Source organism: Streptomyces sp. NPDC030183 (assembly GCF_055573455.1).
The window spans coordinates 1-54,186 of sequence record NZ_JBVIBK010000042.1 but is presented as its reverse complement, the minus strand read 5'-3'; the positions used below and the strand labels follow the sequence as shown (position 1 = coordinate 54,186).

At 71.9% G+C, this 54,186-nt stretch carries 50 protein-coding genes and 2 pseudogenes; 26 read left to right on the top strand and 26 right to left on the bottom strand.

What is annotated here, in order from left to right; translation table 11 throughout:
* Positions 1-180: 180 nt before the first annotated feature.
* On the bottom strand, positions 181-2,259 hold the full coding sequence (locus tag ACZ4Z2_RS35020) for a SpoIIE family protein phosphatase (protein ID WP_468081618.1): 2,079 nt from the start codon (positions 2,257-2,259) through the stop codon (positions 181-183).
* Between the two features lie 576 nt (positions 2,260-2,835).
* On the opposite strand from ACZ4Z2_RS35020, the gene ACZ4Z2_RS35015 reads away from it, so the two are divergent.
* Positions 2,836-3,003, top strand: coding sequence for a hypothetical protein (locus ACZ4Z2_RS35015; protein ID WP_468081617.1), 168 nt, complete (start codon positions 2,836-2,838; stop codon positions 3,001-3,003).
* Here ACZ4Z2_RS35015 and ACZ4Z2_RS35010 read toward each other — a convergent pair.
* Positions 2,990-3,268 carry a hypothetical protein gene (locus ACZ4Z2_RS35010; RefSeq protein WP_468081624.1) on the bottom strand — a complete coding sequence of 93 codons (279 nt, stop codon included), beginning with the start codon at positions 3,266-3,268 and terminating at the stop codon, positions 2,990-2,992. The two genes, ACZ4Z2_RS35015 and ACZ4Z2_RS35010, sit on opposite strands and share 14 nt — an antisense overlap.
* A complete protein-coding gene (locus ACZ4Z2_RS35005) occupies positions 3,189-3,629 on the bottom strand; it encodes an AAA family ATPase (RefSeq protein ID WP_468081615.1) in 441 nt (146 codons plus the stop codon). Before ACZ4Z2_RS35005 ends, ACZ4Z2_RS35010 begins: the two co-directional genes overlap by 80 nt.
* A gap of 263 nt (positions 3,630-3,892) precedes the next feature.
* Here ACZ4Z2_RS35005 and dhaK point away from each other — a divergent pair, with 263 nt between their 5' ends.
* The 3 genes from dhaK to dhaM all read left to right on the top strand — a co-directional run bounded on the left by dhaK (position 3,893) and on the right by dhaM (position 5,990).
* Positions 3,893-4,885: a dihydroxyacetone kinase subunit DhaK gene (dhaK, locus tag ACZ4Z2_RS35000; protein ID WP_468081614.1), complete on the top strand. Its 993-nt coding sequence runs from the start codon at positions 3,893-3,895 to the stop codon at positions 4,883-4,885.
* Between the two features lie 93 nt (positions 4,886-4,978).
* Positions 4,979-5,587, top strand: a complete 609-nt coding sequence (gene dhaL, locus ACZ4Z2_RS34995; RefSeq protein WP_468081613.1) for a dihydroxyacetone kinase subunit DhaL — start codon at positions 4,979-4,981, stop codon at positions 5,585-5,587.
* Positions 5,580-5,990 (top strand): dihydroxyacetone kinase phosphoryl donor subunit DhaM, encoded by a 411-nt coding sequence (dhaM, locus tag ACZ4Z2_RS34990; RefSeq protein WP_468081612.1) that lies wholly within the window; start codon positions 5,580-5,582, stop codon positions 5,988-5,990. Before dhaL ends, dhaM begins: the two co-directional genes overlap by 8 nt.
* A gap of 77 nt (positions 5,991-6,067) precedes the next feature.
* Here dhaM and ACZ4Z2_RS34985 read toward each other — a convergent pair whose 3' ends face one another.
* Positions 6,068-6,751, bottom strand: coding sequence for a glycoside hydrolase family 75 protein (locus tag ACZ4Z2_RS34985; RefSeq protein WP_468081610.1), 684 nt, complete (start codon positions 6,749-6,751; stop codon positions 6,068-6,070).
* A gap of 520 nt (positions 6,752-7,271) precedes the next feature.
* On the opposite strand from ACZ4Z2_RS34985, the gene ACZ4Z2_RS34980 reads away from it, so the two are divergent.
* Together ACZ4Z2_RS34980 and ACZ4Z2_RS34975 are read left to right on the top strand one after the other, a co-directional pair.
* Positions 7,272-8,333: a fibronectin type III domain-containing protein gene (locus ACZ4Z2_RS34980; RefSeq protein ID WP_468081608.1), complete on the top strand. Its 1,062-nt coding sequence runs from the start codon at positions 7,272-7,274 to the stop codon at positions 8,331-8,333.
* A 158-nt stretch (positions 8,334-8,491) separates the two neighbouring features.
* Positions 8,492-9,037, top strand: coding sequence for a hypothetical protein (locus ACZ4Z2_RS34975; RefSeq protein WP_468081606.1), 546 nt, complete (start codon positions 8,492-8,494; stop codon positions 9,035-9,037).
* 61 nt (positions 9,038-9,098) lie between these two features.
* Here the strand turns inward: ACZ4Z2_RS34975 and ACZ4Z2_RS34970 are convergent, their stop codons facing one another.
* The 4 genes from ACZ4Z2_RS34970 to ACZ4Z2_RS34955 form a co-directional block, all read right to left on the bottom strand.
* The gene (locus ACZ4Z2_RS34970; protein ID WP_468081605.1) at positions 9,099-9,725 is read right to left on the bottom strand and encodes a PadR family transcriptional regulator; all 627 of its coding nucleotides are present in this window, start codon (positions 9,723-9,725) and stop codon (positions 9,099-9,101) included.
* 83 nt (positions 9,726-9,808) lie between these two features.
* A complete protein-coding gene (locus tag ACZ4Z2_RS34965; RefSeq protein WP_468081604.1) occupies positions 9,809-11,824 on the bottom strand; it encodes an FAD-dependent oxidoreductase in 2,016 nt (671 codons plus the stop codon).
* A 143-nt stretch (positions 11,825-11,967) separates the two neighbouring features.
* Positions 11,968-12,753 (bottom strand): putative protein N(5)-glutamine methyltransferase, encoded by a 786-nt coding sequence (locus ACZ4Z2_RS34960; RefSeq protein ID WP_468081602.1) that lies wholly within the window; start codon positions 12,751-12,753, stop codon positions 11,968-11,970.
* Between the two features lie 231 nt (positions 12,754-12,984).
* Positions 12,985-13,731, bottom strand: a complete 747-nt coding sequence (locus ACZ4Z2_RS34955) for a GNAT family N-acetyltransferase (RefSeq protein WP_468081601.1) — start codon at positions 13,729-13,731, stop codon at positions 12,985-12,987.
* Positions 13,732-13,969: 238 nt separating this feature from the next.
* Between ACZ4Z2_RS34955 and ACZ4Z2_RS34950 the strand changes: the two genes are divergently transcribed.
* The 9 genes and pseudogenes from ACZ4Z2_RS34950 to ACZ4Z2_RS34910 all read left to right on the top strand — a co-directional run.
* The gene (locus ACZ4Z2_RS34950) at positions 13,970-14,575 is read left to right on the top strand and encodes a sulfite oxidase-like oxidoreductase (RefSeq protein WP_468081600.1); all 606 of its coding nucleotides are present in this window, start codon (positions 13,970-13,972) and stop codon (positions 14,573-14,575) included.
* Positions 14,576-14,627: 52 nt separating this feature from the next.
* Positions 14,628-15,389, top strand: coding sequence for a ferredoxin reductase (locus ACZ4Z2_RS34945; RefSeq protein ID WP_468081623.1), 762 nt, complete (start codon positions 14,628-14,630; stop codon positions 15,387-15,389).
* A 224-nt stretch (positions 15,390-15,613) separates the two neighbouring features.
* Entirely contained in the window at positions 15,614-16,198 is a 585-nt protein-coding gene (locus tag ACZ4Z2_RS34940) for an Rv1733c family protein (RefSeq protein WP_468081598.1), read from the top strand.
* A gap of 185 nt (positions 16,199-16,383) precedes the next feature.
* On the top strand, positions 16,384-16,809 hold the full coding sequence (locus tag ACZ4Z2_RS34935) for a DUF485 domain-containing protein (RefSeq protein WP_468081597.1): 426 nt from the start codon (positions 16,384-16,386) through the stop codon (positions 16,807-16,809).
* A complete protein-coding gene (locus tag ACZ4Z2_RS34930; protein WP_468081596.1) occupies positions 16,803-18,401 on the top strand; it encodes a solute symporter family protein in 1,599 nt (532 codons plus the stop codon). The genes ACZ4Z2_RS34935 and ACZ4Z2_RS34930 overlap by 7 nt, the downstream gene beginning before the upstream one ends.
* A gap of 127 nt (positions 18,402-18,528) precedes the next feature.
* Complete coding sequence (locus tag ACZ4Z2_RS34925; protein ID WP_468081594.1) at positions 18,529-19,494, top strand: acetylxylan esterase; 966 nt, start codon at positions 18,529-18,531, stop codon at positions 19,492-19,494.
* Between the two features lie 130 nt (positions 19,495-19,624).
* Positions 19,625-20,134 (top strand): ATP-binding protein, encoded by a 510-nt coding sequence (locus ACZ4Z2_RS34920; protein ID WP_468081593.1) that lies wholly within the window; start codon positions 19,625-19,627, stop codon positions 20,132-20,134.
* Positions 20,135-20,248: 114 nt separating this feature from the next.
* Complete coding sequence (gene gvpJ, locus ACZ4Z2_RS34915; RefSeq protein WP_468081621.1) at positions 20,249-20,644, top strand: gas vesicle protein GvpJ; 396 nt, start codon at positions 20,249-20,251, stop codon at positions 20,642-20,644.
* Positions 20,645-20,745: 101 nt separating this feature from the next.
* A pseudogene (locus ACZ4Z2_RS34910) lies at positions 20,746-20,889 on the top strand (EstA family serine hydrolase); the annotation flags it as partial.
* Between the two features lie 8 nt (positions 20,890-20,897).
* Here the strand turns inward: ACZ4Z2_RS34910 and ACZ4Z2_RS34905 are convergent.
* Positions 20,898-21,674 carry a class I SAM-dependent methyltransferase gene (locus tag ACZ4Z2_RS34905; protein ID WP_468081592.1) on the bottom strand — a complete coding sequence of 259 codons (777 nt, stop codon included), beginning with the start codon at positions 21,672-21,674 and terminating at the stop codon, positions 20,898-20,900.
* 64 nt (positions 21,675-21,738) lie between these two features.
* Between ACZ4Z2_RS34905 and ACZ4Z2_RS34900 the strand changes: the two genes are divergently transcribed.
* Positions 21,739-23,331 carry an alpha-amylase family glycosyl hydrolase gene (locus ACZ4Z2_RS34900; RefSeq protein ID WP_468081590.1) on the top strand — a complete coding sequence of 531 codons (1,593 nt, stop codon included), beginning with the start codon at positions 21,739-21,741 and terminating at the stop codon, positions 23,329-23,331.
* A gap of 48 nt (positions 23,332-23,379) precedes the next feature.
* On the opposite strand, the gene ACZ4Z2_RS34895 is transcribed toward ACZ4Z2_RS34900, so the two are convergent.
* Positions 23,380-25,170 (bottom strand): sulfatase-like hydrolase/transferase, encoded by a 1,791-nt coding sequence (locus ACZ4Z2_RS34895; RefSeq protein ID WP_468081589.1) that lies wholly within the window; start codon positions 25,168-25,170, stop codon positions 23,380-23,382.
* A 364-nt stretch (positions 25,171-25,534) separates the two neighbouring features.
* Here ACZ4Z2_RS34895 and rho point away from each other — a divergent pair, with 364 nt between their 5' ends.
* Both rho and ACZ4Z2_RS34885 read left to right on the top strand, forming a co-directional pair.
* Positions 25,535-26,677: a transcription termination factor Rho gene (rho, locus tag ACZ4Z2_RS34890; protein ID WP_468081588.1), complete on the top strand. Its 1,143-nt coding sequence runs from the start codon at positions 25,535-25,537 to the stop codon at positions 26,675-26,677.
* Between the two features lie 90 nt (positions 26,678-26,767).
* Positions 26,768-27,961, top strand: a complete 1,194-nt coding sequence (locus tag ACZ4Z2_RS34885) for a D-alanyl-D-alanine carboxypeptidase family protein (protein ID WP_468081587.1) — start codon at positions 26,768-26,770, stop codon at positions 27,959-27,961.
* A gap of 275 nt (positions 27,962-28,236) precedes the next feature.
* Here the strand turns inward: ACZ4Z2_RS34885 and ACZ4Z2_RS34880 are convergent.
* The 12 genes and pseudogenes from ACZ4Z2_RS34880 to ACZ4Z2_RS34825 all read right to left on the bottom strand — a co-directional run.
* Positions 28,237-28,839: pseudogene (locus ACZ4Z2_RS34880) on the bottom strand (glycosyltransferase family 87 protein); the annotation flags it as partial.
* Between the two features lie 245 nt (positions 28,840-29,084).
* A complete protein-coding gene (mptB, locus tag ACZ4Z2_RS34875; RefSeq protein ID WP_468081620.1) occupies positions 29,085-30,473 on the bottom strand; it encodes a polyprenol phosphomannose-dependent alpha 1,6 mannosyltransferase MptB in 1,389 nt (462 codons plus the stop codon).
* A gap of 195 nt (positions 30,474-30,668) precedes the next feature.
* Positions 30,669-31,607 carry a glutaminase gene (locus ACZ4Z2_RS34870; protein ID WP_468081586.1) on the bottom strand — a complete coding sequence of 313 codons (939 nt, stop codon included), beginning with the start codon at positions 31,605-31,607 and terminating at the stop codon, positions 30,669-30,671.
* A 60-nt stretch (positions 31,608-31,667) separates the two neighbouring features.
* Positions 31,668-33,080, bottom strand: a complete 1,413-nt coding sequence (gene aspA / locus ACZ4Z2_RS34865; protein WP_468081585.1) for an aspartate ammonia-lyase — start codon at positions 33,078-33,080, stop codon at positions 31,668-31,670.
* Between the two features lie 30 nt (positions 33,081-33,110).
* Complete coding sequence (locus tag ACZ4Z2_RS34860; RefSeq protein WP_468081619.1) at positions 33,111-34,163, bottom strand: asparaginase; 1,053 nt, start codon at positions 34,161-34,163, stop codon at positions 33,111-33,113.
* A gap of 8 nt (positions 34,164-34,171) precedes the next feature.
* A complete protein-coding gene (locus ACZ4Z2_RS34855; RefSeq protein ID WP_468081583.1) occupies positions 34,172-35,614 on the bottom strand; it encodes an amino acid permease in 1,443 nt (480 codons plus the stop codon).
* Positions 35,611-36,288 carry a FadR/GntR family transcriptional regulator gene (locus tag ACZ4Z2_RS34850; RefSeq protein WP_055714253.1) on the bottom strand — a complete coding sequence of 226 codons (678 nt, stop codon included), beginning with the start codon at positions 36,286-36,288 and terminating at the stop codon, positions 35,611-35,613. The genes ACZ4Z2_RS34855 and ACZ4Z2_RS34850 overlap by 4 nt, the downstream gene beginning before the upstream one ends.
* A gap of 164 nt (positions 36,289-36,452) precedes the next feature.
* Positions 36,453-37,286, bottom strand: a complete 834-nt coding sequence (locus tag ACZ4Z2_RS34845) for an undecaprenyl-diphosphate phosphatase (protein WP_468081581.1) — start codon at positions 37,284-37,286, stop codon at positions 36,453-36,455.
* 89 nt (positions 37,287-37,375) lie between these two features.
* Positions 37,376-37,750: a fluoride efflux transporter CrcB gene (gene crcB, locus ACZ4Z2_RS34840; RefSeq protein WP_468081579.1), complete on the bottom strand. Its 375-nt coding sequence runs from the start codon at positions 37,748-37,750 to the stop codon at positions 37,376-37,378.
* A complete protein-coding gene (locus ACZ4Z2_RS34835) occupies positions 37,747-38,142 on the bottom strand; it encodes a DUF190 domain-containing protein (protein ID WP_468081578.1) in 396 nt (131 codons plus the stop codon). Before ACZ4Z2_RS34835 ends, crcB (ACZ4Z2_RS34840) begins: the two co-directional genes overlap by 4 nt.
* Positions 38,139-38,621: a fluoride efflux transporter CrcB gene (crcB, locus tag ACZ4Z2_RS34830; RefSeq protein ID WP_468081576.1), complete on the bottom strand. Its 483-nt coding sequence runs from the start codon at positions 38,619-38,621 to the stop codon at positions 38,139-38,141. The genes ACZ4Z2_RS34835 and crcB (ACZ4Z2_RS34830) overlap by 4 nt, the downstream gene beginning before the upstream one ends.
* Positions 38,622-38,711: 90 nt before the next feature.
* A complete protein-coding gene (locus ACZ4Z2_RS34825; protein WP_468081575.1) occupies positions 38,712-39,698 on the bottom strand; it encodes an SMP-30/gluconolactonase/LRE family protein in 987 nt (328 codons plus the stop codon).
* Positions 39,699-39,811: 113 nt separating this feature from the next.
* Here ACZ4Z2_RS34825 and ACZ4Z2_RS34820 point away from each other — a divergent pair, with 113 nt between their 5' ends.
* Positions 39,812-40,645 (top strand): ATP-grasp domain-containing protein, encoded by an 834-nt coding sequence (locus ACZ4Z2_RS34820; protein WP_468081573.1) that lies wholly within the window; start codon positions 39,812-39,814, stop codon positions 40,643-40,645.
* Between the two features lie 58 nt (positions 40,646-40,703).
* On the opposite strand, the gene ACZ4Z2_RS34815 is transcribed toward ACZ4Z2_RS34820, so the two are convergent.
* Together ACZ4Z2_RS34815 and ACZ4Z2_RS34810 are read right to left on the bottom strand one after the other, a co-directional pair.
* Positions 40,704-42,272 (bottom strand): glycoside hydrolase family 53 protein, encoded by a 1,569-nt coding sequence (locus ACZ4Z2_RS34815; RefSeq protein ID WP_468081572.1) that lies wholly within the window; start codon positions 42,270-42,272, stop codon positions 40,704-40,706.
* A 132-nt stretch (positions 42,273-42,404) separates the two neighbouring features.
* Entirely contained in the window at positions 42,405-44,426 is a 2,022-nt protein-coding gene (locus tag ACZ4Z2_RS34810; RefSeq protein WP_468081571.1) for a beta-galactosidase, read from the bottom strand.
* Between the two features lie 185 nt (positions 44,427-44,611).
* Between ACZ4Z2_RS34810 and ACZ4Z2_RS34805 the strand changes: the two genes are divergently transcribed.
* The 5 genes from ACZ4Z2_RS34805 to ACZ4Z2_RS34785 all read left to right on the top strand — a co-directional run bounded on the left by ACZ4Z2_RS34805 (position 44,612) and on the right by ACZ4Z2_RS34785 (position 49,897).
* Positions 44,612-45,934: an extracellular solute-binding protein gene (locus ACZ4Z2_RS34805; RefSeq protein ID WP_468081569.1), complete on the top strand. Its 1,323-nt coding sequence runs from the start codon at positions 44,612-44,614 to the stop codon at positions 45,932-45,934.
* On the top strand, positions 45,931-46,866 hold the full coding sequence (locus tag ACZ4Z2_RS34800; RefSeq protein ID WP_468081568.1) for a carbohydrate ABC transporter permease: 936 nt from the start codon (positions 45,931-45,933) through the stop codon (positions 46,864-46,866). Before ACZ4Z2_RS34805 ends, ACZ4Z2_RS34800 begins: the two co-directional genes overlap by 4 nt.
* Positions 46,863-47,768: a carbohydrate ABC transporter permease gene (locus ACZ4Z2_RS34795; RefSeq protein ID WP_468081567.1), complete on the top strand. Its 906-nt coding sequence runs from the start codon at positions 46,863-46,865 to the stop codon at positions 47,766-47,768. Before ACZ4Z2_RS34800 ends, ACZ4Z2_RS34795 begins: the two co-directional genes overlap by 4 nt.
* Entirely contained in the window at positions 47,765-48,796 is a 1,032-nt protein-coding gene (locus ACZ4Z2_RS34790; protein WP_468081565.1) for a LacI family DNA-binding transcriptional regulator, read from the top strand. Before ACZ4Z2_RS34795 ends, ACZ4Z2_RS34790 begins: the two co-directional genes overlap by 4 nt.
* Positions 48,797-49,096: 300 nt before the next feature.
* Positions 49,097-49,897 carry a VOC family protein gene (locus ACZ4Z2_RS34785; protein WP_468081563.1) on the top strand — a complete coding sequence of 267 codons (801 nt, stop codon included), beginning with the start codon at positions 49,097-49,099 and terminating at the stop codon, positions 49,895-49,897.
* A 15-nt stretch (positions 49,898-49,912) separates the two neighbouring features.
* Here ACZ4Z2_RS34785 and glgX read toward each other — a convergent pair whose 3' ends face one another.
* Complete coding sequence (gene glgX / locus ACZ4Z2_RS34780; protein ID WP_468081562.1) at positions 49,913-52,012, bottom strand: glycogen debranching protein GlgX; 2,100 nt, start codon at positions 52,010-52,012, stop codon at positions 49,913-49,915.
* 230 nt (positions 52,013-52,242) lie between these two features.
* Positions 52,243-52,860 carry a pep a2 gene (locus ACZ4Z2_RS34775; RefSeq protein ID WP_468081560.1) on the bottom strand — a complete coding sequence of 206 codons (618 nt, stop codon included), beginning with the start codon at positions 52,858-52,860 and terminating at the stop codon, positions 52,243-52,245.
* Between the two features lie 316 nt (positions 52,861-53,176).
* On the opposite strand from ACZ4Z2_RS34775, the gene ACZ4Z2_RS34770 reads away from it, so the two are divergent.
* Entirely contained in the window at positions 53,177-53,479 is a 303-nt protein-coding gene (locus ACZ4Z2_RS34770) for a DUF5133 domain-containing protein (protein ID WP_468081558.1), read from the top strand.
* 60 nt (positions 53,480-53,539) lie between these two features.
* A partial coding sequence (locus ACZ4Z2_RS34765; protein WP_468081557.1) for a maltotransferase domain-containing protein occupies positions 53,540-54,186 on the top strand: 647 nt, incomplete at its 3' end.

Genomic DNA, 54,186 nt, shown 5'->3' with positions numbered 1-54,186 from the left:
GGACTGAGATCACCGAACGCCTCTTACCCCAACGGCGTCAACGGACCAGTCCCCGCGTCATCAAACGCAAGATGTCCAACTGGCCCCTCAAACGAGCCGAACACCGCAACCTGCCGCCACCAGCCATGGCAGTCCTCACGATCTCCAGACCACACACCATCTAAGTCACCGGCATTGGGCCTAGGCCGGTGGACGGCCGTTCCCGCGGCGGGCCAGGAGGAGGGCGACGTCGTCGTCCGGCTCGGGGGTGAGGGCGGTGAGCAGCAGGTCGCAGATCCGCTCCAGCGGGAGACGGGTGTCGTCCAGGACGCGCAGCACATTGTGCAGTCCCGCGTCGACGGACATCGCGTGGCTCTCGACCAGGCCGTCCGTGAACAGGGCGAGCAGAGCCCCCTCGGCGAGTTCGTGCTCGCCGACGGTGAAGGGCACGCCGCCGACCCCGAGCGGCACTCCGCCGGCGATGTCGAGGAGTTCGGCCTTCCCGTGCGGGCCCACCAGGACCGGCGGGAGATGGCCCGCACGGGAGAGTTCGCAGCGGCCGCGGCGGGGATCGCACACGACGTAGAGGCAGGTGGCCAGGGTGTCGGGGTCGCCGAGGGAGGCGGTGAGGCCGTCGAGGTGGTGCAGCAGCTCGGCCGGGGGCAGGTCGAGCCGGGCCAGTGCCCGCGTGGCGGTGCGGAGCTGGCCCATGATCGCCGCCGCGTGCACGCCCTTGCCCATGACGTCCCCGACGACGAGTCCCACCTTGTCGTCCTTCAGCGGCAACACGTCGAACCAGTCCCCGCCCACCTCGCTGATGGCGGGCAGATAGCGCGAGGCCACCTCCATGCCGCCGTGCCGCGGCGGTGCCTGGGACAGCAGGCTGCGCTGGAGGGTGAGCGCGATGTCGCGTTCGCGTCCGTAAAGCCGTGCGTTGTCGATGCAGATGGCGGCTCGTGCGGCCAGTTCGACGGCGAGGGTGACGTCCTGGTCGTCGAACGGCCGGGGGTTGACCGTGCGGCACAGGCTGAGCGTGCCCAGCACCTCGCCGCGGGCCATCAGGGGAACGGCCAGATAGGAGTGGACACCGGCGCCCCGCAGCGTCTCGGCCGCGCTGTCGTCCCGGGCGATCCTCCGCATCGCCGCGTCGTCCACGTGCGCCTGGAGGATCGGTCGCGCCTCGCGTACGCACTGGGTGACCAACCGGGACGGGCTGTACTGGGCGGGCCGGCCGACGGGGTCGGCGGCCGCGATCGCGTCGGTGGGGTGGCTCGCCTTGAGGGCGAGGGGCCAGAAGTCGAGGGAACCGTCCGCCCTCGGCGCGGCCGAGCCGCCGGGGTTGACGACGGTGTCGAGGGCGTCCACGGCGGCGAGGTCGGCGAGGTCGGGAACGACCACGTCCGCCAGCTCGCGCGCCGTGCGACGCAGGTCGAGCGTGGTGCCGATGCGGACGCCGGCGTCGGCGATCATCGCCAGCCGCTCGCGCGCCTGCGCGACCTCGGACGCCGCCCGCTGCCGTTCGGAGACGTCCAGTACGGAGATCGCCAACCCCAGGACCTGCCCGTTGGGGTCCTCGATGCGGTGGTACGACTCCGAGTAGGCGTGCTCCTCGTTGTCGGCCTTCGTGCGGCCCACCGTCTGCTGGTCGAGGAGCGGCTCACCGGTCCGCAGGACGTAGCGCATCCGTGACTCGATGGCGTCGACGTCGAGGGCGGGCAGCACCTCGCCGACGCGGCGGCCCAGCACTGCCTCCTCGGGGACGCCGTTGAGGCGCTCCAGTGAAGGGTTGACCCGCAGCCACCGCAGCTCGGTGTCGAAGACCGCGATCCCCACCGGCGACTGGCTGACCAGGATGTGGGAGAGCGCCAGGTCGCGCTCGACGTTGCGCACGGTCTCGGCGTCGGTTCCCAGGCCGAGGGCGAGAATCCCGCCGTCGGCGTCGCGCAGCTGCATGGTGCGGAACTCGACCCGGCGGGTGGTGCCGTCCTTGTGCCGCACCGGGAAGACGCCCGCCCAGCGCGCCCCGGTGCGGACGCTCTTGAACAGCTCGCGCGCCCGCGCCTGGTTCTCCGGGGCGACGAGGAGCGCGCCCGCGTCCCGGCCCAGCGCCTCCGTGGCGGGGAATCCGAGCAGTGACTCCGCTTCGGGGCTCCACAGCGCGATCCGGCCGTCGCTGTCCAGGACGAGTGCCGCCACGCGGAGCACGTCGAGGAGCCCGCCGGGCGCGGCGGTGATGCTGTCCTGCCAGCCGCTCCCGTCCCGGGACTCTCGCTCGGGCATACCGGACGCTCCTTCCGGCGGCAGCACGGGAACCGGTCCCCTGCTGCCGGGCCCCCTGTCAGTCTTACCTCTGCCCTCGCGCCACCGCACGCCATCGCCGTCCACGCGGAGCGCTCCCCCGGGCGTGGAGCACCCCGTCGTGGTGCGTTCGGCGCCGTCGAGCGCCTTCCGCGGGGCGAGGAGGTCGCCGGCCACGGTGTGCGGCTCGAAGAGCGCGGTGATCCGGTCAGCCGGTCGAGCCGTGCCCCTGGCATCCCCCATGCGTGTGATCGCTGTCGGCGGCGTCGGATCGGTACGGCCGGCCCGGGGCGCCGGACGCGGGGGGTCGGTCTTTCTGTCGTGGACCGCGGGACCGCGCCGTGTGGCGAGCCGGCAGGCGTGCGGTGAGACTGTGCCGCCCGCGACCAGCGAGGACGGCGAGGCGGCCGTGGTGACGGTGATCCCACGGCACGCGCCGCAGGACGAGGAAGTCACCCACCTCGTCCACCGCATCCGCGACGACCTGGCCCCCAAGGCGCTGGGCCCCTCGGGCGGCAAGGCCCTGGGGGGGGCGGGGCGACGGCGGTGGTCATCGACATGGCCGACGTGGTGGGCGAACGGCTGCCCTGGGTGATCCTCGCCGTCGTCGGCGCGGGAATGCTGCTCCTGTACGGCATGTTCCGCGCCCCCATGGTGGCGCGGAAGGCCGCGGCGATGACGCTGCTGTCGATCGGCGTGTCCTTCGGCGTGATCATCGCCATGTGAGCACATCGCGTACACCGTCCTGGCTCAGTTCGTCGAGGCTGATGGTGGGCAGAATGGATGTCGTGATGACGTGGCCGGCCTCGGGGTCGTTGCCGTGGTGCACGGGTGCCATGGCGGCGACACAGAGAATCGGATGCTGATCGACGCGGCATTCCATGTGGTGCAGAAACTGAAGCGACTGTTCGTCAGCGGCGCAGTGCAGGTCGTCCAACAGCACGAGCAGGGGTCGTCGTTGGGAGAGATTGACCAGCATCCAGTACGCCACGCAGCAGGTTCCGCTTCTGCGCGGGCTGCGCTTCACCGTAGGCGCCGCCATCCGCGTAGTCGAAGAGCGGTGCGGCCATGGCAGCGGGTCCTGACACAAGTGCGTCGTGCTCTACGGGAGTTGCGGACGCCAGCAGGTACTCGAAGAGCTGCCTCACCATGCCGTAGGCCTCAGCCGCCGGCAACGAACGAACCGCCCTGAGAAGGGATGTCTTCCCGGTGCCGAACCGACCCCCTACGAGGATCAGACCGCCTCTGCTCCTCGGGCATTCCTGACAGGCGTCGTCAAGGGCTTGGATGTGGTGTTGGCGCTCTGTCAGCGGCGTGGAGTCCGCATGCGCCGATCCCCCATGAGGGCCCATCCCTCTCCGCTAGGGGCACCGGCTGCGTGACCTTCGCTGCCGCAAGGCCGATACTGCCGTCAGCAGGAGCTGCGATCGTCACACGACCAATGACCCGCTGGACCTGATGGACCGTCACCGAAGTGGCGTCAGGTCGGCATCAGTTCCGTCAGGACCCGCCCCGGACCGTCACGCACCGCCGAGATCGAAGACCAACCTCGTGGACTCCGAACTGGTAGAACGCAGGCCCAGAGCCTGACCGCTATCCCCTTCAGGAGGCAGCAATGAAGATGCTCATCAACGTCGCGGAGACCGTCGTCGCGGACGCGTTGCGGGGGATGGCCGCCGCTCATCCCGAGCTGACGGTGGACGTGGAGAACCGGGTGGTCGTACGGCGGGACGCGCCGGTGGCCGGGAAGGTGGCGCTGGTCTCCGGGGGCGGTTCGGGGCATGAGCCGCTGCACGGAGGGTTCGTGGGGCCGGGCATGCTGTCGGCGGCCTGCCCGGGCGAAGTGTTCACCTCACCCGTGCCGGACCAGATGGTGCGGGCCGCGGCAGCCGTGGACAGCGGCGCCGGGGTGCTGTTCATCGTCAAGAACTACACCGGTGACGTGCTCAACTTCGACATGGCGGCCGAGCTCGCCGAGGACGAGGGCATCCAGGTCGCCAAGGTGCTCGTCGACGACGACGTCGCGGTGACCGACAGCCTGTACACCGCCGGGCGGCGCGGCACCGGCGCCACCCTCTTCGTGGAGAAGATCGCCGGCGCCGCCGCCGAGGAGGGGCAGCCGCTGGAGCGGGTCGCGGCACTGGCCCGTCAGGTCAACGGGAACTCGCGCAGCTTCGGGGTGGCGCTCAGCGCCTGCACGACCCCGGCCAAGGGCAGCCCCACCTTCGATCTCCCGCCCGGCGAGCTGGAGTTGGGAATCGGCATCCATGGTGAGCCGGGGCGGGAGCGGCGCGCCATGATGACCTCGGGCGAGATCGCCGACTTCGCCGTCAACGCCCTCCTGGACGACATGAGCCCCCGCAATCCCGTCCTGCTCCTCGTCAACGGCATGGGCGCCACACCGCTGCTGGAGCTGTACGGCTTCAACGCCGAGGTGCAGCGGGCGCTCACCGAGCGCGGCGTCGCCGTCGCCCGCACCCTCGTCGGCAACTACGTCACCTCCCTCGACATGGCCGGCGCGTCGGTCACGCTGTGCCAGATCGACGAGGAGACGCTCCGCCTGTACGACGCGCCGGTGAGGACGCCGGGGCTGCGCTGGGGGATCTGATCCCGTGGCCCCCCCGGACGGTGCGTACGGTACGTGCCGGGGTACGGCCCATATGGCTCAGTCCGCTGACTCTCGTACAGGCAAGGAGATTCCGTGCTCGACGCCGACTTCTTCCGTCGTTGGATGACGGCCACAGCGGCCTCGGTGGAACGCGAGGCCGAGCGGCTCACGGCGCTCGACTCGCCGATCGGGGACGCCGACCACGGCAGCAATCTGCACCGCGGTTTCGCCGCCGTGGTGTCCGTACTGGAGAAGGAGGCCCCGGACACGCCCGGTGGTGTGCTCGTGCTGGCGGGGCGTCAGCTGATCTCGACGGTGGGCGGCGCGTCGGGCCCGCTGTACGGCACGCTGCTGCGCCGCACCGGCAAGGCGCTCGGCGACGCGGCCGAGGTGAGCGACGCGGACCTCACGACCGCGCTGCGGGCGGGTGTGGACGCGGTGATGACGCTCGGCGGGGCGGCACCGGGCGACAAGACGATGATCGACGCGCTGGTCCCGGCCGTCGAGGCGCTCGACCGTTCCTTCGCGGCGGCACGGGCCGCCGCCGAGGAGGGCGCCCTGGCGACCACGCCGTTGCAGGCCCGTAAGGGGCGTGCCAGCTATCTCGGTGAGCGCAGCATCGGGCACCAGGATCCCGGTGCCACGTCCGCCGCGCTGCTCGTCGCGGCGCTCGCCGACACCGCGGAGGCGTCCGATGGCTGACGGGAAGCAGGTCGGCATCGTGCTGGTCTCGCACAGCGCCGCCGTCGCGTCCTCGGTCGCCGAGCTGGCGCGCGGGCTCGCGGGCGGGGGAGCCGATGTGCCGATCGCTCCGGCGGGCGGCACGGAGGACGGGGGGCTCGGCACCAGCGCCGTGCTGATCTCGGCGGCGGCCGCGGCCGTGGACCGGGGCGCGGGCGTCGCCGTCCTCACGGACCTCGGCAGTGCCGTCCTCACTGTGAAGGCACTGCTCGCCGAGGGTGACGAACTCCCCGAGGGCACGCGTCTGGTCGACGCGCCGTTCGTCGAGGGTGCCGTCGCCGCGGTCGTCACCGCCTCCACCGGCGCCGACCTGGCCGCGGTCGCCGCCGCCGCGTCCGAGGCGTACGCGTACCGCAAGGAGTGACGACGGCCGGGCCTGCCCGCGCGCGCCCCAGGAGGCGGTCGGGCAGGCCCCGGGCCGACGGCGCCCGGCCGGCGCCGTCACGGCCGCACGAACTCGCGGGCCAAAGCCTCTCCCTGTTCCACGGCCGCCTCGTGGTCCTCGATCGGGGTGACGCGGGTGTTCTCGAAGACGATGTAGGTGACTCCGGAGGTGGTGCCGCCGGTGCGGGGGTCGGGGCGGAGGCCCAGGCCCTTGGCCGTGGCGTACGAGGCCTCGCCGATGATGTTGCCCGGGCCGGTGTCGCCGACGACGGCGTACTGGACGCGGTCGCCGTGGACGACGGCGGCGACCGAGCCGCCCCTGATGCCGTGGGCGCGGTAGTCCCAGATGCGGCTGGGTGCGGGCAGGACGATGAACGGCAGGTCGGCGGCGCTGAGGTGGCGGCCGTCGGACTGCTGGTAGGAGGTCGTCGGCTGGAACCACGGGTCCGTCGTCCGGTTGCAGCGCGCGGTCGGGCGGCCGTCGCAGTCGATGTCCATGTCGGCCTTCCAGAACACCGCCCCGTCGATGCCGCAGACCGGGATGACGGCGGGGGCGCCGGCGTCACTGCGGTAGAGCCCCTGCGACACCCGGACGCAGCCACGGACCTTCGCCAGCAGCTCCGCGGCCGTCACGACACCCTCACGCTGTATGGACTGCTGCTGGTGCGCCAGAGCGGGCAGGGTGACGGGGGCCAACAGGGCGGCGCCGGCGGCGGCCAGCGTCAACGACCGGACACGCACGATAAGGGACCCTCTCCTGGGGGACACTGACGGTCACTCACCACCCCAAGGTGAAGGGGGCGGAGGAGGAGGGCCACTGGTAGGGGGCCGGACGGTGCACACCGTCCTCCGCACGAGGGGGCGGCCGAGGGCCCGGGCCGGTCTCGGCCCCGGCCGCTCGGCCGCACTGGCCGGCGCGGGGTGGGCGACGACAGCGGCCCGCACCGTACGACGCGAACTGAACGGCCAGGCGGGCGAGTTCACGCCGCGTCAGGGCACCAGCATACGTAGCGGTGGCCCGCGCCGTGAACCGAGCGGCCCCTCCATCGAGCACCCCGGCCTCTTGATGTGGGCTCGTCAGCATGGCATACATACAAGGGGATAGGTACAGACCATTCCCGCAGCGGTGGTGGCGCGTGGCGGCGCGGCAGGCGCGCACCCGTACCGCCGGTGCGGCCTGTTTCACCCGGTGGCGCCAACCGTTTCACCCGTACCACCGGTCTCATCCGTGGTTGCAGGAGCCGATGATCGAGGGGGCTGGATGGTGCGACGCCTTCCTGTGCGGGTGTGGGTGGTCTGCGGTTCGTTGCTCCTGACCGTCTCCTGCGGGATGCGGGAGACCCCCGGCCGCCGTCCGCCGCCGGCTCCCCCGGGAGTCACGGCCGCCGCGGGCAGCGCCACCAGCGTGCACGTCATGTGGAACCGGGTGTCCGGCGAGCCGGAGGTCGCCGCGTACGAGGTGTACCGCGGCGAGCGGAAGGTGAAGGACGTGCCCGGCGACGAGCACATGGTGGACATCACCCGGCTGCGACCGTCCACCACCTATGTGTTCACGGTCCGGGCCCGTGGTACCGCCGGTGACCTCGGGCCGCCCAGCGCCGAGGTGCGGGCCACCACCCCCGCCGGTGGCGCCGCCGACCGCCGCGCCCCCACCCGTCCCGCCCGCCTGGACGGCCGGGCGATCGGAAGCAGGGCGGTCCAGCTGTCCTGGGGGCGGTCGACCGACGACCGTGATGTGGTGTCGTACGACATCCTCCAGGGCGACTCGAAGATCCACAGCGTGGGCGGTGAGCAGACGGCGGCCGTGGTCACGGGGCTGCGGCCCGGCACCCGCTACTCCTTCACCGTGCGGGCGCGCGACGCGGCGGACAATCTCTCGCCGGTGAGCCGTGCCGTACGACTCACCACCGAGCGGACCGAGCGGTCCGAGCGGACCGAGCGGTCCGAGCGGGGCAAGGGTGGACCGGGGACGGATCGACCGGGCGGGGACGGCGGGGACGGTGACGGGGGCGGCGATGGGCCGGGCACCGCGCCCACCGGCTTCCGGGCGAGCACGCGCCTCACCGACGGGGCCTACTCCATCGAGCTGTCCTGGGTGCCGCCGCGCGCCGACGGATTGATCACCGAGTACGAGATCCAGCTCGACGGGCGGCCGGCCACCACGCTGGTCTGGGGCGGGACCCCGCCCCGAGGGCGGTCCAGGTACGGCTTCTACGCGGGCCGGGAGGCCGGGGTGACCCACCGTGTGCGCATCCGGGCGAAGCTGCCGGACGGGACCTGGGGCGGGTTCTCGGCGGAGCGGACGGTGACCACGGGAGGGTGAGTACGTCCCCCGCACGGCGGAATCCGTCACCTGCCCGGGGGCGGTCCGCATGCGCGCGGGGCGTGGGGGACGTTGGCTCGCCCTGAGGCAGCACGGGTCCTCCGATCCTCGGCCGCGCAAGGGATGTGCCGCCGACCGTGCCGCCGGAGGGCAGACCCATGCGTACGTCTCAGCTACTCCTCCGCTCCGGCCTGACCATGGCGGCCGCCGCGCTGCCGATCGCCCTGGCCACGCCGTCGGCCGCCGTCCCCACGGGGATCTCGGTGAGCACCACGGGGTCCTCGGTCACCGTCACCACGAGCGATTGCCCCAACAGCACCAACGGCGTGTTCGGTACGGCCTCCCTGCTGGCGAGCGGGCAGGCGAACTTCTCCCAGGGGCGGCAGGCGACCCTCGTCGGCACGAGCACCAGCCAGTCGGCCTCGTGGACCGACGTGACCCCGGGGACCTACACCGTGATCGTGGTGTGCCGGGACGGGACCACGGCCGGCACGCAGTCCGTCATCGTCACCGCCGCCACCCCCACGATCTCCGCGACCGCCTCCGCGACGGCGTCGCCCTCCCGGGGCGTCATGGGCGGCATGGGCGGGGCCAGCGAGGAGTACGGCACCGTCACCCTGGTGGGTGGTGGCGCGCTGGTCGCCGCCGGCACGGTGGGGGCCGTCTGGTACCTGCGCCGCCGGGCCAAGCCGCACCGGCTGTGAACGGCGGGCGGGCGGCCGCCGTGCGACACGGAGGCCGCCCGCTCGTGTGCGGGAGGCCGGGCTACTGCGGATCCGCCGCTCCCCCACCCTCGTCCGGCAGTCGTTCTCCCGGCAGTCGTTCTTCCTGCGGTCGTTCTTCCTGCGGTCGGTCTCCCGGCAGTCGCGCGAACTCCGCCAGCGCGTTCCGCAGCCACTGGGTCCAGAACGTCTCCAGGTCGATGCCGGCCCGCAGGATCAGGTGCTGGAGGCGGTCCTGGGCGGTGTCCCTGCCGGGTCCGAAGTCCCGCTTCTCGATCTCCTCGTACTCCGCCAACTGCCGCTCGTGCAGGGTGAGATGGCGCCGCAGGTCGTCCTCCAGGCCGGCGGTGCCGACGACCGCCGCGGCGCGCAGCCGTACGAACAGGGCGTCGCGCCACGGCTTGGGTTCCTGGGGCGCGGAGGTCCAGCGGGCCAGTTCCTCGCGGCCCGCCGGGAGGACCTCGTAGCTCTTCTTCTGTCCCCGGGCGGGCCGTTCGGCGGGCAGCGCGCGGATATAGCCCTCGCCCTCCAGTTTTCCCAGCTCGCGATAGATCTGCTGGTGCGTCGCCGACCAGAAGTAGCCGATCGACCTGTCGAACCGCCGGGTCAGCTCCAGGCCCGAGGAGGGCTTTTCGAGCAGGGCGGTGAGGATCGCGTGCGGGAGTGACATGGGCTCATCCTAGGAAGGCCCGGTGATCACCGGGCCTCTCCAGGCTCCGCACGGGCCCGCGGCACGCCCCGCCCGCCGTCCTCCTACAGCCGCGCCGCCAGTTCCGTCCCCTGCTTGATCGCCCGCTTGGCGTCCAGTTCCGCCGCCACGTCCGCGCCGCCGATGAGGTGCACGGTCCGTCCGGCGGCGACGAGGGTGTCGTAGAGGTCGCGGCGCGGTTCCTGGCCGGTGCAGAGCACGACCGTGTCGACCTCCAGGACCTGGCGGACGCCGTCGACGGTGATGTGCAGCCCGGCGTCGTCGATCAGGTCGTACCGCACGCCGGGGACCATGACGACACCGCGGTGCTTGAGTTCGGTGCGGTGGATCCAGCCGGTGGTCTTGCCGAGGCCCGCGCCGACCTTGGTGGTCTTGCGCTGGAGGAGGTGGACCGAGCGCGGCGGGGCCGGGCGCTCGGGGGCGGCGAGGCCGCCGGGGGCGCGGTAGTCCATGTCGACGCCCCACTGGCGGAAGTACGCCGCCGGGTCCTCGCTCGCCTTCTCCCCGTCGTCCGTCAGGTACTCGGCGACGTCGAAGCCGATGCCGCCGGCGCCCAGGATCGCGACCCGTTCGCCGACGGGGGCGCCGTCGCGCAGGACGTCGAGGTAGCCGACGACCTTGGGGTGGTCGACGCCCGGCAGGTCGGGGGTGCGGGGGGTGACGCCGGTGGCGACCACGACCTCGTCGTGGTCCGTGAGGTCGTCGGCCGTGACGGGGGTGTTGAGCCGTACGTCGACCCCGTGGGTGTCGAGTTGGTGGCGGAAGTAGCGCAGGGTCTCGTCGAACTCCTGCTTGCCGGGGACCTTGCGGGCCACGTTGAGCTGGCCGCCGATCTCGCTCGCGGCGTCGAAGAGGGTGACGTCGTGGCCGCGTTCGGCGGCGCTCACGGCGCAGGCGAGGCCCGCCGGGCCCGCGCCGACGACCGCGATCCGCTTGCGCAGCCGGGTCGGGGAGAGCACCAGCTCGGTCTCGTGGCAGGCGCGCGGATTCACCAGGCAGGAGGTGATCTTGCCGCTGAAGGTGTGGTCGAGGCACGCCTGGTTGCAGCCGATGCAGGTGTTGATGGCCTCGGGCCGGCCCTCGACGGCCTTGTTGACGAAGTCCGGGTCGGCGAGCATCGGGCGGGCCATGGACACCATGTCGGCGTGGCCGTCGGCCAGCAACTCCTCGGCCAGTTCGGGGGTGTTGATGCGGTTGGTGGTGACGAGGGGGACGGAGACCTCGCCCATGAGCTTCTTGGTGACCCAGGTGTACGCGCCGCGCGGCACCGAGGTCGCGATGGTGGGGATCCGGGCCTCGTGCCAGCCGATGCCGGTGTTGATGATGGTGGCCCCGGCGGCCTCGACGGCCTTGGCCAGCGTCACGACCTCGTCGAAGGTGGAACCGCCGGGCACCAGGTCGAGCATCGACAGCCGGTAGACGAGGATGAAGTCCTCGCCGACCGCCTCGCGCACCCGGCGCACGATCTCCACGGGGAAGCGCATGCGGTTCGCGTACGAGCCGCCCCAGCGGTCGTCGCGGTGGTTGGTCCCGGCGGCGATGAACTCGTTGATCAGGTAGCCCTCGGAGCCCATGATCTCGACGCCGTCGTACCCGGCCTGCCGGGCGAGCCGGGCCGCCCGCGCGTAGTCGTCGATGGTCTGCTCGACCTCGGCGTCGGTGAGGGCGTGCGGGACGTACGGGCTGATCGGGGCCTGGAGGGCGCTCGGGGCGACCAGGTCGGCGTGGTAGGCGTACCGCCCGAAGTGCAGGATCTGCATCGCTATACGGCCGCCCTCGCGGTGGACGGCGTCGGTGATCTCGCGGTGCTGGTCGGCCTCGGCGTCGGTGGTGAGCTTGGCGCCGCCCTCGTAGGGGCGGCCGGCCTCGTTGGGCGCGATGCCGCCGGTGACGATGAGGCCCACTCCCCCGCGCGCCCGGGCCGCGTAGAACTCCGCCATCCGCTCGAAGCCGCGCTCCGCCTCCTCCAGACCCACGTGCATGGAACCCATGAGCACACGGTTGGGGAGCGTGGTGAAGCCCAGGTCCAGCGGGCTCAGCAGGTGGGGGTAACGGCTCATCGGGGCCTCCATGCGTGGCGTCGTCACCAAGGTTGTAGACGACGCCACGCCGGTTGTGCAACTAGTTGCACAATGGCTGAGGGCAAGGCCACATCCACGGCGCCGCGAAGTCGTCGAGGGCGGGCCCTGCGCGTGGGGGCCGGTCAGGTGGCCGCGGGTCGGGTGCCGGTCACGACGTGGGCGTACGCCTCCTCCGAGACGGCCGTGCCGGCGATGAGGCCGGCGCCGCGCAGGACGTCGACGGCGTGGGGTTCCTGGCGTTCGCTGGTCTCCACGAACAGGCAGCCGCCGGGGGCGAGCCAGCGGGGCGCCTCGGCGGCGACCCGGCGCAGCACGTCGAGTCCGTCGGCGCCGCCGTCGAGGGCGACGAGGGGTTCGTGGTCGCGGGCCTCGCTGGGCAGGAGCGGTACGTCGCCGGTGGGGACGTACGGCACGTTCGCCGCGAGGATGTCGACGCGGCCGCGCAGCCCGGCGGGGAGCGCCTCGAACAGGTCGCCCTGGTGGGCGTGACCGCCGTAGGGGGCGATGTTGCGGCGGGCGCAGCGCACGGCCGCCGGGTCGATGTCGGCGGCGTGCAGTTCGGCGCCGTCGAGCGACGCGGCCAGGGCGGCGCCCAGCGCGCCGGAACCGCAGCACAGGTCGACGACGACCGCGGCGTGGGGGACGGCGGCGAGGGCCTGCTCGACGAGGAACTCGGTGCGCCGGCGGGGCACGAACACCCCGGGGTCCACGGTGATGCGCAGGCCCGCGAACTCGGCCCAGCCGAGGACGATTTCGAGGGGTGCGCCCGCGACGCGGCGGTCGACCATGGCGGTGACGTCGTCCGGGGTCCGTGCGGTGGTGAGGATCAACTCCGCCTCTTCTTCGGCGAAGACGCAACCGGCGGCGCGCAGGGCCGCGACGACGGAGTCGGTGGAGAGGGGTGGCATGGCAGCCGAGAGCCTTTCGGTGGGCCGAAGGGCGCTCCCGCGGTGGCCTACCGGCCGTGCACCGCGCGGTGTTGGGAAGAGAGCACCCGACCTGACACTGCGGTAATGGGTCTCACCTCCTCGGTCCCGTGGCGACTGGCCCGGTCACCCTACCCCATGGTCACGACGGGCCGTCCGGAGCGCCGCGCCCCCGTACGCGCCCGCCCCCCCGCCCGCTCCTCCCCCGCCCCGCTACACGCCCACGCGCTCGTCCCCCGTTTCCACGGCGGGTACCCGGGCCGCCATGAAGCGGGTCCTGCGGCGCAGCCGGAAGCCGAGGGACTCGTAGAGGCGGATGGCCTGGGCGTTGGTCGCCGCGGTGTGCAGGAACGGGGCCTCGCCCCGCTCGCGGATGCCGTGGGCGACGGCGTGGATCAGCCGGGTGGCGAGTCCCTCGCCCCGGAAGGCAGGGTCGGTGCAGACCGCGCTGATCTCGGTCCAGCCCGGCGGGTGCAGCCGCTCGCCGGCCATCGCGATCAGGGCGCCGCCGCGGCGGATGCCGAGGTAGGTGCCGAGTTCGACGGTGCGCGGCAGGAAGGGGCCGGGCTGGGTGCGTTCCACGAGGTCGAGCATCTCGGGTACGTCGGCCGGGCCGAGGCGTACGGCCTCGGCGTCCGGGGCGGCGGCGATCCCGTCGTCGACGAACTGGACGCCCTCGAGGTCGAAGGTGACCTCCCAGTCGGCCGGGAAGCTGCCGCTGTAGGCGGGTACGGCGACCTCCGTACCGGGACCGGCCAGGGCGGCCAGGTCGGCCCAGTCGTCGGCGTCGGGGTGGTGGGGCAGGGCCAGCCACGGGGAGACGTCGACGGGGTAGCGCAGCACCCGGCCGGACCGCTCGGCGAAGTGGGCGTGGGGCCCGGTGAGGGAGGCGAGGGCGGGGTTGTCGAGGACGTGCGGCGCGGTGGCCGCGCCCCTGAGGTCGCTCGCGTACTCGGTCATGCGCTCTCCGTTCTCCTCCGCTGTCCCCTGGCCGCCGACGCGGTCCCGCCGTGGCCGACCGGGGCCGGCCAGGGCCGGTCAACAGCGGCAAGGAAGGTCGCCGAGCCGCTATTCCCGGGACGGCGAAGAGTTCATACGGCCGCGATGATCACGGTCCGGCCCCGGGGACCGGGCCGCCGGCCCGGGCACGTACGGTGGGATCGCTCAGCCGTCACCGCCGTCGTCATGTGGGACTCGTATGAACGTCACCCGAGGTTTCACCGGGCGCCCCCGCGTCAGCGATCCGGGGCTGCCGCCCGGCCAGTACGACGCGGGCGACGACTGGCCGGTGCTCTCCGCCGAGGTCACGCCCGCCCTCACGCCCGCGGACTGGACGTTCCGCGTCGACGGGCTGGTGGCCGAGCCGCGCACCTGGGACTGGGACGCGGCGCGCGCGCTGCCCCGGTCGGTGTACGAGGGCGACATCCACTGCGTGACCAGTTGGTCGAAGTTCGGTGTGCGCTTCGGGGGCGTCTCCCTGGACGTGTTCCTGGAAGCGGTACGGCCCGACGCGTCCGCCACCCACGCGGTCGCCTACGCGCACAGCGGCTACACCACGAACCTGCCGCTCGCCGACCTCACCGGCGGGCGCGCCTGGATCGCCTTCGAGTACGGGGGCGAGCCGCTGCCCGCCGAGCACGGCGGGCCGGCCCGGCTGCTGGTGCCGCACCTGTACTTCTGGAAGAGCGCCAAGTGGATCGCGGGCATCCGGCTCCTCGACCACGACGAGCCCGGCTTCTGGGAGCAGAACGGCTATCACGCGCGGGGCAACCCGTGGGAGGAGCAGCGGTACTCCGGTGACTGAGACAGCGACGGCGACGCGGCCGGGCACGTCCACGACCGACACGGAGGCCGGGGTGGGGGCCGCCCCCGGGTTCACGCCGCCCACACGGTTCGCCGTGCCCGGGCGGATCGCGGTGAGCAGCGAGGCGGCGGCGCTCTGGCAGACCGCGACACTGACGGAGATCCGGCGCGAGACGGCACGGGTCGCCACGTTCCGGTTCGCGGTGCCGGGCTGGGCGGGCCATCTGCCGGGGCAGCATCTGATGCTGCGGCTGACCGCCGAGGACGGTTACACGGCCCAGCGCCACTACTCGCTGGCGTCGCCGCCGGACGACACGGGGCACGTCGAGCTGACCCTGGACCACGTGGAGGGCGGCGAGGTCTCCGGGTGGTTCCACACCGAGGCCAGGCCCGGCGACGAGGTGGAGGTGCGCGGCCCGCTCAGTGGGTTCTTCGCCTGGCCCGGTGACCGGCCCGCGCTGCTGATCGGTGCCGGATCGGGGGTCGTCCCGCTGATGTCGATGGTCCGCCACCACCGGGCGCGCGGGCTCGATGTCCCCCTGCGGCTGCTGGTGTCCGCTCGGAGGCCCGAGGAGCTGATCTACGCGCGGGAGTACGGCGTGGAGACGACGCCCGTGTTCACGCGCGAGGCACCGGAGGGTGTGCCGGTGGGCAGGCTGTCGGCGGCCCACGTGGCACCCCTGGTCGCGGAGCGGCCGGCGGGCGGCTGGGAGGCGTATGTGTGCGGCTCGAACGCGTTCGCGGAACACGCGTCACGCCTCCTGGTCGAGGCGGGCCAGCCGGTCGCCCACATCCGCATCGAACGCTTCGGCTGACACGGCCGGTCCGGCCTCCGCCCCAGCCTTCCGGCCGCCCGGAACCGCACCGAGACCGCCGCCCCGGCCTCCCCGCCGCCCGCACCGCGGCCCCGCGCCGTCCCCCTTCCATGATTTCCGGCGCAAACCATGCCATCCCGGCTTCCATCGGGTACACCGGAAGTGCGGACCAGTCCTAACCGGGGTTCTCGTACATGAGGGCCGCACCGGTGAGGGAGGGTGAGATGCGAGGCCAGGTGCTGGGGTGGCGGTGGCGGCGCAATCCGCTGCGCCGACGCTCGGACGTCGTCGAGGCGTGGACGGTGTTGATCGTCGTGATCCTGCTGGTCGTCGGCGCTCCGGCGGCCGGCTTCCTGGTGGGCCGGTGGGCGCACGGCGACGCGCGGGCGCATGCCGCCGCGCAGCGGGCCGAGCGGGACCTGGTCACGGCCGTGGTCGTGGAGAACGCCCCGGCCGCGACCCCCTCCGCGCACGGCGACAAGCCCCCCATGCACTGGGTACGGGCCCGCTGGACGGAGCCCGACGGCGGTTCGCGGACGGGTGAGGCCCGGGTGCCGGCGGGCACGAAGCGCGGCGACCGCGCCGACGTGTGGCTGGACCAGGCCGGCCACAGCGTGCAGGCCCCGCCGACGAACACCGCGATCTGGCAGCACGCCCTGTCCATGGGGACCTGTGCCACCGCCGGTGTCGTCGGCATCGTGCTGGCCGGGCACTTCGCCGTGCGCCGCGTCACCATCCGGCGCCGGCTGGACGAGTGGGAACGGGAGTGGGCGCGTACGGGTCCCGAGTGGGGACACCGCTGGGCCTGAGCCCGGGCCGCGGTGCCTGACCACGGGCCGCGGTGCATGACCCCGGGCCGCGGCACGCGCGAGCGCCACGCGGAATGCCGGCCGGTCCGAAACGTTTACACAATCCACCCGCGCAAGACTGTTGATGCTTCAAACGTCGCCCTGACATACTCCGCTCTCCCCCGAGGCAGTGAAGAGGGTGCACAGTGTCCAACTACACGGCGCGGTACGGCAGTTCCGTCCCGCACCCACCCCCGGCCGAGCCGGAACCGAGGAGCGCGCCGGCGGGAGACCGACCGGTGCACGAGCGTCCTGAATTCCGTTCCATGCGTGCCGCCTGCCGCGGATTCGGAATGTGGGCGACGGTGCTCTCGGTCGGCGCGTTTCTGTCGTACGTCGTCCTGTCGGGTTTCGCCCCCGGAGTCATGAATCTGCGCCTGGCCGGACATCTGACCCTGGGGCTGGCCCTCGGACTGACCCAGCTCGCGATCATGGGCGTGACCGCGTGGCTGTACGTGCGGCACATGCGCCGGAACGTCGACCCGGTCGTACGCCGGCTCCGTGCCCAACTGGAGGACCAGGAGGGCGTGCGGCATCACATTCCGGCCGGGCGGCGGTTCCGCGCGTGGTGACGGTCTCCGCGAACGTCGCCGACGCGTTCGGTGTGCGACTGACCGTCGTCCTGTTCCTGTCGGTCGTCGTGATCTCCCTGTTCACGGCGTTGCTGACCGCGCCCCAGCGTGACGAGATCAGCGAGTTCTACCTCGGCAACCGTGACATGTCGCCGCTCCGCAACGGTCTGGCGATGTGCGGCGACTACCTCTCGGCCGCGACACTGCTCGGCAGCACCGGTCTGGTCGCCCTGACCGGGTACGACGGGTTGCTGTACCTCTGCGGAACGGTCGTCGCCTGGATGATGGTGCTGCTGCTCATCGCCGAACCACTGCGCAACTCGGGCAGGTTCACCCTGGGCGACACCCTGGCCCGGCGCCTGCCGGGGCGGCAGCGGTCGGTGCGGCTGGCGCTGGCCGTGTGCACGCTCACCGTGTGCACTCTCTATCTGGTGGCCCAACTGGTCGGCGGTATCGCTCTGATGACCCAGTTCGTCGGCGAGCCCGGGCCGACCACACGGACGATGACGGTGATCATCATCGGGTCCATCGTGACGATCTACGCGGCGATCGGCGGTATGCCGGGCGCGACCTTCATCCAGGTCGTCAAGGCCGTGCTGCTCGTCGCCGGGGTCACCGTCGTCGCCGTCATGGTGCTGAACCGCTTCGGCTGGAACCTCGACGGCCTGCTGTCGTCCGCGACGGCGGGCAGCGGCCTCGGGAACGCCTACCTCGAACCGGGCCTGCGCTACGGGGCCGGCCCGATCAGCAAGCTGGACTTCCTCAGTCTGCAACTGGCCATCGTGCTGGGCCTCGCGGCGCTCCCCCATGTGATGATGCGGCTGCTCGCGCCCCGCAGGACCCGGGTGCTGCGCGCCTCGGTGGTGTGGGCCGTGGGCCTGGTCGGGTTCGTGTGCCTGATGGCCGCCGTGCTGGGGCTCGGCGCCACCGCCCTCGTGGGCCGGGAGACCATCGCGGACGTCGACCACAAGGGGGACGCGGCCGTGCTGCTCCTCGCCGGCGAACTCGGCGGCGAGGTCCTCACGGCGATCGTCTCCGCGCTGGCGTTCGTGACCCTGCTCGCCGTCGCGGCGGGGCTCACGCTCGCCGCGGCCTCCTCCCTCGCCCACGACCTCTACGGCGAGGTCATCCGCAAGGGGAAGGCGAAGGAGACCGAGGAACTCGGCGTCGCCCGGATCGCCGCCCTGTTCATGGGCGTCCTCGGCGTGCTGTTCGCGCTGCTCGCCTGGGGCACCAACACGGCCACCCTGGCGTTCCTGGCCTTCGCGATCGCCGCGTCCGCCATCCTGCCGACCCTCGTCTACAGCCTGTTCTGGCGCGGGTTCACCGCCCGGGGCGCCCTGCTCAGCCTGTACGGCGGTCTGTGCGCCTCGGTGCTGCCGGTGCTGTTCTCACCGGTCGTCTCCTCGACCCCGAACTCCATCTACCCCGACGCCGACTTCGCGTGGTTCCCGTTGCAGAACCCGGGCATCGTCTCGATCCCGGCGGGCTTCCTGCTCGGCTGGCTCGGTTCACTCCTGGGCCCTCCGCAGGAGGAGGCCGTGTACCGGGACTTCGAGGTCCGGGTGCTGCTCGGCGCCGACCAGCGCTGAGCGGCCCGCGCCGGGCGGCGACACCGCTGCCGTCGCGGACTGCCGTGATCCGAGGGGCTCTTGGCGGTCCTCGACGGCACACGTACGGTGTGATCATCAGCACCGAGAACTCAAAAGGTGGTCCTTCATGGCCCTGTTCGACCTGCCGTTGGACGAGCTCCGTGGTTATCGAAGCGCTTCAACGGAGCCCCAGGACTTCGACGCCTTCTGGGCGAAGACGCTCCAGGAGTCCCGCGACCATGACCTCGACGCCCGTTTCGAGCCGGTCGACACCCACCTGACCGGCGTCGACGTGTACGACGTCACCTTCGCCGGATTCGGCGGCCACCCCGTGAAGGGGTGGCTGGTCCTGCCCGCCGGGGCGAGCGGACCGCTGCCCACCGTCGTGGAGTTCATCGGGTACGGCGGCGGTCGCGGCCTGCCCCACACCCATCTGCTGTGGGCCTCGGCCGGTTACGCGCACTTCGTGATGGACACCCGCGGCCAGGGCAGCGGCTGGAGCGGGGGCGACACCCCGGACCCGGTCGGCGGCGGACCCTCCTTCCCCGGCTTCATGACCAAGGGCATCGACGCCCCCGAGAACTACTACTACCGGCGTGTCTACGCGGACGGCGTCCGCGCCGTGGAGGCCGCCCGCTCCCACCCGCTGACCGACGCCTCGCGCACTGCCGTCCTCGGGACCAGTCAGGGCGGCGGCATCTCCATAGCGGTCGGCGGACTCGTTCCGGACCTGGTCGCGGTGGCGCCCGACGTGCCGTTCCTGTGCGACTTCCCGCGCTCCACGACGATCACCGACCGGGACCCGTACCGCGAGATCGGCAAGTACCTCAAGACGCACCGCGGTCGCACGGCGGACGTCCAGCGGACCCTCTCCTACTTCGACGGCGTGCACTTCGCCGCGCGCGGCCGGGCCCCGGCCCTGTTCTCGGCGGCGCTGGAGGACGCCACGTGTCCCCCCTCCACGGTGTTCGCCGCGTTCAACGCCTGGGCCGGGGACGACAAGCAGATCGAGGTGTACGAGTTCAACGACCACGAGGGCGGGGGCCCCTACCAGGAGGCGGTCAAGCTGCGCTGGCTGGCTTCGCGCCTCTGAGGGACGCAGGGGGCGGCATCGCCCCCTCGCTGATCGTCACGACGGTGCCCCTGAATGCGGGGGCGACGATACGGGTACTCGCTTGGCGGAAGCCGCCGAAGAACGGCGTACACAACGAAAGAGCCCCCGTATGGTCATCCCGCTTAGGAAGCAGGCGGCAGATGAGCAGGGCACGGACGAGCACACCACGCTGCACTCCGGCGCGACCTGGGCCGAGGGCTCGGCCCGCGCGGTCGATGCCCGACTGCTGCTGCGCACCCTCCTCGCCCGTGCCCCGCACACCGGCCGCACCCCCGTGCCGACGTCATTGGCGCGGGACGCGGAACTCGTCGTCAGCGAACTCGTCACCAACGCCCTCCGGCACGCGCCCGGCCCGTGCGGGCTCGTGCTGCGGCTCACCGGTGACGCCCTGTCCGTCACCGTGTGGGACACGTCGCCCGCACAGCCCACGGTCAGGACCGGCGACCGGTACCGCGTGGGCGGCCATGGGCTGCGCCTGGTCCACACGGTCAGCGACCAGGTCACCGTGACACCGCACGCCCGCGGAAAGCAGATCACCGCGCGGCTGCGCCTGCCTCGCCACGACGGTGCCGACGCCGACAGAACCGGTGGGTCACCGCCCCTCTCCGGAGCGGCGTGAGCACCGACGGCACCGCGCGGTCCGCCGTTTGAACCCCGGTGGTGCGGGTTACCCGCTGACGTCCTGCCCGGCAGCCGAACGGCAGTCGACCTCGAGGGCAAGGGGCTGATCGTGATGGGCACGGTGAACCGCCCGGACGCGGCGGGAGGCTCCAGCGGCCTCTACGACGTCCTGGAACTCGTCCTCGACAGAGGACTCGTGATCGACGCGTTCGCGCGGGTCTCCCTGGTCGGCGTCGAGATACTCAAGGTCGACGTGCGGGTCGTCGTCGCCAGTGTCGACACGTATCTGCGCTTCGCCGAGGCGTGCAACCGCCTCGACCTGGAAGCGGGTCGCCGCAAGCCGGCCGGCCTGACCGAGCTTCCCGAAAAGATGATGGAGGCAGGTGCCCGCGGCAAGACCAAGGGAGCGCTGTCCGGCGCGGCGGAGGCGATCTCCGAGGCTTTCCAGCAGTCCCGCGACGAGCGGCGACAGCGGGACACGGCTCGCGGTGACGACGGACGACGATGACCTCCGGATGGCGACGGCCTCCGGTCGACGGTGACCTGCGGCAGTGACCGCATGGGTTCCCCCCTTGTCCGACCAGTCGGTATGTTCGGGATCCGGGTGACTTGTGTGACGCTCGGTTCGCTGCCGTGCGCACCGCGTTCCAGGAGAACGTCGAGGAGGGCGAAGAGCCGGGGGCGGCCGTCACCGTGACGCTGCGCGGGGAGACCGTGGTGGACCTGTGGGGCGGCCGGGCCCCGCCTTCCCGGCGGGGCCGCTATCCGTCGATCTCCTGTTCCGGGGCGTCCGGGCGGGTGGCCACGACCATGCGGCAGCGCGGGCTGCCGTCGGGGCGCCACCCGAACTCCGGCAGGGCGACCAGGTCGACCCCGAAGCCGGCCCGTTCCAGCTCCTGCCGTACGAGGCCGAGGCGGAACGGCCGGTAGTACATGACGAACGGCGGCCGCCAGACGGCGTTGCGGACCCGCATCGCCGCGTCGAAGCCGAGGGCGGCCCAGAACCAGGGAGAGCGCGGCGGGGCGGGCGCCGGCAGCGGGAACGCGAAGCGGCCGCCCGGCCGCAGCACGGAGTGGACCTGCGCGAACAGTCCCGGCAGCTCACGCGGCAGGAAGTGCCCGAAGGCACCGAAGCTCACCGCCAGGTCGAACACGGGCCCGAAGGGCAGGGCGAGGGCATCGCCTCGCACCCAGGACAGACGGGGCGCCCGGCCGGCCGTACCGCCCCCAGAAGCCCCGGCGTCGAGCCGGTTCCTGCCCACGGCCAGCATGCCGGCGCTGATGTCGACGCCGGTGGCGCTCTCCCGGCACAGCTCGCGGAGCACCTCCATCCCCGCGCCCGTGCCGCAGCACAGGTCCAGGCCGTGGTCGAAGGGCCCCAGCGTGGTCAGGGCCCCTTCCACCGCGTCGAGGACGCTGTCGGGCGTACGGAACGGCGTGTGATCGAACTTCGGTGCGAGCAGGTCGTACCCGTGTTCGACGGAGGAGAGTGCCTGGACGGCGAGTTCGCGGAGGCTGGGGCCCTGCGGGGTGAACATCGGCTCAGCTTAGGCCCTGGCTTGGGGCAGCGGACGGCCGGTGCTCTCGCCTAGGGTCACCGGTATGACTTCGTTCCGTCCTGCCCCGACCTGGCTGGCCGACGCCGTCTTCTACCAGATCTACCCGCAGTCCTTCGCCGACTCCGACGGAGACGGCGTCGGGGACTTCGCCGGGATCACCGAAAAGCTCGATCATCTGTCCTGGCTGGGCGTCGACACCGTCTGGCTGAACCCCTGCTTCGTCTCGCCGTTCCGCGACGCCGGATACGACGTCGCCGACTATCTGAACGTCGCTCCCCGCTACGGCTCGAACGACGACCTGGCGGATCTCGTCGACGAGGCCGGCCGCCGGGGCATCCGGGTCCTGCTGGACCTGGTCGCGGGCCACACGTCCATCGATCACCCCTGGTTCCGGGCTTCCGCGAACGACCCGGACGACCACCGCTACATCTGGACGGCCGAGGGTCGGCCCGACGGTTTCGTCGACTCCCCCGGCACGCGGCCCGGCGCGTACCTGCCGAACTTCTTCGACTCGCAGCCCGCCCTCAACTTCGGCTACGCCCGGCAGCACCCGGCCGAGCCGTGGCGGCTGCCGGTCGACGCCGAGGGCCCGCGCGCCAACCGTGCCGCACTGCGCACGATCATGGACCACTGGCTGGGCCTCGGCGTCTCCGGCTTCCGCGTCGACATGGCCGCGTCCCTGGTGAAGGACGACCCCGGCAAGGCCGAGACCGCCCGCGTCTGGACCGAACTGCGGCACTGGCTGGACACGGCCTACCCGGACGCCGTGCTCCTGGCCGAGTGGGGCGAGCCGGAGGTGTCGATCCCGGCGGGCTTCCACGCGGACTTCTTCCTCCACTTCGGCGGCCCCACCGACGGTCTGGCCCTCCGCTCACTGTGGAACAACGGCGAGGGCACCGTCCACGAGACCTGGGACCCCCTCGACTGCTTCTTCGACGCGGGCGGCAAGGGCTCCCCGCGCCCCTTCGTCGAGGCATGGCAGCAGGCGGCCACCGCCGTCAGCGGTACGGGCACGATCTCCCTGCCCACCGCCAACCACGACTTCTCCCGCCTCAACTGCGGCCCCCGCACGGCCGAACAGCTCCCCGCCGCCTTCGCCTTCCAGCTGACCTGGCCGACGCTCCCGGCGATCTACTACGGCGACGAGATCGGCATGCGCTATCTGCCCGGTCTGCCCGACAAGGAGGGCAGTGTGCTCGGTCCCCGCTACAACCGGGCCGGCTCGCGCACTCCCATGCAGTGGGACGACACCCCGAACGCGGGCTTCTCCACCGCCCCGGCCGACCGTCTCTACCTGCCCGTCGACCCCTCCCCCGACCGCCCGTCCGTCGCCGCCCAGCGCGCCGACGACACCTCCCTGCTCCGCCTCGTCCGCCGTCTGATCGCCCTGCGCCGACGCACCCCCGAACTGGGCCCCGACGGCTCGGTGGAGGTACTGCACCTCGGGTACCCGTTCGTGTACGTACGCGGCGGGCGGTACCTCGTCGTGGTCAACCCGCAGCGCAACGAGGTCGGTTGCCCCTACAAGCCGGACACCGGCACGCCCCGCCCGCTGGAGGCGCGGGGCGTCGAGATCGCGGACGGCGGGATCACCGCCCGGGGCTTCGGCTACGGGATCTTCGACCTCGGCGGATGACGCCGGGGGCCGACGCCCCGTCAGCCCCCCACGGACGTGGTCTTTTTGCTACGGCGCCGGGCGCCTCGTCGTGTTCGGCTCGGTGCCGTAGGCCGTCAGGAAGCGGTCGCGGAAGGAGTCCATGCGCCAGACCGGGGCGTCGTCACCGGGCCGCAGACCGTCGGACCAGCCCCAGTCGTCGATGCGGTCGAGGACCTTCGGGTCGTGGGCGAGGATGGTGACCGGTACGTCGTGGCCGGCGCCGTTGCCGCTGACGCTGGCCATGGGCTGGTGGTCGCCGAGGAAGACGAGGACGGTGTTCTCGTCGCCGTACCTCTCGACGTATTCGAGGAGGCTGCGCAAGGAGTACTGGACGGACTTGCCGTACTCCTCCTTCACCTTGACGGGGTCGGTGAAGACGTCGGCCGGGTCCTTGCCGGCCTTCTCGACGGCCCGGTAGACGGAGCCGTCGCCGACCTCGTCCCAGCCGACCATACTCGGCAGGGGCGCCCAGGGCTGGTGGCTGGAGGTCAGGATGATCTCCGACATCAGGGGCTTGCCGTCGCGCCTGGCCGCCTCCAGGCGCTCGAACGCGGTCAGGGCGTACTGGTCGGGCATGGTGGACCAGCTGAACTTCGGGCCGCGGTAGCCGAGGTCACGGGAGTCGTACACCTTGTCGAAGCCGTAGAAGTCGCCCTCGGGCCAGTTGTACTGGACTCCGGGCACCACCCCGACCGTCCGCCAGGCTCCTGACTTGTGGAAGGCGCCGGGCAGGGTGAGGCGCTCGCCCGCGGTGACCGTGCGGTAGCGGTTCTGGTTGTCGATCCACAGGCCGGTCAGGAAGGTGGAGTGGCCGAGCCAGCTGCTGCCGCCGTAGGTCGCCGAGGTGAGCCAGCCGCTCCGCGCGGCGAAACCGGCCTTGCGCAGGGCCCCGTTCCGCTCGTCGAGCGTCGCCGTCACGCCGGGCGCGATGGCCGGGTCCTCCAGGGCGGCGCGGCCGTAGCTCTCGATGAACGTGATCATGACGTCCTTGCCGCGCAGCCCGGTCAGCAGGCGATCGGCGGGCACGTCGGCGAAGGCGTCCTTCTTGGCCTCCTCGGCGAACGCCGCCTCGTCGGCGAGGGTCTCCCGCGCGCGGGCCCAGCGGTCCTGGACGAACCCGATGGTGTTCCTGGAGGCGACCGGCGTGTCCTGAAGGGGCGTCAGACCGAGGGCCGCGCAGGTGATCCACACGGTGCCCGCGACGACCGTGCCGCGCATGGCCCGCTCCCGGTGCCCGACCAGGAGGTTCGCCAGCCGCACCACCGCCAGCGCCATGACGGCGAACAACGCGAGGACCAGGGTCACGAGGCCGAAGACGGCGGCGAGCGCGCCGGTGCGGCCGAGGGTGTCCTCCATGTACGACTCGGCGTCGTCGAGCAGCCCCCAGTCGAGGACGATGTTGAAACCGCGCCCGAGGAACTGGTTGAAGCCGATGTCCAGGGACTTAACGACGATCAGTGCTGCCAGGCCCGCCCCGATCAGGACCGCCAGCACCAGGCGCGGTCGGCGCGGCAGCGCCATGAGCAGGGCGGCGCCGAGGATGGGCTCCACCGGGATCCGCAGGAACTGGGGCGCCGTGAAGTACTCGACGCTGCCCGGCATGAGCAGGGCGAACAGCACGAGGGCGGCGGCCAGCGCCGTGATCCCCCACGACACGCTCCGCGTGGCGACCGGGTACCTCCGCCGGAACTCCCGGGGGGCGTCCCGAAACCGCCGCCACGGCCCGGCATCGGTGCCGGAGGCGGTCTCGTCCTCCGTGTCGGTGTGGCCGGCCGTGTCGGTGTCCGGCAGTCGACCGGAGCGCGTGAAGAGCGACACCCGATGTTCCTTCCGTGCGAAGACCGCTGGTGGGACGGCGGTCCTGACTCGGGTCGGCGGGGCCGCCCCCTCCTGTACGGAGGCCCGTTCAGGTGAGTTCAAAGGCGGTCGGTAAGGAAATCCCCAACGTTTGGTGACGGGGAGTGGTACGCTGCGTTTGGCACGTGTGTATCGCCCGGTCAGGGCGCCGGTGCCGCTCTCTCAGTTCCTGAGATCTCCTCAGTTGAACCGGCCACCCGTCGACAGACGACCGGCGTCAGCTTCCCCGCACCACCTCGCGCAGGGCTCAGCCGTACCCGCGGGTGTGTGCCTTCCCCTCCCCCCTTCCTCATGCGTTTCCCATGACGTCCGCGAAAGGACCCCCATGACCACCACCACACTCGAACACACTTCCACCCATCGGCAGCCGCCGGTCCGGGTCACCGGCGTCCTGGAGACCACACAGGGCGGGCAGGGGTTCCTGCGCACCGAGAGCGCGCTGCCCACCCCGTCCGACCCCCAGGTCCCCGCCGCGCTGATCCGCCGGTACGGACTGCGCAAGGGCGACACGGTCGAGGGCGTCCGCGACGGACGGCGCGCCCTCACCGCGGTCGAGCGGATCAACGGGCGGACGCCCGAGGAGCTGCGCGGCCGACCGCACTTCCACGACCTGACGCCCTTGCACCCCCGTGAGCGGCTGCGGCTGGAGCACCGGGCGAGCGGTCTGACGGGCCGTCTCGTCGACCTCCTCGCCCCCGTCGGCAAGGGACAGCGCGGGCTCGTCGTAGCGCCGCCGAAGACGGGCAAGACGGTGCTGCTCCAGCAGTTGGCCGCCGCGATCGCCGCCAATCACCCCGAGGCCCACCTGATGGTGGTCCTGCTCGACGAACGGCCCGAGGAGGTGACCGACATGCGGCGCTCCGTGCGGGGCGAGGTGTACGCCTCCACGTTCGACCGTTCCCCCAGGCAGCACATCGCGCTCGCCGAACTGGTCGTGGAGCGCGCCAAGCGGCTCGTCGAGCAGGGCGAGGACGTCGTGATCCTCCTGGACTCGCTGACCCGGCTGTGCCGGGCGCACAACAACGCGGCGGTCGCCGGTGGCCGCACCCTCAGCGGCGGTGTCGACGCCGCCGCGCTGCACGGCCCCAAGCGGCTCTTCGGTGCCGCCCGGCTCACCGAGGAGGCCGGATCCCTCACCATCCTGGCCACCGCCCTGGTGGAGACGGGCTCCCGCGCCGACGACTTCTTCTTCGAGGAGCTCAAGGGCACCGGCAACATGGAGCTGCGCCTCGACCGGTCACTCGCCGACCGGCGGGTCTTCCCCGCCGTGGACATCACGCCCTCCGGCACCCGCCGCGAGGAACTCCTCCTGAGCCCGGGCGAGTTGGCGGCCGTACGGGGGCTGCGGCGGGCCCTGCGCCCGCGCGAGGGGCAGGCGGGCCTGGAGACCCTGCTGGAGCGGCTGCGCGCCACCCCGGACAACGCGGCCTTCCTGCGGCAGGTGCAACCCACGCTGCCCGCCGCGTGACGAGACGGCGTGTGCGGCATCCGGGTGCTCGGCCCGTTCCCCCGGCCCTGGCACCCCGGTCTACGGCTCCACCGTTCCTACGTTTGCGGTATGACCATCGGATCTTCATCCCGCGCTACTCGTCTTTCCCGCGCCGCTGTCTGCTGCTCCGTCGTCTGTGTGGTGGGCGGCCTCGCGTTCGCGTCGCATCCCGAGGGCGTCGGCGGCGGCCCGGTCGCCATGGGCCCCCAGGACGCCAAGGCCTCGCAGGAGCCCGCGTCCCTGTACCGGTCGGGGACCCATGTGCGGCCGCGGGCCGGGGCGCCCCGGATCCCCGGTGACGTCTCCGCCGTGGCCTGGGTGGTGGCCGACGCCCGCAGCGGAGAGGTCCTCGCCGCGCACAACGCGCACCGCAAACTGCCCCCCGCGAGCACCCTCAAGACCCTGTTCGCGCTGACCGTGCTGCCGAGGCTCCCCGGGGGGCTCAAGCACACCGTCAAGGGCAAGGAACTCGCGGGCATCGGCGAGGGAAGCAGCCTTGTCGGCATCAAGGAGAACGGCACCTACCGCGTGGCCGACCTGTGGCGCGGAGTCTTCCTCAGCTCGGGCAACGACGCCGTGCGCGTCCTCGCCTCCCTCAACGGCGGCTGGCGGGCCACCACCCGGCAGATGCAGGACAAGGCCCGCGCGCTCGGCGCCCACGACACCCACGTCGTCTCCCCCGACGGCTACGACGCCCGCGGCCAGGTCTCGTCGGCCTTCGACCTGGCGGTGTTCGGGCGGGCCGGGCTGCGCAACGCCGAGTTCGCCGCGTACTGCGCCACCGCCACCGCGAGGTTCCCGGCGAGCGGCGGCTCGGGATACGGCATCCAGAACACCAACCGGCTCCTCACCGGCGCCGGCGTGGACCGCTATCCGGGCCTCATCGGCATCAAGAACGGCTACACCACCAACGCGGGCAACACCCTGGTCGCCGCCGCCGAACGGGGTGGGCGCACCCTCGTCGTCACGGTGATGCGGCCCCAGTCGGGCGTCGGATTCGCGGTGTACGAGGAGGCGCGCTCCCTGCTCGACTGGGGCTTCCGGGCCGCAGGGCGCGTCGACCCGGTGGGCTCCCTCCTGCCGCCGCGGCCGGCGGCCGCGCCTCAGCCCCGCCGCGCGTCCCGGCCGCCCGCCCGGGAGAAGGACCAGGCCGCGGGTGGCGGCTGGTCGGAGGCGGGGGTGATCGCGGGCGCGGCCGGGGCCGGTGCGGCGGTCGTGTCACTGTTCCTGCGGCTCAGGGGGCGGCGGTCTACACGGGACTGACCGATCGGCAGCCGCAGCAGCAGACCGAGCGTGATCCACACGTAGATGTTGGAACCGACGAAGCCGTCCACGCCGGACGCGTCGTCGAACCACAGCCAGACGACACTGCTGCACAGCGCCACGTACAGGGCCGCCGTCAGTGGCAGCAGCCGGCGGTGTCTCAGCAGCACCGCGAACGACGGCAGCAGCCAGACCAGATGGTGGACCCAGGTGATCGGGCTGACCAGGCACGCGGTCAGCCCCGTGAGGGCGAACGCGGCCGTCCAGTCCCCCGCCCGCACCGCCCCGCGGGTCCGCCACGCCCAGACGCCGAGCACCGCGAGCACCAGCAGCGCCCAGAGCGCGCGACTCGGTTCGTGGGGTGCGACGATCCGGGCCAGGACGCCTTGGAGGGACTGGTTGGAGACGTAGTCGAGGCGGCCGACGCGGCTGGTGTCCCACAGCGCCTCGGTCCAGTAGAAGCGGGAGGCGGCCGGGGCGATCCAGCCCCCCGCCGCGGTGGCGGCCGCGGCGACGGCCGTCGCGAGCCCCGCGGCACGCCACCGCCGGGCGATCAGGAGCAGTCCGATGAAGATCGCGGGCGTCAGCTTCACCGCCGCCGCCAGCCCGATCCCGATGCCGGCCCACCGCCCCCGGCCGGTGGACAGCAGCCAGGCGTCGCCCAGCACCAGGGCCAGGAGCAGCAGGTTGACCTGGCCGAAGCTGAACGTGTCCCGGAGCGGCTCGAACAACGCGAGGGCGCACAGGACGAGCAGGGTGCCGAACCAGCCCTGGCGGCGCAGCCGCGGCCCGGCGAGCACGTACAGGACCGCCCCGAGCGCGATCAGGTCGAGCCCCAGGCACAGCACGATCGCGGTGCGCAGACCGACCAGCGCCATGGGGAGCATGACGACGGCGGCGAACGGCGGGTACGTGAAGCCGTACGCCGTGCCCGGCACCCGGTAGTCGTAGATGCGGCCGTCGTGGTGGACCCACGTGTCGATGGTGCCGTGGTAGACGCGCAGGTCGAACCAGTCCCGCAGCAGCGGCACGGTCGCGGTGAAGACGGTGACCGCCAGGACGAGGCCGCAGACCAGCAGGGCGCGGGCGGTGCGCGGCAGTCGGGGCCGCAGGGCGGGCGCGCTCACGCGGTCCGCCCCAGGGCCGGTGCCAGGGACGCCTGGTGCGCCTGCCAGAGCACGACCACCGCGAGGACTCCGCCGCACACCGCCAGGGCGAGCTGTTCGGTGTCCGCGGGGTTCCCGCTCGGCAGGACGACCAGCGCGAGCACCCCGGTGGCGGCCACCAGCCTGTGCTGCGCCCAGGTGGCGCGGGCCGCCGCGGCGACGAGGAACAGCCCCCACAGGGCGTACCAGGGGCGTATCGCCGGGCCGAACAGGGCCACCGCGGCAAGGCTGAGGCCCAGCGCGTGGACCGGTCCCGGTCTGAGGCGGAGCCATATGAAGAGGACGACGGCCAGGGTCACCAGGACTCCGGCGACGCGCCAGGCCGGGAGCGCGAACGGCGCCAGGTCGCTGCCGAGTGCGTGGAGCAGGTTCGCGGTGACACGGCCGAGGAGGGTGGTGGGCGCCCAGTTGTGCGGGGAGACCGGGGTGCGCAGGGCGGCGATCCAGCCGTATCCCGTACCGGCGAGGGCGGTCACGCCGGCGGTGGTGGCCGCGGCGACGGCCACCGTCGTGACGGTCGTCCGGACCCAGCCGGTGCGGCCACGCATCACGATCACCGCGAGCAGGCCGAGCGCGGCGGGTGCCTTGACCAGCGCGGCGAGGGTGACGAGGACGACGCCCAGGGCGTAGCGGCGGCCCCGTGCGGCCACCAGACCGACGCCGAGCAGGCCGAGCATCATGGCGTCGTTGTGCGCGCCCGCCACCAGATGGAGCAGGACGAGGGGGTTGAGGGCGCCGAGCCAGAGGGCGACGGCCGGATCGCCTCCGTGGTGCCGGGCGAGCCGGGGCAGCGCCACCACCATCAGGGCCACGCCCAGCAGCGCGACCATCCGCATACCGATCAGGCCCGCCGGTGTCCGCCCCTCCGTCAGGGCGGACAGCGCGGAGGCCACGGCGAGGAACACCGGGCCGTACGGGGTGGCCGTGTGGCGCCACACCGGGGCCACCTCGTCGGCGAGCGGTCCGCCGAGCCGCGCGGGGCCGTGGGCGTAGACGTCCATGTGGGCGTCGACCATGGCGCCCTGGGCGAGGTAGCTGTACACGTCCCGGCTGAACAGCGGTGGGGCCAGGAGCAGGGGGGCCGCCCAGACCAGCAGGACGACCAGCAGGGTCCGGGGTGTCGGTGGTTCGGGGCCCCGGACGACCTTCCCGAGCAGCGCCCAGGCGGCGATCAGCAGGACGACACCGAAGTACACGCCGACCAGGCCGAGCGCGCCGCGTCCGGAGGCTGGCGACAGCAGGTCGCGCACCGGCAGGGCGCCGGCGGTCTCGCCCCCCAGGGCGAGGAAGGCGGTACCGGCCAGGCCCAGGGCCTGGCAGCGGCGGAGATCGACGGGGAAAGCAATGGCCAACACTCGGTCAGCGTGTCAACGCCGGGTGGCGGGGAGGCGACGCCATGTCTGCGGGACGGGGGCCGCGATGCGACCGGCGGGTGATCTCGCGTGACGCAGGCGGCGTGGCCGGGTGGTGGACGGGGCGCCGGAACCGGGCGGCTCCGGAGACGGCGGGGCCGGGGGGTCGGCAGACGGCGGGCCGGGCGGTCAGAAGACCGACAGGCCCGTCAGGGTGGTGAAGCGGTCGAGGGCGGCGACGCCCGCGACCGAGTTGCCCCGCTCGTCGAGCCCGGGGCTCCACACGCACAGGGTGCAGCGGCCCGGGACGACCGCGATGATGCCGCCGCCCACGCCGCTCTTGCCGGGCAGGCCGACGCGGTAGGCGAAGTCGCCCGCGGCGTCGTACGTACCGCAGGTGAGCATGATCGCGTTGATCTGCTTGGCCTGGCTGCGGGTGAGGAGGCGGGTGCCGTCGGCGCGGACGCCGTGGCGGGCGAGGAAGGTCGTGGCGAGGGCGAGGTCGGCGCAGGACGCGGTGAGCGAGCACTGCCGGAAGTACTGGTCGAGGAGGGCCGGTACGGGGTTGTCGATGTTGCCGTACGAGGCCATGAAGTGGCCGAGGGCGGCGTTGCGGTCGCCGTGCGCCGACTCGGAGGCGGCGACCTCCGGATCGAAGTCCAGCTCCGGGTTGCCGCTCTCCGCGCGGAGGAACGACAGCAACTCGCCCGCCGCGTCGCCGGTCCGGGTCAGGAGCCGGTCGGTGACGACGAGGGCGCCCGCGTTGATGAACGGGTTGCGGGGGATGCCGTTCTCGTACTCCAGCTGCACCAGGGAGTTGAAGGGGTTGCCGGACGGCTCGCGGCCCACGTGCTCCCAGAGGGCGTCGCCCTCACGGGCCAGGTCGAGGGCGAGGGTGAAGACCTTGGTGATGGACTGCGTGGAGAACGGCTCCCGCCAGTCCCCCACGCCGTACACCGTGCCGTCGAGTTCCGCGACGGCCATGCCGAAGCGGCGCGGATCGCGGGCCGCGAGCGCCGGGATGTAGTCGGCGGGGCGGCCGCGGCCCGGGGTCCGCTCGATCTCCTCGGCGATGCGCTCCAGGACCGGCTGGAAGGTGAGGGACGACGTCGTTGTCATGATCACCATTGTGCCTCTCTGTACCGGTCCCGGAGCATAACGCCAGGTCAGGGCCGTTCCCTCAGGGGGTCAGGAGGGGAGGGCCCCGCTGCCCGCGAGGACCTCGGGCCGCAGCAGCTGCTGAAGCCGTTCGGCGGGCAACAGGCCCTTCTCCTGGACGAGTTCGGCGACGCCCCGGCCGGTGGCGAGGGCCTCCTTGGCGATGTCGGTGGCCGCCGTGTACCCGATGTGCGGGTTGAGGGCGGTGACCAGGCCGATGGAGTTCTCCACGGCCGCGCGCAGCTCGTCGACGTTGGCGGTGATGCCGTCGACGCACCGCTCGGCCAGCGTCACACACGCGTTGCTCAGGTGGGTGATGGATTCCGACAGGGAGTGCAGGATGATCGGTTCGAAGGCGTTGAGCTGGAGCTGGCCGGCCTCGGCGGCCATGGTGATGGTGACGTCGTTGCCGATCACCTCGAAGGCGACCTGGTTGACGACCTCGGGGATCACCGGGTTGACCTTGCCCGGCATGATCGACGAACCCGCCTGCACCGGAGGCAGGTTGATCTCGTTCAGGCCGGCGCGCGGCCCGGACGACAGCAGCCGCAGGTCGTTGCAGCTCTTGGAGAGCTTCACCGCGATCCGCTTGAGCACGCCCGACATCTGCACGAACGCCCCGCAGTCCTGCGTCGCCTCGACCAGGTTGGCGGCCGTCACCAGCGGCAGCCCCGTGATGTCCGCGAGATGACGGCGCGCGGACTCCGCGTACCCGGCGGGCGCGTTGAGACCGGTGCCGATGGCCGTGGCACCCAGGTTGATCTCATGGATCAACTCGACAGCCTCGTCAAGACGGGACCGGTCCTCGTCAATCATGACGGCGAAGGCGGAGAACTCCTGCCCGAGCGTCATGGGGACCGCGTCCTGCAACTGTGTACGGCCCATCTTGAGCACGTCACGGAACTCGACCGCCTTGCGGGCGAAGGCGTCCTGGAGGACGGCCATGGCCTTGAGCAGGCCCCGTACCGCGTAGACGGTCGCGATCTTGACGGCGGTCGGGTAGACGTCGTTGGTGGACTGGCCGAGGTTGACGTCCTCGTTGGGGTGCAGGAACGCGTACTCGCCCTTGGCGTGGCCGAGCAGTTCCAGCGCCCGGTTGGCGACGACCTCGTTGGCGTTCATGTTGGTCGAGGTGCCCGCGCCGCCCTGGACGACGTCCACCACGAACTGGTCGTGCAGCTTGCCCTCGCGGATCTCCCGGCACGCGGCGACGATGGCGGCGGCCTTCTCGGGGGCGAGCAGGCCCAGTTCCTCGTTCGCGCGGGCCGCTGCCTCCTTCACCGCGGCCAGCGCCTCGATCAGATGCGGGTACGCCGAGATCGGCATGCCGGTGATCGGGAAGTTCTCCGTGGCGCGCAGGGTGTGGACACCCCAGTACGCGTCGGCGGGAACATCCCGGTCGCCGAGCAGGTCGTGTTCGCTGCGGGTGACTGCGGCGGTCATCGCGGTACGGGTCCTCTTCTTTGAGGTGGATCAGACGTACGAGGAGGGGGTGAGGGGGTCCAGGGCGCGGGCCGGTCGGACGTGGCCGACCACCTCGCCTCCGCCGAGCAGCGGGGCGCCCGCGAACTCGGCCAGGGCGACCGGGTCGACGCCGGCGCGGGCGAGGGCCGCCGCGGTGACGGGGACCCGGGCCCGGTCGGCACCGTCGGCGATCTTCACGGCGACGGTACGGCCATCGGGCAGGGCGGCGACCTGGACGCCCTCGAAGCCGTCCTTGCTGAGCAGTCCGGGTACGGCCCGCATCAGGGCGGCCACGTCGCGCCCGGCACCGGAGGCCATCTCGGCGTGGTCGCGCATCGCGTCGGCGACCTGGCGCTCGGGGGTGCCCTCGGCGGCGGTGACGATCCGGGCGAGGGAGCGGGCCAGGCCGTGCAGGGAGACGGAGAACAGGGGGGCGCCGCAGCCGTCGACGGTCACCCGGGCGATGGCCTGCCCGGTGAGGTCCTCGACGATCTCGGCGACGGCCTGCTGCAGGGGGTGGGCCGGGTCGACGTAGTCGTCGAGGGACCAGCCGTTCAGCTCGCAGGTGTAGAGCATGGCGGCGTGCTTGCCGGAGCAGTTCTGCGCGAGCCGGGAGGGCCGGCGCCCGTCCCTGATCCACGCGTCGCGCACGGCGGGGCCGTACGGCATGTCCGCGACGTTGCGCAGGTCGTCCTCGGTCGCGCCGGCCAGCTCCAGGATGCGCCGGGCTCCGGCGAGGTGGCGTTCCTCGCCGGAGTGGCTGGCCGCGGTGAGCGACAGCAGTTCGCCGTCCAGGGGCAGCCCGGCGCGCAGCATGGCCACGGCCTGGACCGGCTTGAGCGCCGACCGGGGGTAGAACGCCGCCTCGATGTCACCGAGTTGGAGTTCCACCTCCCCGTCGGCACCCAGCACCACGACGGAGCCGTAGTGGATGCCCTCGATGACCCCACCGCGTACGAGGTGGGCGACGGGGGCGTGGAGCGGCTCCCGGATCGCGGGGGCCGCGGCCACCGGAGCCGCGGGGGTACCCGGGGCGCCGGTGGTCGTGGGGTGGTACGTCACTGCCTGGTTCACGCATCCGCTCCGGTCGACTTCCGGGCTACCCGGCCGCGTATGCCGTACCAGCCCGCCACGAGCGCGCCCACGATCAGCGGGACGCACAGCACCGTCGTGCGGCCCGCGCCGCCGTCGGCGTACATGAGGACCAGTACGGACGCGAGGAAGAAGAGCGTCACGAGTTCGGTCCAGGGGGAGCCCGGGAGCTGGTAGCTCGGCCGGGTCAGTTCGCCCTTCTTCGTCTTCTGCCAGAAGAGCAGGTGGCAGATCATGATCATGCCCCAGGTGGCGATGATGCCGATGGCGGCGAAGTTGAGCACGATCTCGAACGCCTCGGCGGGGACCACGAAGTTGAGGCCGACGCCCAGGACGCAGATGCCGCTGGTGAGCAGGATGCCGCCGTAGGGGACCTGGCTGCGGCTCATCACGCCGGTGAACTTCGGGGCGGAGCCGGACATCGCCATCGAGCGCAGGATGCGGCCGGTGGAGTACAGGCCCGAGTTGAGGGAGGACATCGCGGCGGTGAGGACGACCAGGTTCATGATGCCGCCGGCCGCGGGGACCCCGATGTTGGAGAGCACCGTCACGAAGGGGCTCTCGCCGGCCTTGTAGGAGGACCAGGGCAGCAGCATGGAGAGCAGGACGACGGAGCCGACGTAGAACAGGCCGACGCGCCACATGATCGAGTTGATCGCCTTGGGCATGATCTTCTCGGGGTTCTCGGTCTCACCGGCGGCGACGCCGACCAGTTCGACGGAGGCGTAGGCGAAGACGACGCCCTGGATGATCAGCAGCATCGGCAGGATGCCGTTGGGGAAGACACCGCCGTTGTCGGTGATCAGGGCCGGGCCGGGGTTGTGGCCGTCGACGGGCTGCTGGGTGACCAGCAGGAAGATGCCGATGCACATGAAGACGACGAGCGCGCCGACCTTGATGATCGCGAACCAGAACTCCAGTTCGCCGAACATCTTCACGGAGATCAGGTTCACGGTGAGGACGACCGCGAGCGCGATGAGCGCGATCACCCACTGCGGTACGTCCGAGAACATGCCCCAGTAGTGGGTGTAGACGGCGACCGCGGTGATGTCGGCGATGCCGGTGGTGGCCCAGTTCAGGAAGTACATCCAGCCCGCCGTGTACGCGCCCTTCTCGCCGAGGAACTCCCGGGCGTAGGACACGAAGGCGCCGGACGAGGGCCGGTACAGGACCAGCTCGCCGAGGGCGCGGACGACGAGGAACGCGAAGACGCCGCAGACGGCGTACGCGATGAACAGGGAGGGGCCGGCGTCGGCCAGTCGGCCGCCGGCGCCGAGGAAGAGGCCGGTACCGATGGCACCGCCGATGGCGATCATGTTGACGTGCCGGGCCTTGAGGGACTTGCTGTAGCCCTCGTCGCCCGCGTCGACATGGGGTGCGGCCGGTGTGCGCGTCTCTTCTTTGAGGTGCTGCTCGCTCACGCCTCGGGTCCGCCTTCCGTGGAACTGGTCGTGCGTGGGGACCGCACGATGTCGGTGAGGGTGGTCTCGACGCGGTCGAGGTGGTGGGACATGGCCTCCACCGCGTCGTGTTCGGAACCGTCGATCAGTGCCTCGACGATGGCCCGGTGCTCCCGGTTGGACTGCTCGCGACGGCCGCCCAGTTCGTTGAGGAAGGCCGACTGACGCGCCAGTGCGTCCCGGATCTCCTCGATGACCCGGCGGAACACCGGGTTCTGGGCGGCCTCCGCCACGGCCAGGTGGAACAGCGTGTCCATCGCGACCCAGGCGGTGGTGTCGGTCTCCCGCTCCATCCGGTCCAGGAGGTGCGCCAGGTGGTCCAGGTTCTCCGGGGTGCGGCGGACGGCCGCGTACCCGGCGACCGGGATCTCCACGTGCCGACGCACTTCCAGCAGGTCGCTCGCCGCGTAGTCGCCGAAGGTGGGGTCCTCGACGGCGTTCGCGATCACGAAGGTGCCCTTGCCGGTGCGGGACTGGGTCAGTCCCATCACCTGGAGGGCGCGCAGTGCCTCACGGAGCACCGGGCGGCTCACTTCGAGCTGCCGGCACAGCTCCGCCTCGGAGGGGAGCTTGTCACCGATGGCGTACTCGCCGCGCTCGATGGCGCCGCGAAGGTGGGTGAGCACCGCTTCCATGGCGCTGACGCGCCGGGGTGCCGAGCCACCTGTCTGGCTGTCTGACAGGTTCACGGGGGTGATCCTGCGGGTGACGGGACGGGGCTGTCAAGGGGTGACGGGTTCGATCTTGGCGCTGGTCGGAGGGCGGATCACGCTGCGGCGGCCGGTGGGCCGGGCCGCCGTCAGCTGAGGCCACCCGCCGCGAGCAGCCCGAACAGCAGTACACCGACGACGATCCGGTACGCCACGAAGACGTTCAGGGAGTTCCGGGCGACGAACCTCAGCAACCAGGCCACCGAGGCGTATGCGACCGCGAAGGAGACGATCGTGCCCGCGATGAGCGGCGCGGCGCCCACCCCCGCCCCGAGCGCGTCCTTCAGCTCGTAGATCCCGGCGCCGGTCAGGGCCGGGATGCCGAGGAAGAAGGAGAGCCGGGTGGCGGCGACCCGGTCGAGGTCGAGCAGCAGCGCGGTGGACATGGTGGCGCCGGAGCGGGAGAAGCCGGGGAAGAGCAAAGCGAGGATCTGCGAACCGCCGACCAGCATCGCGTCCCGGAAGGAGGTGTCGCCCTCCCCGCGCTTGTGGCGTCCGAGCCGCTCCGCGGCCCACATGACCGCGCTGCCGCCGATCAGCGACCCGGCCACCACCCACAGGGAGGCGAGCGGGCCCTCGATCAGCGGCCGGGCGAGCAGCCCGACGAGCACGATGGGGACGGTCGCGGCGATCACCCACCACGCGAACCGGTAGTCGCGGTGCTGCCGCTCCCCCGCGTCGACCAGTCCCCGGAACCAGGCGCCGGCGATCCGCGCGATGTCCTGGCGGAAGTACACGAGCACCGCGGCGATGGCACCGACCTGGATGACCGCGGAGAACCCGACGACCGCGCGGTCCTCGACCTGGATCCCCATGAGCCCTTCGGTGATCTTCAGATGGCCCGTGGAGGACACCGGCAGGAACTCGGTCACTCCTTCGACCGCTCCGAGGACGACGGCCTGACCGACGGTGATGGCGCTCATGTGGTCCAGTTCTGCTCAGCGGAGGACGGACGACAGGCAGTCGTACTACAGCCGGGTAAGGGCCCCGAACAGCCGAACGACCATCTGACTCATGTCCAGAAGGCCTCCGCGAGCGCCACGCCCACGAAGGCCGCGCCCAGCCCCGCCGCGACGCTTCCGAGCACGTACGCGGCGGCGTGGAAGCGGGCGCCGTCCTGGGCGAGCCGCAGGGTCTCGTAGGAGAAGGTCGAGTATGTGGTGAGCGCCCCGCAGAGTCCGGTGCCGAGGAGAAGTCGCAGGTCGGAGCCTGCGGCGCCGGCGGTCACGGCACCGGTGAGGACCCCGAGGACGAGGGAGCCGGCGACATTGACGGTGAAGGTGCCCCAGGGGAAGACGGTGTCGTGCCGGGACTGCACGGCCCGGTCGGTGAGGTAGCGCAGGGGCGCGCCGACCATGCCGCCGACGACGACGAGCACCCAGTTCACGACGATCTCTTACCTTCCTCATGTGGATCGGTGGGCGCGGTGGGATCGACGGCCTCGCACGCGTCGAGCGTCACCAGTCCGTCGGGGACCAGGTCCGCCAGCTGGGGCAGGAAGCCCCGCACGCGCTCCTCGGTGTCCACGACGACCACGGCGACCGGCAGTTCCTCGCTGAGGGACAGCAGCCGGGCGGTGTGGACGACGGAGGAGGCGCCGAAACCCTCGATGCCCCGGAAGACGCTCGCGCCGGCCAGGCCCGCCGTATGCGCCCGGTGCACGATCTCGCTGTAGAGCGGCCGGTGGTGCCAGGTGTCGTGCTCGCCGATCAGGACGGTGAGGCGCAGGGCCCGCCCGGCGGGGCGCGCCCTTGGGGCGTCCGCCCTGTCGGGGGTCATCGTCGCCTCCGCGCCAGGACCAGACGGGCGGTGGCGGCCGCGAGCCAGACCGCCGCGAGGGCGGCCAGGAGGGTCGCGGCGAGATAGGCGAGGGCGGTGCGGGGGTGTCCCTCGTCGACCAGGCGCCGGATGTCGACGGCGTAGGTCGAGAAGGTGGTGAAGCCGCCGAGCACACCGGTGCCGAAGAAGGGCCGCACCAGGCGGTGGGCCGCCCACACGTCCGTGATCACGACCATGAGGAGCCCGATGACGAAGCAGCCGAGGACATTCACCCCGAACGTGGTCCAGGGGAATCCCGTGTCCGCCGTGGGCCACAGCAGGGACGCGCCGTAGCGGGCCGCCGCACCGATGCCGCCGCCGACGGCGACCACCGCGACGACGGGCCCCTGGCCGCGCCACGGGGACGGCCGCGGGGCGGGGGGCCGACGGACGGCCGGGACCTCGACGGCTTCGGCCCTGCCGGAGTGCGGGACTGTCATGTGCGTACGTCTCCTACTCGCGTCCGCACCGCCGCGCCGCCCGGCGGATCGCGGCTGGTCGACAGCGTAACGCGGGGCCGGGGCGTCGGCTCAGTCGCCCGTCGCCGGCAGCTCGCACACCGCCACGCCGCGTTCCCAGAGGCTGCCCAGGACGAGGCGGCCGTCGGCCACACAGGCGCTGGTGACCATGCGGAACCGGGAGCGGCGGTCCACGGCCGTGTGCACGATCCCGTCCCGTTCGTCGACGGTGACGACGCCGGCGAAGCCGAGGGGGCGGTACGGCGCCCGCACCGCGATCCGGCCCGCGGCCCGGCGCACGGCGGGGCGGGCCCGGTGGAGCAGGTCGAGCGCGGCGATGCGCGGCCCGGCCAGCGCCACCCGGATCAGTCCGTCGGGGCCGCGCCACATGTTGTCGGGCGAGCCCGGCAGGTCCTCGACGAACGGCTCGGTCGTGCCCGCCCCCGGTCCGGTGAGCCGGTGGCGGATGAGCCGGCGGGCACCGGTCTCGGCGAGGACGAGGAACGACTCGTCGGCGGAGGGGGCGAGACCGTTGGCGAACCGCAACCCGTCGAGGACCACCTCCGGCTCCCGCTGCCCCGGTGCGAGGCGCAACAGCCGCCCGGTGCCCGTCTGTTCGACGATGTCGCCGATCCACTGGTCGAGGGGGTAGCGGCGGGTGGAGACCGTGAAGTAGACCGTGCCGTCGGTGAGGGCCACCACGTTGCTGCAGAACCGCAGCCGCTCGCCGTCGGCCTCGTCGGCGAGGACGCGGACGGTGCCGTCGCCGGTGGTGACCCGCAGCAGGCCCCGCTCGGCGTCGCACACCAACAGGTCGCCGTCGGGCAGGAGTTCGAGACCGAGCGGCCTGCCGCCGGTGTCGGCGATCGTCCCGACACGGGCCCGGCCCGGTTCGGCGAAGCCCTCCAGCCGGAGGATGCGACCGTCCTCGACGCCGGTGAGCACCCGGCCCCGGGCGTCGGCGACGACGTCCTCGGGGCCGCGTCCGCCGATCCCGACGAACGCACACGGCACGAGACCGGTGTTCCGTTCGTGCGCGGTGTGAGTGGTGCCCGCCATGGTGCCTCCCGGTGGTCGTCCGGTTGTCCTCGGGTCGGCCCATCCTCGCAGGCGGCCCTTCGTCGTCCGCGACCTCGGGTTAGGTTGGCCCCCACCGATCGAAGAGGTGTGCCGTGCCCGCTCGCCCCCGCCTGCTGTACGTGACGGATCTGGCCTACCCGGCCCGCGGCCGGCGCTACGGCGACGAGGACGTCTTCCTCACCTCCCGGTTGCGCGCGGAGTTCGACCTGGCCCTGTGCCACCCGCTGGACGCGGCGGCCCTGATGGACGGCTTCGACGCCGTGGTGGTGCGCAACAGCGGGCCCGTCCTGCACTACCGCCGGGAGTACGACGCCTTCCGCGAGCGGGCGGCGGCGAGCGGTACCCCGGTCTACAACCCGCTGACCGGCCGGGGCGACATGGGCGGCAAGCAGTATCTGCTCGACCTCACGGCGGCCGGGTTCCCGGTGATCCCCACCGTCGACCGGCCCGCCGGCCTGGGGCGGCTGCCCGAGGCCGACTCGTACGCGGTCAAGCCCAAGGCCGGCGCCGACTCGATCGGCCTGCGCTTCGTGCCCGGTACCGAGCTGGCGGATCTGACCTGGGACGACGTGCTGGTGCAGCCGCGCGTCGACTTCCGGTACGAGGTGTCCTTCTACTACGTCGACGATGCCTTCCAGTACGCCCTGTACGCCCCCGACCCCGAGCGGCGCTGGGTCCTGGAGCCCTATGCCGCCACGGAGGCCGACCTCGCCTTCGCCCGGCGTTTCATCGGCTGGAACACCCTCGGCCACGGCATCCAGCGGGTGGACGCGTGCCGGACCCGGGAGGGCGAACTGCTGCTGGTCGAACTGGAGGACCTCAACCCGTATCTGTCCCTGGACCGCGTCCCCGAGTCCACCAGGGACGCCTTCGTCGAGGCCATGGCCGACTCCCTGCACGGCTTCCTGTACGCCGCCGGCCGCTGAGGAACGGCCGCAGGGGCCGTACGCCGAGACGTACGGCCCCCGTCGCGGTGACCGCTCGCTACCGGTGGTTGAACCACGCCATCGCCGGGAGCGGTCTGTCGTCGTAGCCGAACAGCGCCTGGTTCTCCCAGCCGTTCCCGGAGGACGCGTCGGTCGGGTCCCAGCCGTTGCCGTTGACGGCGGTCCAGGTCGACTCCCAGTAGAAGATCCCGAGACCGCGGCCGTTCGGGACGGCCTCGACGATGCTGGCGACGTCCTTCATCCAGCGCGTCTGACCGGCGGTGGTGGCCGGGTAGCCGGACACCAGCTCGCTCGCCAGGTCGATGATGTTCTCATGGGCGTCCTCGCTGTCGAGGCGGAACGGGTACGCCGTCTCCGCGACGAACACCGGCTTGGAGTAGCGGGAGGCCGCGTCGTCGAGGGTGGTCTGGAAGTCGGCTAGGGTGCCGTGCCAGTAGCCGTAGTACGACAGGCCGATGACGTCGAACCTCACGTTGTGGGCGACGGCGTTGTCGAACCACCATCGGGTGCCGGACAGGTCACCGCCCTTGGCGAGGTGCAGCGCCACCTGGGTGGAGGAGTTGACCGCCTTGACCGCGTCGTAGCCGGAGTTGAGCAGTCCGGCGAGCTGCGACCAGTTGGAGGTGGAGCCCGCGTTCCACAGCATCCCGCCGTTGATCTCGTTGCCGACCTGGACCATGTCGGCGGTGGTGCCCTGGGCCTTGAGGGCGCTCAGGACGTCGTGGGTGTGGTGGTAGACGTCCGTCCTCAACTGGCTGTAACTGTGGCCGGTCCAGGCGGACGGCACGGTCTGGGCGCCGGGATCGGCCCAGGTGTCCGAGTAGTGGAAGTCGACCAGCAGCTTCATGCCCTGCGCCTTGACGCGCTTGGCGGCGGCGAGCACCCGCGTCTTGTTGTTGTAGCCGTCGGCGGGGTTCACCCACACCTTGAGACGCGCCCAGTTCTGGCCCGCGCCCTTGAGGATGGCGAGCGCGTCCCCGGCGGTGCCGGAGCTGGTGCGGTAGACGCCGCCCTTGGCCTCGCTCTTGACGAGCGACGACACGTCGGAGCCCTTGATGGACAGGCCCGTCCGTCCGGAGGTGAAGGTCAGGTCGTCGACGTTGATCCAGTTGCCCGCGTTGGCGTCGGAGTTGACGCTGATCGTGCACTGGTTGTTCGTCACCGCGATCGAGGTGACGATCCGGATCCAGCCGCTCGCGGAGACCGGGATGTCGGTGCGCTGCTCGGCACTGCCGCAGTTCTTCAGCGCGATGTACGCGGAGTTCTGGCCGCCGCCGGAGCGCACCCACGCGGTGAGCTTGTAGTTCCCGTTGGTCAGTCCGGACAGGTACTGGTAGGTCTCCACCTTGTAGGCGGACGACGACCAGTGGGAGAGGCGGTGACCGCCGCTGTGGCCGCCGGACTCGGTGAAGGAGGCGGAGTTCTGCCCGGCCGCCGAGTACGTCGACCAGCCGGCCGGGGTCGCGGTGCCCGTGCCGTCGGACTCGAAGCCCCCGTTGGTGAGGGTGGAGGCCGCGTGGGCGGAGCCGGCGGGCACTGTCGTGAGTGCCAGGCCGGCGAAGAGCGGTATGAGCAGGGCCCTGAGGGCGCGTCTCGCGTGGAACATCGTCGTCCCTTCGACGAAGGCGGGGACCTGGTCGCGCGGTGCGAGGGCGGCGCCGCACCAGAAGGCCGTGGACGCGGCGCCGCCGGGACCGACCGGACGTCCCCAGGAATCCGGCCGGTGTCCGGGGGGCGGTCAGGGGTCGAGTCGGACGACCCTGACGCCACCGGCGGGGACGGCGAGGTGGCCCGCCGCGCGTTCGCCGGTGAGGAGTTCGGTGCCGTCGGCGTCCAGCGGCACCTTCGCGTCGTGCGCGGTGTGGTTGATCGCGAAGAGGAAGTCGCCCGACTCGCCCCCGCGGCGCACCACCTCGACATCGCGCGGCAGTTCGGCGCGGGGCGCGAGGCCCGCGTCGTCGGCGGCCCAGCCGAGCAGGACGTCGAGGCCGTGCGCGTCGAGGCGGGTGGACACGTACCAGGCGGAGCCCTCCCCCAGCCGGTTCCGGGTGACGGCGGGCCGGTCGGCGGTGAGCCCGTCGGCGTACGTCCACACGGTCTCGGCGCCGTCCGGCACCACGATCTCGGTCCACACGTCGCCGGTCAGCTCGGAGCCGTCGGGCCCGGTGATCCGTACGCTCTCCCCGGCGAGCAGTGGGGAGAACTCCTCCACCGTCAGGCCGAGGACGTCGCGCAGGGCGCCCGGGTAGGGGCCCTCGTGGACGGCGTCGTGCTCGTCGACGATGCCGGAGAAGAACGACACGACGAGGGTGCCGCCGTTCTCGACGTACGCCGTGAGGTTGTCCCGCGCGGCTTCGGTCATCAGGTAGAGCGCGGGGACGACGACAAGGGGATAAGCCGACAAGTCGGCTTCGGGGTGGGCGAAGTCGACGGTGAGGTGGCGGTCGTAGAGGGCCGCGTAGAAGGCGTCGGCGCGTTCCCGGGCGTCGTGGTCCTCGGTGGGGCGCCACTGGAGGCTCTGCGCCCACCAGGAGTGCCAGTCCCACAGGACGGCCACGTCGGCGACGGTGCGGGTGCCCCGGATCTGGTTGAGCGAGTCGAGGGACGCGCCGAGTTCGACGACCTCGCGCCACACCCGCGAGTCGGTGCCGGCCTGCGGCAGCATCGCCGAGTGGAACTTCTCGGCGCCGCGCCGGGACTGCCGCCACTGGAAGAACATGGCGCCCTCGGAGCCGCGCGCCACATGGGCCAGGGAGTTGCGGGCCATCTGTCCGGGGGCCTTGGCGGGGTTGCGGGCCTGCCAGTTGACGCCCGAGGTGGAGTGCTCCAGGAGCAGCCAGGGGGCGCCGCCGGCCACGGACCGGGTCAGGTCGGCGGCCATCGCGAGGTTGACGTGGGTGCGGCGGCCGTCGGTGATCAGGTAGTGGTCGTTGGTGACGAGGTCGACCTCGCGGCCCCAGGCCCAGTAGTCGAGGGAGTCGCACTGGCTGAGGGCGGTCATGAAGTTGGTGGTGACCGGGATGCCGGGCGCGAGGCGGTGCAGGATGTCCCGCTCCCTGACGAAGTTCTCGCGGATGGTGTCGTCGGCGAACCGCTTGTAGTCGAGCGCCTGGCCGGGGTTGCCGACGGTGGGTGACACGCGGGGCGGGTTGATCTGGGCGAAGTCGGTGTAGTGCTGGCCCCAGAAGGCCGTGCCCCAGGCTTCGTTGAGCGCCGCGACGTCGCCGTACCGGCGCTCGAGCCAGCGGCGGAAGTGCGCGGCGCACGTGTCGCAGTAGCAGGCGGAGACGGGGACGCCGTACTCGTTGTGCACGTGCCACAGGGCGAGCGCGGGGTGCTCGGCGTAGCGCTCGGCGAGCTTGGTGGTGATGTTCGCGGCGGCGGCGCGGTAGTCGGGGTTGCTGTGGCAGATGGCGCCGCGCGAGCCGAATTCGTAGCGGGTGCCGTCGGCGGCCACGGGCAGCGCCCCGGGGTGCTCCCGGTAGAACCACACGGGCGGTACGACGGTGGGGGTGCCGAGGTCGGCGCGGATGCCGTGGTCGTGGAGCAGATCGAGCAGGCGGTCGAGCCAGGCGAAGTCGTACACCCCTCGGGAGGTCTCCAGCAGGGCCCAGGAGAAGATCCCGACGCTGACCATGGTGACGCCCGCCTCGCGCATCAGCCGGACGTCCTCGTGCCAGACGGTTTCCGGCCACTGCTCCGGGTTGTAGTCCCCACCGAAGGCGAGCCCGGTGAGGCCCTTGGGGGTGGTCTCCGGCATGGATCTCTCCCGTTTTGTCGATCATTTGGGAACGTTCACACACAGCGGCGGCGGTGCGAGCCCAACATAACCGCACAGCAACAACCATTGACAAGTGTCCGGGATGTTTCTCTACTGTGAACGCTCACAGAAGCATGGCACGGTCTTCGCCACCGGTGGGGACCCAGGTCAGGGGAGATACATCCATGCCCAACATCACGAAGCACCGGCGCTTTGTGGCCACTGCCGTCGCCGTGACGCTCGGCGCGACCACCCTCGCCGCCTGCGGCGGGTCCGACGACGACGGCGAGGCCCTGTCGGGGCCGGCGAAGCTGACGTACTGGACCTGGACGCCGGGCATGGACAAGGTCGTGGACCTGTGGAACAAGGGTCCCGGCAAGGAGCAGCAGATCACCGTCACGGTGAAGAAGCAGGCATCCGGCGACACCCTCGTGACCAAGATCCTCACCGCGCACAAGGCGGGCAAGGGCCCCGACCTGGTGCAGGCCGAGTACCAGGCGCTGCCCACGCTGGTCAGCAATGACGCGGTCGCCGACATAGCGAAGGAGTCGGGCGACGCCCAGGGCAAGTTCGCCGACGGCGTCTGGCAGCAGACGACCCTGGGCTCGGACGCGGTCTACGCGATCCCGCAGGACATCGGGCCGATGATGTTCTACTACCGCGAGGACCTGTTCGAGAAGTACGGCCTGACCGTCCCCAAGACCTGGGACGAGTTCGCCGCGACCGCGCGGAAGCTGAAGAAGGAGGAGCCGGACGTCGATCTGACCACCTTCTCCGCCAACGACTCGGGCCTCTTCGCCGGTCTCGCCCAGCAGGCGGGCGCGAAGTGGTGGACCACCGAGGGCCAGAAATGGAAGGTCGGCATCGACGACGCGGCGACCCGCAAGGTCGCCGACTTCTGGGGCGGTCTCGTCAAGGAGGGCGCCATCGACAACCAGCCGATGTACACCCCGGCCTGGAACAAGGCGCTCAACACCGGCAAGCAGATCGCCTGGGTCAGCGCCGTGTGGGCGCCGGGCACCCTGACCACGGCCGCGCCCGACACCCAGGGCAAGTGGAGGATGGCCCCGCTGCCGCAGTGGTCCGCCTCCGAGAACGTCACCGGCAGCTGGGGCGGTTCCTCCACCGCCGTCACCACCGACTCGAAGCACAAGGGCGCCGCCGCGAAGTTCGCCGCCTGGCTGAACACCGACCCGAGGGCGCTGACCGCGCTCGCCAAGGAGGGCGGCATCTACCCGGCCGCCACGACCGCGCAGACCAGCGACGCGTTCGCCCAGCCGCCGGCGTACTTCTCCAACCAGCCGGACTTCTACACCGCGGCCTCCGAGATCGCGAAGACCACCGCGCCCTCCGCGTGGGGCCCGAACGTGAACGTCGCCTACACGAGCTTCAAGGACGCGTTCGGCGCCGCCGCCAAGGACAAGTCGGACTTCGCTGCCGCCCTGAAGAAGATGCGGGACGACACGGTCGCCGACATGAAGAAGCAGGGCTTCGAGGTCTCCGAGTGACCAGCGCACGCCGGAAGTCGTACGGGGTCACGGGAGCCCCGTATGCCTTCCTCCTCCCCGCGACGGTCCTCTTCGCCCTCTTCTTCGCCCTGCCCATCGGGTACGCCGTCTGGCTCAGCCTGCACAAGGTGCAGGTCAAGGGGCTGGGCCTGGGCTCGGGTGCCCGGCAGGAGGTGTGGGCGGGGCTGGAGAACTACACCGACGCCCTCGGCGACTCCGAGTTCCTCGCCGGCGCGCTGCGCGTGCTGGGCTACGGCGCGATCGTCGTGCCCGTGATGCTCGGCCTGGCGCTGGTCCTCGCCCTGATGCTGGACAGCGACAAGGTGCGGCTCGCCCCGTTCACCCGGCTCGCGATCTTCCTGCCGTACGCGGTCCCGGGTGTCGTGGCGGCCCTGCTGTGGGGCTTCCTCTACCTCCCGGACGTCAGCCCGTTCTACTTCGCGCTCGACAGGCTCGGCCTGCCGCAGCCCGACCTGCTGGACGGCGGCGGCCTCTACGTGGCGCTGACGAACATCGCCGTGTGGGGCGGCACCGGCTTCAACATGATCGTCATCTACACCTCGCTCCAGGCGATCCCCGCCGAGGTGTACGAGGCGGCGAAGCTGGACGGCGCGACCCCGCTCCAGATCGCCCTGCGCATCAAGATCCCCATGGTGGCACCCTCGCTGGTGCTGACCTTCTTCTTCTCGATCATCGCCACGCTCCAGGTGTTCAGCGAGCCGACCACCCTCAAGCCCCTCACCAACGCGGTGTCCACCACGTGGAGTCCGCTGATGAAGGTGTACGTGGACGCCTTCGGCAAGGGCGACATCCACGGGGCGGCGGCCGGCGCGGTGGTGATCGCCCTGGCCACGCTGGTCGTGTCGTTCGGCTTCCTCAGGGCCGCGAACTCCCGGAACAAGCGGGACGTCAGTCAAGGAGCCGCACGATGAGTTCTCTTGCCGTCCGCAAGACCGCCCCGGCCGCCGGCACCACGCCCGGCACGGCACAAGGGCCGCCCCTCCGCAGCCGCATCGCGCTGGTCCCGACGCTCACCCTGCTGCTGGGCGCGCTCTACTGCCTGCTGCCCGTCGCCTGGGTCGTGATCGCGGCCACCAAGTCCGGCAGCGAACTGTTCTCCACCTTCACCTTCCTGCCGGGCACCGGCTTCGCTAAGAACCTGTCCGACCTGAACGCCTACCGCGAGGGCGTCTACTGGCAGTGGATGGGCAACTCCGCGCTGTACGCGGGTGTCGGCGCCCTGCTGTCCACCGCCGTCTCCGCGATCAGCGGCTACGCGCTGGCGATCTACCGCTTCAAGGGCCGCGAGGCCGTGTTCAGCGTCCTGATGGCGGGGGTGCTGATGCCGCCGGTGATCCTGGCGATCCCGCAGTACCTGCTGCTGGCGAAGGCGGACCTCGCGGACACGTACTGGTCGGTGCTGCTGCCGCTGGTGCTGTCCCCGTACGGCGTCTACCTGTCCCGGATCTACGCCGCCGCGGCCGTGCCCGCCGACGTGGTGGAGGCCGGGCGGATGGACGGGGCGGGCGAGTGGCGGATCTTCACCCGGATCGCGCTGCCGATGATGGTGCCCGGTCTGGTGACGGTCTTCCTGTTCCAGTTCGTCGCCGTGTGGAACAACTTCCTGCTGCCGTACATCATGCTCAGCGACGACGAGAAGTTCCCGATCACCCTGGGCCTGTTCACGCTCCTGGAACAGGGCGCCAACACCCCGGCGCTCTACACCCTGGTGATCACGGGCGCGTTGCTCGCGGTGCTTCCGCTCATCGCGCTCTTCCTGGTCATCCAGCGGTTCTGGAGCCTCGATCTGCTGTCGGGGGCCGTAAAGTCATGACCATGAGCAACACGGGGGGCAGGCGCAAACCGCCGACCATTCACGATGTGGCGCGGGTGGCGGGGGTCTCCCGGGGCACCGTGTCACGGGTGCTCAACGGCGGTCACTACGTCAGCCCGGCTGCCCAGGAAGCGGTCAACGCGGCGATCCGCAAGACGGGTTACGTCGTGAACCGGCACGCCCGCTCGCTGATCACGGGCCGCTCCGACTCGGTCGGCTTCCTGCTCACCGAACCGCAGGAGAAGCTGTTCGAGGACCCCAACTTCAACGTCCTGCTGCGGGGTTGCACCCAGGCGCTGGCCGCGCACGACATCCCCCTGCTGCTGATGGTGGCGGGTACGGAGGACGAGCGGCGCCGGATCATGCGGTACATCACCGCGGGCCACGTCGACGGGGTGCTGCTGGTGTCCAGCCACTCCGGCGACCCGGTCGCCGAGCAGCTCCGGGACGCGGGCGTGCCCCTCGTCCAGTGCGGCAAGCCCATGGGGCTCGGGTCCAAGGTCAGCTACGTGGCGGCGGACGACCGGGACGGCGCCCGGGACATGGTGCGCCATCTGCTGTCGCTGGGCCGCCGCCGGATCGGCATGGTCACCGGCCCGCTGGACACACCGGGCGGTGTGGACCGGCTCGCCGGCTACAAGGAGGTGCTCACCGAGGCGGGTATCGGGATCGACCAGCGGCTGATCGTCTCCGGCGACTACAGCCGGGCCGGCGGCGAGGCCGGCACCGAACGGCTGCTGGCACAGGCGCCGGACATGGACGCCGTGTTCGTGGCGTCCGACCTGATGGCACAGGGCGCCCTCGTGGCGCTGCGCCGGGAGGGCCGTCGCATCCCCGAGGACGTGGCGGTGGGCGGTTTCGACGACTCGGCCGCCGCGACGGAGTCCGTCCCGGCCCTCACCACGATCCGTCAGCCCTACGACCGGATCAGCAACGAGATGGTGCGGGTGCTGCTGGCGCAGATCGGCGGCGAGGACCCGGCCGCGGTGATCCTCCCGACGGAGCTGGTGCGACGCGACTCCACCTGAGGCGCCGCCCGCACGGTCCGAGCCGCCGCCCGCGCACCCGGTGAGCCGCCGCCCGCGCGGGCGGCGGCTTGTCGGCCATGTGGCGCATCCTGCTTCGCCGGACACGGAGCGCACGCCCGCGTGGCGCTCCGTAAGGGCGGGGCACCGCAGGTCATCACCCGAACGGTCGCCCGAAGGACGCGCCGCCACCGGGGTCGGAACCCCGGCACGGGGGTACTCGGCGGGCGCCGGCCCCGGTTCCGGTTGGACACTGGAGTGCGGCCGGTGTGTGCCGGTGGACGAGACCAGGACGCGACTGCCATGAACAGCGAGACGAAACCCAGGGGCGCGGCGAGTGTCGTGTCCACCCGAACCGTATGCGGAGCACCCTGCTGGGTGAGCCTCACCAGCCGGGACCTGCCGGCCACGGAGGACTTCTACGAAGCCGTGCTGGGCTGGAAATGGCGCACGGCCAAGCTCGGCGACCACTTCCGGATCGCGCTGGCGGACGGTGTGCCGGTCGCGGGGATCGCCGGGGTGGCGTCCCTGTGGCAGATGGCGGTCGCCTGGACGCCCTACTTCGCGGTGTCCGACGCGGACGCCGCCGCCTCACGGGCCCGGGAGCGCGGCGGCACGGTCGCGGTCGGCCCGCTGTCCTTCCCGCCCGGACGCGCCGCCCTGCTGGCCGACCGCCACGGGGCGACGTTCGGGATCTGGGAGGGCGAGCTGTTCTCCGACTGGGAGGCATGGCGGCGGGCCGCCCCCGCCTTCGTCCGCCTGCACACCCGGGACGCCTTCGACGCGGCCATCTTCTACGGCGAGGTCCTGGAGTGGGCGTCCGAGAAGCCGGGCTGCTGCGAGGTCCGCTACGAGGCCAACGAGGTCGTGCTGCGCAGCCAGGGCGACGTCGTCGCCCGGATCACCTCCGGGGCGCTGGAGGCGGCCCCCGACCCCACGATCCGGCCCCACTGGCAGATCCACTTCTCGGTCTCCGACGTGGCCGCCTGTGTCGAGGCGGCACAGCACCACGGCGGCACCGTCCTCACCCAGGGCGCAAACGAGGCGGTGCTGCGCGATCCGGACGGCGCCCAGTTCACGATCACCTCTGATCGCGAGCCCTGAGCGCCGTCCCGGCGTTCACGCCGTCCGTGTGGGCCGTGACAGCACGACCAGACCACGGGCGGCGACGAGGATCTCGGAGCCGGCCTTGTGCTCCGTCTCGTCGGGGGTGCCGTCCGGCTCGGCGGCGGTGTCGACACAGGTGGTCCAGCGCTCGCCGTAGGCGCTGCCGGGGAGGGTGAAGGCGACGGGCTCCCAGTGGCCGTTCAGCAGGAGGAGGAAGGAGTCGTCGACGACGGGCCTGCCGTAAGGGTCCGGCTCGGCGATGGCGTCGCCGTTGAGGAACACGGCGACGGAGTGGGCGTCGGAGCGCGCCCAGTCCTCGTCGGTCATCTCGTGGGCGTCCGGCCGCAGCCACACCAGGTCGGGCAGCGGCTGGTCCGGGCGGGTGGCGGTGTCGCCGCGGAAGAACCTGCGGCGGCGCAGGACCGGGTGGGCGGCGCGCAGGGCGATCAGCCGCCGGGTGAAGTCGAGCAGCGCGCGCTGCTCGTCGTCGAGCCGCCAGTCGATCCAGGACACCTCGTTGTCCTGGCAGTAGGCGTTGTTGTTGCCCCCCTGGGTGCGGCCCAGCTCGTCGCCGTGGCACAGCATGGGGATGCCCTGGGAGAGCAGCAGGGTGGCCAGCAGGTTGCGCTGCTGGCGGGCGCGGAGCGTGAGGACGCGCGGGTCGTCGGTGTCGCCCTCGGCGCCGCAGTTCCAGGAGCGGTTGACGCTCTCGCCGTCCCGGTTGCCCTCGCCGTTGGCCTCGTTGTGCTTGTCGTTGTACGAGACGAGGTCGCGGAGGGTGAAACCGTCGTGCGCGGTGACGAAGTTGACGCTGGCGCGCGGCCGGCGCCTGCTGTGCTCGTAGAGGTCGGAGGAGCCGGTCAGCCGGGAGGCGAACTCGCCCAGCATGTCGGGTCGGCCGCGCCAGAAGTCCCGTACGGCGTCCCGGTACTTGCCGTTCCACTCCGACCACAGCGGCGGGAAGTTGCCCACCTGGTAGCCGCCCTCGCCGACGTCCCAGGGCTCGGCGATCAGTTTGACGCGGCTGATCACCGGGTCCTGCTGGATGAGGTCGAAGAACGCCGACAGCCGGTCCACCTCGTGGAACTGGCGGGCCAGCGTGGCCGCGAGGTCGAAGCGGAAGCCGTCCACGTGCATCTCGGTGACCCAGTACCGCAGCGAGTCCATGATCAGCTGGAGGACGTACGGGTGCCGCATCAGCAGGCTGTTGCCGGTGCCGGTGGTGTCGTAGTAGTGCTCCCAGTCGCCGTCCACCAGACGGTAGTAGGAGGCGTTGTCGATGCCCCGGAAGGAGAGGGTGGGGCCCTTCTCGTTGCCCTCGGCGGTGTGGTTGTAGACCACGTCGAGGATCACTTCGAGGCCGGCGGCGTGCAGCGCCTTCACCATCGACTTGAACTCGGTGACCTGCTGGCCGCGGGTGCCGTGGGCGGCGTAGCCGTTGTGGGGCGCGAAGAAGCCGATGGTGTTGTAGCCCCAGTAGTTGGCGAGGCCCCGGTCCTGCAGCACCCCGTCCTGCGCGAACTGGTGCACCGGCATCAGCTCGATCGCCGTGACGCCCAGCGAGGCGAGGTGCTCGATGACCGCGGGGTGCGCCAACCCGGCGTACGTGCCGCGCAGTTCGGCGGGGACCTCGGGGTGGGTGCGGGTGAGGCCCCGGACGTGCGCCTCGTAGATCACGGTGTCGGCGTACGGCCGGCGGGGCCGGCGGTCCTCGCCCCAGTCGAAGTAGGGGTCGGTGACCACGCCGAGCATGGTGTGCCCGGCGCTGTCGGCGGCGCGGTCGTACAGCGAGGGGTGGTTGTCCACCTGTCCGTCGACGGCGCGGGTGTACGGGTCGAGCAGCAGCTTCGCCGGGTTGCAGCGGTGTCCGGCGGCCGGGTCCCAGGGGCCGTGGACGCGGTAGCCGTAGCGCTGTCCCGGGCCGATGCCGGGGATGTGGCCGTGCCAGACGAAGCCGTCGACCTCGGTGAGCGGGACCGTGCGGCTGCCGCCGTCGTCGTCCACGAGGACGAGGTCGACTCCCTCGGCCACCTCGCTGAACAGCGCGAAGTTGGTACCGGTGCCGTCGTAGGACGCGCCGAGCGGGTAGGGCTGCCCGCCCCAGACGTCCACGGGCCGCGAGACCGGCGGCCGTTCGGCGGACGACGGCGTCTCAAACGGCGACCTCTCGGTAAGCCGCTTCTCGGACGGCGGCCTCTCGGTAAGCCGCGTCTCGGACGGCCGCGTCTTGGACGGTGCCCGCGCGGGCGGTTTCCTGTCCGCCCGCGCGTTCTCGTCGCCGACCGGGCGCGCGGACCCGCTCCCGCGGGATCGCGCGCGCCCGTTCCGCTTCCCCCGCCCCGTCACCGCGCGGCGTCGCAGGCGCTCGACACGGTCGGCACCGGGCCCGCGGGCCGGCCGGCGGCCGAGGCCGCGACGGTGTCCGGCACCTCGGCCGGCACGTCGAGCGGCAGCTCGAGCGGCACCTCGGCCGGCACGTCGCTCAGCGGGCCGGCGAGCGCGGTGACCCGTACCTCACGCGGCACCTGGAGGACCTCGCGCAGGGTCGGCGAGGGGGCCGTGGGGACGAGGGGGACGCTTTCGTCGACGGGGGCCCGCTGGGTGAACCAGATGACCGTGCTGCCGGTGTCCGTGGCGCAGCAGCCCCAGCCGTCGCTGAGCGCGGCGATGCGGGTCAGGCAGGGGCGGAGCTCCCGGTCGGGGCGCAGTTCGCGGTCGTTCTCCGCGATCGCGGCGATGAGGTGCTGCCCGTTCCACCACATCTCGACCGAGGTGTTCTTGTCCGACGCGTGCTCGTCGATCGCGCGCAGCAGCAGCTCGGCGCTGTGGCAGACGGGTTCGACGAGGGTCTCCAGGTCCCAGAACCGGAGGTGGGCGGCCAGGATGCGCCTGACCTGTCCGACCCGTTCCGGACTGACTTCCACGTCGAGGTGGTAGTAGCGAGGCACTGCGGTCTTCATCGTCGTTGGCTCCTCACCGGCGAAGCTCCGCCCCGCTCCGTTCCTCCTGGAACGAGTCCCGGAGCGGTCCCCGCGGGACGGGTCCGGGACACGGAGCGTGAGCACCGATCACTTCTGAGTCAGCTCCCAGCGTGGGGTGGCTACGCCATTCGTGCAACACGAGCGACCCGTGGGGTGGTTGAAGTGCCAACAAGACGTACTGTCCTCGTCCATGCACCATGAGTGAGGCACCGGCTCCTCACGCGTCGGTGCTCCTCAGTGCACGACCTCCCACGGGAAGCGTGCTCCGCCGAGAGTGCCGGGAGGTGATCAGCACATGTTGCTGCCCGCCAAGAACGAGGTGGCCAGGCAACTGCGGCGCTACCGCATGTGGGAACGCGTGATGCTCGCGGCCCCCGCGGACCGGGCCGCACGGGACCATTTCGAGGACTCGGGCTACACGCTGTGCGTGCTGATGGGCAAGCGCTGCGCCCGGGAGGCCGTGGCCGCGGCCGAGCGCTATCTCCAGACGACTCTGCCCGCGTACCTCAAGGAGCAGACCGGCCAGACCCAGGCCCGCAAGTCCCGTGCCGTGACGCACGGCCCACCGTCCGAGCGGCGTTCCGCCGCAGGACGGTAGACGCGTCGCTGCACTCGTTCGGCGCACCATCCCATCCCGAGTTCGGCGGAGGTGAGACCCATGAGCCAGACCCCGGCCATCGGCCGTATCCCCATCAGGGACGTCCGCCCGCTCGTCGAGTGCGGCAGGCGGCCCGCCAAAGCGGTCGTGGGAGAGACCTTCGAGGTCACCGCGACGCTTTTCCGTGAGGGGCACGGCGTCATCGCGGCCAATGTGGTCCTGAAGGACCCGGAGGGCCGACCGGCGCCGTGGACGCCGATGCGGGAACTCGGGCCGGGGACCGACCGGTGGGGTGCCTGGGTCACTCCGACGTCGGTGGGCCGTTGGACGTACCGGGTGGAGGCATGGAGCGACCCGGTCACCACCTGGCGCCGGGTCGCGCACATCAAGATCCCGGCGGGCATCGACAGCGGTCTCGTCCTGGAGGAGGGGGCCGAGCTGTACGAGCGGGCGGCCGCCGGGGTTCCGGAGGCGGACGCGCACGCGGTGCTGATGACCGCCGTGCGGAGGCTGCGGGACGACACGCTGCCGGTCGGGGAGCGCTTCGCGGCGGCGTTGGCGCCGGAGGTGGACGAGGTCCTGGCCCGGCATCCGCTGCGGGAGCTGGTGACGTCCTCCGATCCGCTGCCGCTGCTGGTGGAACGCGAACGGGCCCTGTTCGGCTCCTGGTACGAGTTCTTCCCCCGTTCCGAGGGCACCGCGGAACA

Bases quoted from the DNA above. Each gene is read 5' to 3' on its own strand.
- ACZ4Z2_RS35020 (WP_468081618.1), bottom strand. From the start codon at position 2,259: ATGCCCGAGCGAGAGTCCCGGGACGGGAGCGGCTGGCAGGACAGCATC.
- ACZ4Z2_RS35015 (WP_468081617.1), top strand. From the start codon at position 2,836: ATGGCCGACGTGGTGGGCGAACGGCTGCCCTGGGTGATCCTCGCCGTC.
- ACZ4Z2_RS35005 (WP_468081615.1), bottom strand. From the start codon at position 3,629: ATGGGCCCTCATGGGGGATCGGCGCATGCGGACTCCACGCCGCTGACA.
- dhaK (WP_468081614.1), top strand. From the start codon at position 3,893: ATGAAGATGCTCATCAACGTCGCGGAGACCGTCGTCGCGGACGCGTTG.
- dhaM (WP_468081612.1), top strand. From the start codon at position 5,580: ATGGCTGACGGGAAGCAGGTCGGCATCGTGCTGGTCTCGCACAGCGCC.
- ACZ4Z2_RS34980 (WP_468081608.1), top strand. From the start codon at position 7,272: ATGGTGCGACGCCTTCCTGTGCGGGTGTGGGTGGTCTGCGGTTCGTTG.
- ACZ4Z2_RS34975 (WP_468081606.1), top strand. From the start codon at position 8,492: ATGCGTACGTCTCAGCTACTCCTCCGCTCCGGCCTGACCATGGCGGCC.
- ACZ4Z2_RS34970 (WP_468081605.1), bottom strand. From the start codon at position 9,725: ATGTCACTCCCGCACGCGATCCTCACCGCCCTGCTCGAAAAGCCCTCC.
- ACZ4Z2_RS34965 (WP_468081604.1), bottom strand. From the start codon at position 11,824: ATGAGCCGTTACCCCCACCTGCTGAGCCCGCTGGACCTGGGCTTCACC.
- ACZ4Z2_RS34960 (WP_468081602.1), bottom strand. From the start codon at position 12,753: ATGCCACCCCTCTCCACCGACTCCGTCGTCGCGGCCCTGCGCGCCGCC.
- ACZ4Z2_RS34955 (WP_468081601.1), bottom strand. From the start codon at position 13,731: ATGACCGAGTACGCGAGCGACCTCAGGGGCGCGGCCACCGCGCCGCAC.
- ACZ4Z2_RS34950 (WP_468081600.1), top strand. From the start codon at position 13,970: ATGAACGTCACCCGAGGTTTCACCGGGCGCCCCCGCGTCAGCGATCCG.
- ACZ4Z2_RS34940 (WP_468081598.1), top strand. From the start codon at position 15,614: ATGCGAGGCCAGGTGCTGGGGTGGCGGTGGCGGCGCAATCCGCTGCGC.
- ACZ4Z2_RS34925 (WP_468081594.1), top strand. From the start codon at position 18,529: ATGGCCCTGTTCGACCTGCCGTTGGACGAGCTCCGTGGTTATCGAAGC.
- ACZ4Z2_RS34920 (WP_468081593.1), top strand. From the start codon at position 19,625: ATGGTCATCCCGCTTAGGAAGCAGGCGGCAGATGAGCAGGGCACGGAC.
- gvpJ (WP_468081621.1), top strand. From the start codon at position 20,249: ATGGGCACGGTGAACCGCCCGGACGCGGCGGGAGGCTCCAGCGGCCTC.
- ACZ4Z2_RS34905 (WP_468081592.1), bottom strand. From the start codon at position 21,674: ATGTTCACCCCGCAGGGCCCCAGCCTCCGCGAACTCGCCGTCCAGGCA.
- ACZ4Z2_RS34900 (WP_468081590.1), top strand. From the start codon at position 21,739: ATGACTTCGTTCCGTCCTGCCCCGACCTGGCTGGCCGACGCCGTCTTC.
- rho (WP_468081588.1), top strand. From the start codon at position 25,535: ATGACCACCACCACACTCGAACACACTTCCACCCATCGGCAGCCGCCG.
- ACZ4Z2_RS34885 (WP_468081587.1), top strand. From the start codon at position 26,768: ATGACCATCGGATCTTCATCCCGCGCTACTCGTCTTTCCCGCGCCGCT.
- ACZ4Z2_RS34870 (WP_468081586.1), bottom strand. From the start codon at position 31,607: ATGGTGATCATGACAACGACGTCGTCCCTCACCTTCCAGCCGGTCCTG.
- aspA (WP_468081585.1), bottom strand. From the start codon at position 33,080: ATGACCGCCGCAGTCACCCGCAGCGAACACGACCTGCTCGGCGACCGG.
- ACZ4Z2_RS34850 (WP_055714253.1), bottom strand. From the start codon at position 36,288: ATGGAAGCGGTGCTCACCCACCTTCGCGGCGCCATCGAGCGCGGCGAG.
- ACZ4Z2_RS34845 (WP_468081581.1), bottom strand. From the start codon at position 37,286: ATGAGCGCCATCACCGTCGGTCAGGCCGTCGTCCTCGGAGCGGTCGAA.
- ACZ4Z2_RS34835 (WP_468081578.1), bottom strand. From the start codon at position 38,142: ATGACCCCCGACAGGGCGGACGCCCCAAGGGCGCGCCCCGCCGGGCGG.
- crcB (WP_468081576.1), bottom strand. From the start codon at position 38,621: ATGACAGTCCCGCACTCCGGCAGGGCCGAAGCCGTCGAGGTCCCGGCC.
- ACZ4Z2_RS34825 (WP_468081575.1), bottom strand. From the start codon at position 39,698: ATGGCGGGCACCACTCACACCGCGCACGAACGGAACACCGGTCTCGTG.
- ACZ4Z2_RS34815 (WP_468081572.1), bottom strand. From the start codon at position 42,272: ATGTTCCACGCGAGACGCGCCCTCAGGGCCCTGCTCATACCGCTCTTC.
- ACZ4Z2_RS34810 (WP_468081571.1), bottom strand. From the start codon at position 44,426: ATGCCGGAGACCACCCCCAAGGGCCTCACCGGGCTCGCCTTCGGTGGG.
- ACZ4Z2_RS34805 (WP_468081569.1), top strand. From the start codon at position 44,612: ATGCCCAACATCACGAAGCACCGGCGCTTTGTGGCCACTGCCGTCGCC.
- ACZ4Z2_RS34795 (WP_468081567.1), top strand. From the start codon at position 46,863: ATGAGTTCTCTTGCCGTCCGCAAGACCGCCCCGGCCGCCGGCACCACG.
- ACZ4Z2_RS34790 (WP_468081565.1), top strand. From the start codon at position 47,765: ATGACCATGAGCAACACGGGGGGCAGGCGCAAACCGCCGACCATTCAC.
- ACZ4Z2_RS34785 (WP_468081563.1), top strand. From the start codon at position 49,097: ATGAACAGCGAGACGAAACCCAGGGGCGCGGCGAGTGTCGTGTCCACC.
- ACZ4Z2_RS34775 (WP_468081560.1), bottom strand. From the start codon at position 52,860: ATGAAGACCGCAGTGCCTCGCTACTACCACCTCGACGTGGAAGTCAGT.
- ACZ4Z2_RS34770 (WP_468081558.1), top strand. From the start codon at position 53,177: ATGTTGCTGCCCGCCAAGAACGAGGTGGCCAGGCAACTGCGGCGCTAC.